We start from the raw sequence: 57,671 nt of genomic DNA on the forward strand, positions 1-57,671 counted from the left end.
GATAGAAATTACGCCACACAGAAGATTCAGCTGTGTATCCTAATTGCTCATAAGCTTTAGCCAGTAAATTTTTTGCTTCTGTATTTTTCGGGTTGGCCATGACGACATGCTTTAAGACTTGAGCCACCCAGCGATATTCCCCTCTTTTATAATCAAGTTTTGCCTGTTTAATGACCTTCTTTTCCCCACCCATATACTGTACATATTTAGCGCCCGATTCCTCTTGTGGTAATGGATCCAAGTCGGATGGATTACCGTTGAAATATCCTAAATAAAAGTTATACACCGCTTTTACGTTGTGTTTCAATGTTCCGTAATACCCCCGATTGGCCCAGACTTTATCCAACTTTTCAGGAAGCTTTAACTCTTCCGCGATTTCATCAGGTGTAAGTCCTAAATTAGCTAATCGTATGGTTTGGTCATGAATATATTTGTACAAATCACGCTGACTTTCCAACTGCTCCAGAACATCGTCCCTTCCCCATATGGGCCATGTATGGGCTGTAACCATAGCATCTATATCTTCGTTTCCAAACAGATCAACTGTTTCATCAAGTGCTTTCACCCATTTTAGGGTATCTCTGGTTTTAGCTCCCCTTAATGTATAAATATTATGTAACGTGTGTCCGGTGTTTTCCGCTACCACTAAAGTTTTGTAATCATTGATATAATAATGCATTTCAGATGGAGCTTCCGAATCCGGCGTCAATAAAAATTTAAATGTAATTCCGTCTATTTCCACCGTTTGAATATCATCCTTCACTTCCATTGTTGGAGGTAAATAGCTAAAAGTTCCGTTACTTAATCCAGGGCCAATACCAGAAGTAACAAATCCCCTTTCATTTGCGGGTAAGAGATTTCCAAACATATAACCTGCACGGCGAGACATTATATTGCCTAAAAGAATGTTTTCACTTAGCGCTTCATCGTTAAAACCTGCTGGGACAATAATCGGCACCTTAGCTGGATTGTCAGCATATTGAGCAATGCCTTTCATACCACCAAAGTGATCCGCATGACTGTGACTAATAACAATTGCACTTACTGGGGATTTAGGCCGGTGTTCAAAATAAAGCTCCATGGCGGCTTTGGCCGTTTCAATTGTAGAAAGTGTATCCAAAACTATTAATCCTGTTTTTCCTTCCACAATGGTAAGCACTGATAAATCCTGGCCCCGAACTTGATAAACGCCATCCACCACTTTAAATAAGCCTGTTATATTTTGTAATTGTGCCTGCCGCCACAAGCTTGGGTTTACAGTAAAACTTGCCGGCTGATCTTCTTTGATGAATGAATATCGATTACTATCCCAAACCACGTCACCTTTTGAATTTTTAATGGGATTCATATTCAAAGGCGCAATGAAACCTTTATGTGCATTCTTGAAATCTTCTTTATCTGTAAAATTCAACTGTTCATAAAAAGCCTTATTTGCTGAGATTGTTGCATCTGTTGCCGGCATTGGCTCATCTGAAGCAGCATTTGTAACAGAAGAACCTGCCAGTAAAACAAAAACAATGGGAACGGTTACAAATCCTTTAATAAAAGATATTTTGGACATTTCATACCCCTTTCTAAGTAGATATCTTGTATCTATTCCGAATGTTAAAGTATCTTTCTTAGATTTTTTTGAATAATATGAATTTATCTTATAATTAATTTGCCATTAAGTATATTTACTATTTCTAATAGTAACTTCAATTTTATTTATATAAAGGCAATGTTAAATTCTAATGTTGATATTTGACCATAATGAAACCGCCTTGGTGAAAAGGCGGTTCTTTGAGCTATCGTCCCCGTGTTTGTTTTTAATGAGTGTCTTCATCGCTTTTGTTCTCCAAAAATCACCTGGCTGACAATACAAAGTCTTACATATCCGTTAATCATTCATTTTTTGACATTATATCTGGGTCATTTTTTAATGGCTTTTGAAGTGCGTCCACAATGGCTGCGATGATACTTGTTACTAAAATACCCATTAGACATAATGATGTAGGACCCGCTGCATCATCACTACTTGTAACTTTAGCAAGCACCCTTAAGCTTACTATTCCTAACAAAATGAGGAAAATGACTGTAAAAGCACATTTCTTTATAATCTTCAAAGATTTAAGGGATAATTCAGAGAAAGCATTGTTCTTTTCGATGTAGGTTAATAGTTTATATGCTTGATACAACGCAACAGAAAACGCAATACAGAATCCGTATGCACATACTAAAAAGGGGATTAGGAAGTAAGCCGTATCTGGATGTACCCTTGCATCTCTAACGGCTATCTCAGGCAACCAGATACACAAAGCAAGCACTGCAATTCCAGCCAGAAAAATAATTACCTTTAAGAAAGTGGTTGAACCTCGTTTAACATTCATTTAAAACACCTCACCTATTTAATGACAACTTGATTTTAGCATATTATTTATCGTATAACAGTAAATTTATATTGTTTTTATTTACATTATTATTGTTATTGAAATATCCTTTTAATTTTGACAAAAATAAAAAGCACTTCTCATTACAAAGAAATGCTCTTACTTTAAAATGTTAAATTTACAACTTGTTCAACAAAACTGCCCGTTTAGATTTATGTGGTCTTCTGATTCGTTGAAGGGGCGTGTTTGTGAGGTCGTTGAAGGTTTGATGGCAGGCTTTACAGCTGTAACGCTGCTGTTTCACCTCTCCAGCACATGTTTTGATAACGTATTTACCAAATCGCACAACAAAATGGCTGTCGCAATGTGGCCAGACAAGACTAGCTTTATGCTTTTGTACCTGGATTTCATCAATTGCACGAATAGGAGCCGACATCGGTTTCGTTCGAGACTGCAAGAAATATACAAGTTGCTGTTTACCGCTTTCATTTAATTCTTCGGCGAGCTTCTTTATTTCCTTTAACTCCACGCTATATCATCTCCGAACCATCATTATATCTTTTATTATGCCCATTAATCCCTTTGTTTGTCTAACCGAAGACAGAACAACCAAATACAAAATACCCTTCCCGATAGAGAAGAGCTTTTATAATCAATGCTGTATATTCAATTTACCATGACTTTTGCTAGCTGCCGGGGCCACGCCGTTAATCACGAAACTGAAAACGCTGCCAATTGTATGAGTGAACAAAGGCAGCGTCCCATCCTTATTGAAGAAAATCAACAAATTTAGACACCCCTATTTTATTAAAACGCTTGTTTTTCCTGACTAGCCATAAATTTCTTGCCATATTTATTCTGTATATATCCACTTCCCGCAAAAAGCCTTGCTCCAATTCTCTGGCCACTGTCAACCTTGGCAAAATGCTGATTCCAAGTCCGGCTTCAACCGCACTTTTTATCGCTTGTGTACTGCCAATCTCCATGTAGCTTTCAATTTTTTCTAAAACCCCATGCTCCCGTAGCATATTTTCTACGATAAGCCGTGTTCCGGAAATGGATTCACGCCAAATCATCCTTTCATTTCCCAATTCCTCTAGCTGAATTTCTTTTCTGTCTTTCCATGGGTGGTCGGATGGACATACCAAAATCAATTCGTCTTCGGCGAACTTGTCTACAATAAAATCGGTGTTTTCCACAAGTCCTTCCACCAAGGCCAAATCAATGACATCGTTTGAAAGATCCTCCAGAACCCGGGGAGTATTTTTAATCGTCAATGTCACTTTTATTTCTGGCTGTTGTTTTTTGAATCTCCCAAGCAAGCTCGGCAACAAATACTCGCCGATAGTCAAGGAAGCCCCTACTATGAGATTTGCATTGTACTTCCCCGTCGATTGCTGAATCACTTCTTTTGAATGGTTGAAGTCATTTACTATGGCTTTAGCAAAAGGGTATAACAGCTTTCCTGCTTCTGTAACTCTAAGCCTTCCTTCCTCACGGTCGAATAACAAAGTGTTATAATAATTTTCCAGTTGATGGATCTGCCGTGTTACAGCGGGCTGGGATAGGAAGCTTAACCTCGCTGCCTGGCTTATGCTTCCTTCATCCACCACTAAACAAAACATTTTCAGATTTTCCAATTTCAAGAAAACGACCTCCATGTTTTTAGATAGTTTATTAAAATGATAGCATCATTAGGTAAATGGTGAAATGAAAATAGTGAGATACATTCTAAGGGTATTCAATTTTTGGCGGCATTCTAATAAAACGGATAAATCTTCTGGGTATAACGTTTTGTTATACCCGATGATTTTGTTGCAATTTACCCAGCCCTTTTTCTTTGATATGTTAATGATAAGAATTAAACAAAGCATGCAAAGGAAGTGACTGATGTCAATGAAAGGACAATGGAAAACTCTATTCCAATTATTTTGGACCTTTTTTAAAATAGCACCTGTCACATTCGGAGGCGGGTTTGCGATGATCCCTTTAATCGAAAATGAAGTGGTCGAAAAGAGAAAATGGATGAAAAGCGAGGAAGTTACGGATGTTTTTGCTTTATCTCAGTCCGTACCGGGAGCTGTCGCCATTAACTCCGCCACCTTTATCGGCCATCGAATTGCCGGAATGAAGGGGGCAATTGCAGCCATGATCGGTGTTTCATTACCTACCTTTTTAATTGTTCTGCTCCTGGGCATTGTGTATTTTTTCATTCAGGATAATCCGAAGGTTGAATCCGCATTCATATCGATCAGAGCTTCCATAGTAGCCATCATCGCCTATGCGGCTATCAAGATAGGAAAAACCGCAGTTGTAGACAAATCAACTTTCTGTATTTTAATAGCAGGAATTCCCGTCCTCTTCTTTCTTCACCCTGTGATGGTTATATTAGCAGGAGCTCTAGCCGGTATTGTGACCATCTCCATTAAGAGAAAATTAGGTTACGATGTCAAGATGGACAAAAAAGATAGGAAAATAGAAGAAAATGATTTCGAACCTTTCATGGGTGCTGGCATATAGGTAACACAAAATAGGGACTAACTAATTTTTAAGAAAGCATGTGATGGAATGATGGAATTGTGGGAGTTGTTTAGCACCTTCTTTATTATCGGCTTTGTATCTTTCGGAGGCGGATACGCCATGATTCCCGTAATAGAATCGGAAGTCTCACAGCATGGATGGATGACTACGCAGGAATTCACCGATATAATCGCCATTTCCGGGATGTCCCCAGGACCTGTCACCGCCAATAGTGCTATTCTCGTTGGCTATTCGACTGCTGGGTTAGCAGGAGCCATATCATCTGCTCTAGGAATCTTGCTTCCTGCCATTATAATCGTAACCGTTATAGCCACATTTTTCAGCAAATTGAATCATTATCCAGTTGTTCAATCCATGTTTTATGGATTAAGACCGATTGTCACTAGTTTGATCATCTTTGCAGCGATCAGTTTAGCACTTTCCAATCATATGATAGCCGTGAACGTTTCATGGCATACGATAAGCTTATTAATCGTTTTTGGTTTATCGTTATTTGCCCTAATGAAATTACGCTGGCATCCAGCCTATATAATTATTCTTTCCGGTTTAGTAGGTGTTGTCCTCTATTCATGACAGGTGTCTCACACACAACCATCATTAATTTGGACCGGAATTAAGCAAAAAAATTGAAAAGTGCGAGAAAACTTTATTATGTTTATGTATTTACCATACAGAAAACACCCTGCATCCAATGATTCAGGGTGTTTTGTTATTATATTCTCTTTTTAAGAGGTACGTTTCTTCATTTCATCATTTCCCGGCTGAAACCGTGGAAAACCAATCAGGATGGCAATGATGCCACAAAGTCCAATCAGGATTGGGTAATATGAATACGGCAAGATGCTTAACGGAGAAATTTTTGCTACCCCTGCTGCAACAAGCAGTTGTGCTCCATATGGGATCAACCCTTGGATACAACATGCAAAAATGTCAAGGACGCTCGCCGATTTCCGCGGATCAATCCCATATTTTTCAGAAATATTTTTGGCAAGTGGCCCGGCAATGATAATCGAAATCGTGTTATTTGCCGTTGAAAGGTTCGTTAAACCAACAAGCCCCGCAATGCTGAATTCCGCCCCTTTTTTCGATTTGCTATTTCGTGTCACTAGGTGGAGTAAATAGTCAATGCCACCATTATGTTTGATTACAGCTACCATACCTGCAATTAAAATGGCAAGGAAGGAGATTTCATACATTCCCGCCATTCCTTCTCCAACTTTTTGAATGACACCCAACGGTTGATAACTACCATCAGCCAAGCCGATGATTCCGGCAAATACGATTCCGCTGGAAAGGACCAAGAACACATTGACTCCTGCCAATGCAGTGACCAATACGCAAAGATACGGAAGAATCTTCACCCAATCATAAGACTGTTGGGAAATGTCAGCCTGTTCACCCATCGTTAAAATTCCTAGGATGGCACATGTGATGATGGCTGCAGGTAAAACGATGAAAAAATTCACTTTAAACTTATCCTTCATTTTCGTTCCCTGAGTTCGGACAGCAGCGATTGTCGTATCTGAAATGAATGAAAGGTTATCCCCAAACATCGCACCACCAATAACGGCTGCCATTGAAAGGGCAAGTGAAATATCAGTTTGTTCACTAATCCCTACCCCGATAGGTGCCAGGGCAACGATCGTTCCCATGCTTGTCCCCATGGATAGAGAAATAAAACATGCGATGATGAAAATCCCCACCATTAATAGATTTTGGGGGAAAACAGCTAAGGCAAGATTCACGGTTGATTCAACTGCCCCCATGCCATTGGCAACTTCGGCAAAAGCGCCGGCCAAAAGGAAAATGATAACCATTAACATAATATTGGCGTCCCCGGCACCTTTACAGAAGATATCAACCTTTTCATTGAATGTCTCTTTCCGATTCATCGCCAATGCAGCTGCCGATGCAATGGAAATCGCTACAATCACCGGAAATGAATAAAAATCTTTAGTGATGATTCCGGATCCAATAAATAAAATTAAAAATACGACAAATGGGATCAATGCCCATGGATTCCCTTTATTGTTTGCACTCATGATGTACACCTCTTTTTATTTTTCCCGCGACATGTGTCACAGCTCTTATTCTATTAACAGTTTTCGCAAATAACTCCAATTTGAACCTACCTGATTTTCCAGTCATGGAGCTGTAGCAAAAAACTGGCATAAAAAAGACCCCTTCTATTTAACAACAAGAAGAGGTCTTTTAATTTATAAAAAACACCCTCCTTATCTTTCAGGCGAAAATCAGCCTGCTGGATTTGGCACAGCACTCCATTTAAGTCCGCTGCCGAGACATCTTCGGGCCAGTCCCTCCGTCTCTCTTGATAAGAAGATTACATTATATAATTATTTAAAAATTACGATGCCTGCCAGAAAAGTACCACGCTGGAAACTTGCCTGAGTTCGTGACATCGAAAGTCGTTTTGAAAAGCAAATATAACAGTACAGCATTTTGTCTATTTTCGCAAGGGTTTATTTTTAAAGTGTTTCACATGCACTCCTTACTGTTTATAAAGAGATCTAAGTTGATTGGAGCGGGTGAGCGAGACTCCTGGGGGAAAAGCGAGTGCCTGGAGGCGACGTCAAATTGTACAAACCATAAAAAAAATGCAGACAAACTCGATCTTCATCGAGTTGTCTACATTCTGAGAGGCCTAATGAACTCTCAACAAATTTGTTGGATTAGGTTAGGTGTATTATTTTTAGTCGAGTTCACATCAGTCGATACTTCAAATGCTTCCATCTGTTCCGAATCGAATGATTTTAAATACTGTTGCAGATATGCAGGATCATTAATGGAAGGATTCAACCAATCTTTTTCATCTTCTGGTTTTAGGATGACAGGCATGCGGTCATGAATGCTGGTCATTAGCTCATTTGGCACAGTTGTTATAACAGAGCACGAATAGATGCTGATGCCTTCAGGAGATTTCCAGGATTCCCAGAGACCGGCCATTCCAAATGGAGCATGATTCTTCAGTTTTATCCGCATCGGTATTTTTCTTTCTGGTGTCTTCTTCCATTCATAAAAAGAGTCAGCGATTATCAAGCATCTCTTCTTCTTATACGCATTCCTGAAGCTTGCTTTCTCAGCAATGGTTTCCGCTCTGGCATTGATCATTTTGTAGCCCGCTTTTTCGTCTTTTGCCCAGAAAGGAATGAGTCCCCACCGAAGATATCCAAGCCGGTTCCTTACCCCGTCATTAATGACGGAGAGCACGGATTGGGAGGGAGCAATATTGTAGCTGAATTGGTATTCCTCATCAAATGACCCTTGGATATCAAACCGTTCTTTTATTTCTTCTATGTCAGTGAAAAGAGTGAAACGTCCACACATAATATCGCCACCGTATTAATATTTATTACAGTGTATCAAATGGAATGGGCAGGCACAAATCAGCTTTCTAAAATCTTGATATCAGTAAATGGTTGATTAAATAATTCGCTGGAAATCAAAAGAGTGCCAAGGACTTCTCTTTCATCTTCAGCTTTAATGATTTCCGACAAAATTAAGGTACTGCCATTCCTGACCGTTACTTTATATTCATTCATGGAATCCCTCCTCAAAAGGCTAGATGGTTGTTATTATAAACCAAAAACCCACAAGTATCAGTATTGAACTTGGCAGAGGCATGGAAAATCCACATGCCTTTATACTTTAAATGGTTAGTCGAACGAAGCAATGCCAAGGACCATGAATCCTTGTGAAGGAGGCGCAAAAAACTGTCCATGAATGATTCATGGACAGTTTGGGGGCTTTAAAGGTTTTTCGCTTCAATATTGAAGATAACATTAAGGAAAGCCCCAACAGTCGATACGAAAAGAAACGCTCTTTCTGGGAAGACCGAATTGGAGTTGCCGCCATCCCATGTCCATTATTTAAAATGCAGCAAAACCTCATTTATTAAATGCCCTGCCAATGTAACGGTCTTATTATTTTCGTCCAATGAAGGGTTCACTTCAGAGATATCAAATGAGAGGATCTTTTCATTCGATACGATATGCCTAATAATGGCACGGACCAATTTCGGATCCAGTCCAAACGGCGATGGTGCACTTACCCCAGGTGCGTAGGCTGAATCAATAACATCCGAACATAATGTAAGCATGATATAGTCATTTTCCTTAGCGAATTCATTTATCCTCCGCTTCGTTTCATCCATTTCGTATAATGACAAATCTTCTTCCAATATGTAGTCGACATTACTCCTCTCTGCAGTTTCAAACAGTGCCTTCGTATTCCCCTGCTTCTGAATTCCGACACATAAATAGCCACAACTTTGATCTTCGTCCAAAATCTGCTTAAACATCGTGCCAGATGAAGTTTCATTTTCATAAGGCCTCATATCAAAGTGAGCGTCAATATTAATAATCCCTAGTCTAGCTTTTGGTCCAATGGATTTCCTAATCCCAAGATAATGGCCATACAGGGTTTCGTGACCTCCCCCAAGTATGATAGGAATCGCTTTACTCTCCAAAATCCGGGCAACAGCTGATCCCAGTTGAGATTGGGCGGCTTCCATCTCTGTACTTTCACATATTACATCGCCAGCATCCACCAGCTCGGTTTGGGAAGGTAAATGACAAGGTAATTTTGCCAACGATTGCCTAATATGATCAGGACCCTCGGCAGCACCAACCCTGCCTTTATTCCTTTTGACGCCTTCATCACATTTAAAGCCAATCAGTCCAAAAGTTCGTGATGCATTGGAAGAGGTGGCTAATTCCGAAATGGGTGCCAAGCGCACTCTTTGGTGGTATCTGAAGCTGTCCAGGTCAGTTTGGGAATCAATTCTTCCATTCCAATATTTTAAAGTCGGGTGAGTATACATAATTTCTCCTTTATTTTAAAAATTCCGAAATATCTTTCTTAAAAATTATAATAGAGATAATGTATAATTACCAATACAAAAATTTAATATTTCTATAGAAGGTCAGCGTACATTTATGATATTGACAAATATATCTGTTGGAGAATATCTTCCTTGTATCCGTTTGACATTGCTGCTCAAGCCAGTAGATTTAGCAAGGGCGTATCGATTTTGCCTATAAATAAAATCCACAAAAAGCCCAATTTCTCGGTGTTGTAAAGAGAGAAATTGGGCTTTGGCATCATATAAAAGCGACCTTTAACAGAAGGCCCGATCTCAAGTTGATCTTACTAAACTTTAGTATCAATTTTCAGTTACTGCCCCCTTATATGACCTAGTGACAGGGGGCTTTGCCAAAAACCGCAAAGCATCATGATTTCAATGATTCTCCTAATTCGAATGTTCTTCTTTATGATAGAAATGTAATGAATTATAGTATTTCTATATAACCTTCTGTTCCATTTACTCGAATACGTTGCCCATCTTTTATCAGCTTGGTGGCATTTACCACACCGACAACGGCAGGTAAGCCATATTCACGTGCGATGACTGCTCCATGGGTCATCAGCCCGCCAACTTCGGTGACGAGTCCTTTTATGGATACAAATAATGGTGTCCAGCTAGGATCGGTGAAGGTTGTAACCAGTATATCTCCATCTTCTAGATCTGCATCTTCCATGTTTAGGATGACGCGTGCTCTGCCCTCTATAATTCCGGAAGAAACCGGTAGACCTACAATAGCTTCGGCCATGAGATTGTCTCGTTTATACTCCCCTACAATGATTTCACCATCAGACGTGATAACACGTGGTGGAGTAAGTTTTTCATATAATCTGTACTCGTCTTTTCGTTTGCTGATCATCTGGTAATCTAGTTTATTGGTGCGTACGACTTCATGAAGTTCTTCAAAAGTGAGAAAATATATATCTTCTTTTTCATGAATAACGTTGGCTTGTACGAGTTGTTCGGCTTCCTTGAGTAAAGACTGCTTATAAACGAAGTAGCGGTTAACCATGCCGTATTTTGGATATTCCCGATAACCGATGAAATTCCGGATTAGACTGATCATTCGTTTTGTTTCTTTGGCTTTTTGTTCACCATCCGGTAATTGCTTCAATCGATCTAATATCTCTAGTTCTTTTTTCAAAGCTTCCTGTCGCCCTTGCTCAAATTTCAGATTGCTAGCATTAGGCTCAAAGTTTTTGATATTACTTAGAATCACGGGGACAAGTGTAGTTGGTTTTTCGCTCCAACGGGTTTTAGTAATATCGATTTCTCCAGCACATCGCATTCCGTATTTGCCGAGATAATCATAGATAGCATCCTGAGTTTCCTGACCACCATCAAACTTAACTAGTTCATCCATAAAATTATCATCTTTTACTTGTTGTAAATAATCAATTACTTTTGGATAAGGACGTATCACATCTGCGACATCCATTAGGGCCAGACCCATTTCTGAAGTTATATTGTTTGGTACAGATTGAGAAAGCGTGTCGGCTGCGTTTTTTTCACCTAACCACTTATTCATTTTTTCATTGATCCATGATGATGCATCTATAGCAGCCATAAACACAGCTGAACTTTGTGGGTCAAATAAAATCTTCTTTAATATCTGGATATCTTCCAGAATGAAATCAAATAACTCCGAACCTGATTTCGTTTGGATGTTTTGTTTTAATTCTTCTATCGATGTTTGACTACGTTTAATCAAATCAGAAACGATTGTCGGGTCGTTTTCAATTTGTGCCCTAGAATCCGCAGACGGCACACTTTTATTGCTTTTACCGGAACTCTGTTCTTGCTTATCATTTGGTACAGATTTTATGAAATCCCCTCGCTCTATTATGTTAATGAGTGCGTCTTTCATGAGCGGGTCGTGTTGTCCCATGGCCTCTACTAACATTTTTCTGCTTTCAGGTGAAGCCACCATATGTGTGACATCAACAAACAACCTTCCGCCAGCTATACGCATGGGTGCAGGAGTCGTTAACAGCCAAAAAGATAATCCCAATGGTTTCATGGCGTCAGTCATCATTTGTTGATGACCGACAGATACATAAACGTGATTCTCTTGATCATTCGCTTCTGGGATGGGGTATAAAGTAGTGATTGGACGGCTCTGGACAATATAAAATGTATCATCAACCAAACACCATTCGATATCTTGCGGACAGCCATAATGCGCTTCAAGCTTTCTGCCGATCCTTTCAAGCCCCAACACTTGCTCATCTGACAGGGTCGATAAAACCTGCTGCCCCGGCTCAATTTCCTTTTCCACCGTTCCGCCTTCTTTTCGTGCATATATAGCCAACTTTTTGGCAGAAATCTTCTTCTCCACAATCCTACCTTCTTGCACTTTATAATTGTCCGCAGACACTAAGCCCGAGACAAGTGCCTCACCCAGCCCAAAGCTAGCATCGATCGAAAGCACCTTGCGGTTTGAGGAAACTGGATCAGCTGTAAATAGTATTCCGGAAGCTTGTGGAAAAATCATCCTTTGAATAACAACAGACAGATAAACCTTGCGATGGTCAAATCCGTTTTGCATTCGGTAAATCACAGCCCGATCAGTAAATAGTGAAGCCCAGCACTTACTAATATGTTGTAAAATTGCATCTTTTCCTTTGATGTTTAGGTAGGTATCCTGTTGACCTGCAAAGGAGGCAAATGGAAGATCTTCGGCTGTAGCGCTAGAACGAACAGCATATGCATGCTCGAAGCCAAAAGTTAAGAGACATCGGTCGATATCTTCTTCGATCCCCTTGTCGATCTCGATTCCCTCAATCAGATCACGAATCTTCCTGCTAATTTCACTTATTCTTTTTCGTTCGTCCACTTTTTGTACTACAAGCTGATCGAGTAATTGATGAAGCTCATCATTTTCCCCAATGACTCTTTTAAATGCCTCAGTAGTAACACAAAATCCTTCTGGTACAAGAATTCCATCAATCCTCGAGCATTCGCCCAAATTCATCCCTTTGCCACCGACCACCATTTGTTTCGTTTTATCGATCTCCCGAAACTCCAGTACATATGGTTTCATTTCTTTCCCTCCCATTTATCGCTTAATACCAAGAGAATCATATGACAAAAATTGTTCATGTGATCAACCATTAACGCTGTCCAGTCGTTCTTGCTCCTACTGAAGTTCCATGTTCCTATCAAACACTCCTTTAAAAAAATAAAAATAAGGATTGACCGAGAAGGAAATTATGTTGTATAATTATAATAGGGTATAATTTATACAAAATACTAAATTGGTGTATCTATATAAATTTAACACAGTTTTTCATTTTTTTCAATGTATTTTCATGACCACAATTGTAGTAAATACAAAGTCAGAAAACCCCATTTTACAAGACAACTCACATAAATGATTTCCGAATATCCAATCATTTATTGCAGCTTAAGGGAAAATACGGATGTACAACCTTAATAAACTCCAATAGTAAAAATCCCGGTTTCTTAGTATTAAGAAATCGGGATTTTTTAGATACTCCATTAAAGCGTCCGGGCTTTATTGAGAATTTTTAAAATTTTTACCTTCCCAAATAATAGTAACGACTTTACAAAGAAGGATGTCTTCTGGTTTAGATTAATTGACAGTAAACATCCATGAAACACCAAATTTATCCTTCAACGAACCGTGAAGTTTCGCAAAGAATGTTTCATGAAGATCCATATGTATAGATCCCTCTTCTTTTAATGTGTTCCATGCCTTTCTAGCTTGTTCCACCGAGTTCAGCTCCACACTTACAACCACTTTGTCACTATCATTCAATTCACGGTTTGAATCAGAACCCATTATTATTCCATCTTCTGTTAATCTTAATTGTGAGTAAAGAACAAGGTGTTTATCACTCTCTTCAACAGGAAAGTCTGGACTTGATGGGATCTCACTATATTTTTGCATAGCAATAAGTTCCCCGCCAAAAGCCTCGATATACAATTTGAAAGCCTTTTCACATTCTCTGTTAAACATTAAATATGGTTTAATCATTTTCATTCTCCTTTGAATCAAGATTGGATTCCTTAATAATAACCGGTACCAAGATTATCATCGTTACAAGCATACGCGAACATTAGTTCTTTTTTCAAATAAAAACTTCTGATCGTTCTTTTTTAATAAAACTTAAACCTATATCATTATGCACAAAAATAGCATTGTTATATTCTCGACGTACAGCATGGTAGACGGTTTCCAAAAATAGAACGTGATTTCATCAACAAAACTTATAATGATATCCACAATTCGGCACTATCCCGGAACAAGGATCAGCGCTCATTTTTCATTTTAGGGGAAGGATATTTTTGGTACCGCTTCTTGTAGGGCAACAATACATTTCTTCAATATTATTTGACGCGAATATTCCTGTTTGTCTATATCTCACCAAAAGGACTATCATTCTAATAAATCGCGGGGTAAAGATGAATACTACATTATTAATTACTCTTCGAGTGGGAATGGTGAACTCAATAGAAACGGCCCTTTCACCGCGGGAAAATATGCAGAACGACTTCAGATTCGGCACCCATTGGCATCCAAATATATAAGCGGGCTTCATAAATCAGGAGTAGTGGAATTTATACGGAAGCAATTCGTCGAATTTACAAGCTTCGTCCAGAGCCCTTTAGGATTAAACATTTGGTTTGGACAGTATTGTGAAATATGGGAAGAAAGACTCGACAGCTTGGAACATTAACTGAAATAATTGGAGGAATAAAATGTTTCCAAAAATCGAAATCACCCGCAGTTTCAATGCTCCTCGCGAGCTTGTATTTAAGGCTTTTATCGAATCAGAACATCTGCAGAACTGGTGGGGCCCAAAAGGATGGGCTTTTGATATTTCTAAGTTTGAGCTTCGCCAGGAAGATGTTTTCCATTACAGCCAGACATCTCCTGATGGTAATGTAATGTGGGTCAAATTTGTTTATCATGTAAATGCCCCAGATAAACTCGTTTACCCCTCTTTCTTTTCTGATGAAATGGGTAACATCGTACGTGCTCCTTTTAACGACAACTGGCCATTGGAAACTCTCAATACTTTTACATTCACCGAGCATGTAGGTAAAACAATACTTACGGTGATTGGGGCACCTGTATCCCCAACCGAGGAGGAAATGGTTCAGGAGGGCTTTTCAGGAACCTTCGTTCAACTGGCTGACTACCTCTCTACTATTTCATATGACTAAAAAACAACCCCAGACCTCTCTTTACATAGAGAACTCCGGGGTTGTCAAGTTTAGGTTCATTTAGTAATCAAGTTCCCGAGCGGACTTAGAAAAGCAATCAATTCGTGACACTGCCATCTTCGTCCGGATCCTCAATATCCGCCGGATCTTTTTCCAATAGTGCCTCTTTGTCTTTTTCGTTCCATTTTGTTTTATACCCTAATGATTTCGCTACTCCTAACACAGGTAGATACGATTTTTTATCTGGTTTAAATGTTTCTAAATCCCTTGTTTGGATTACACCCAAACCTAGTAGCAATTTATCTGATTGGATATAGGGTTTATCATCGATCAGTTTCATTTGATCAGCTGTATAAGGATAAACGGCTCCATTCACTTTTAAGGTAAACGGTCCCTTTTTTTCTTCTTTTATTTCTTTCGGCTTTTTCGATTTATGGGAAACATCATACACACCTTGAACAGTTCCTTCTCTCGTATTATCGGCTCCTCCATACATTTTTCCCTTTTCATAATCATAAATAACAGCTTGCACATTTCCGATATGTTGCGGTTTTTCTTCATAAACATGGCCTTTAGCCATTAACTCAAGCCTTGTATTTTGTTCAATTCCCGGTTCCCATCTTACTGTCGGATAACCAGCAGAATAAATACGTGGCGCATATATGGCATCTTGAATGGGCATTTTATGATCAAGCACGTTCATGATCGTTTCAGATACCGATGCGATTATCGTCGCTCCTCCTGGTGAACCAATGGCCATGAAGGGATTGCCATCTTTTAATACGAAGGTCGGGGACATACTGCTTCTTGGTCTTTTTCCTGGTTCCACCTGGTTAACTCCACCCGGTGTGGCATCAAAATCCGTCATTTCATTATTTAGCATGAACCCATAATCTGGTACCATGATACCAGATCCGAATACTTGCTCGATTGTAGTCGTATAAGCAACCATATTCCCCCACTTATCCATTACAGAAAAGTGAGTCGTTTGTCCGATTGGGGTTTTCTCTTCTTTTACCATCTTCATTGCAGTGGGTTCTTTGCCCTCATACTTCCATGGATCGCCCGCTTTGACATCAGCTGTTGATCTATTTGGATTGATGAGTTTTCTTCTTTCTTTAATATAATCTTCATCTAATAGTCCCTCTGTTGGTACATCATAAAAATCCTCATCCGCCATATAGGCAGCGCGATCGGCAAACGCAAGATGCATGGCTTCGGTTAGGTGATGAAGATACTCAGGTGAGTTGGCCCCCATCTTTTGCACATCGTATCCTTCCATAAGCTCCAGGATTTGCAGAACAGTCAAACTGCCTGAGCTTGGTGAAGCTGCCCCTACCACTTCAAATCCCCTATATTCCGATTTAATCGGCTCTCTTTCTTTCACTTCATAGTTTTCCAAATCCTCAGTTGTCATCGTTCCTTCACGCTTTTGAACTTCTTTGGTAAGTGCTTCCCCGATTTCTCCTTTATAAAAAACGTCAGAACCTTGTTTTTTTATTAACTTAAGAGTCTTTGCCAGGTCTGGCTGAACGAGGGTGTCTCCCTCTCCCAACGGCTTTCCGTCTGGTACAAAAACTTTTGCAGCCGATTGGTTATTTTTAAGCTTTGTTACATTTTCATCGATATATTGCGCTGTTGCCCAATTGACTTTTACCCCTTCTTCAGCTTGTTTAATGGCCGGGCCTATGACTTGTGATAATTTCAATGTTCCATATTTCTCAAGAGAAGTCTCCACCCCCATAAGAGTCCCAGGAACTGCAACCGCTTTCCCGGATGTATGCCGCTTACTAAAAGGAATAGGTTTTCCCTTTTCATCTAAAAAAAGTTTAGGCGTAACATTTTGAGGTGCCATTTCGCGATTTTCGATCATCGTTATTTTATTTTCCTTTTTATTATAAATCATGATAAAACCACCGCCGCCGATTCCAGACATCATTGGTTCAACCACATTTAACGATAATTGAATGGCTGCCGCTGCATCGACTGCATTTCCGCCTTGTTTTAGTATCTCTATACCCGCTTCAGCTGCTAACGGATGAGAAACTGATACGATTCCATTTGTAAAACCCTTTCCCATTGACCCATCCACTCCAGGAACACTTGCAAAAGCCGGTGTGATCATACAAAAGAAACTGAAAGTAACTAAAATAAAACTTTTTAAAAATTTCATGAATTAGTCTCCTTTCAAAATAAAACAAATTGGGTTTTTTCATAAGGCAAGTGGATATACGAGCAGAATTCTCTTGTAGGAATATGCTGGTTGTCTCGATAAAAAACAGTCTGCACATTCCCATTTTCGTTGCATTCCCAATGGTGCTCACTTCAAAAAATCACCCCCCCGAATGGTTAAGCTCTACCCTTTACTTCCGGATTGATATTCGCAGGGTCAACTTTTCTCAATGCTTTGGTTATTTTCCAAGATTTTGGAGCTGTCGTGATTGTCATTTTTCCAAAGATATTGTAAAGCCAGCAACACGATAAAAGCGGATATCCCAATGATGTCCGATACCGTCTCAGGGTAGATCAATAGTAAACCTACGATTACGGCGAGGACTCTTTCTAACCAGTTCATTCCCCTCATCCAGTAACCTATGACACCCGCACCAATTGCAATCATGCCTGCCATTGCAGTAAGTACTACCCACGCAACCTCCATCCATGTTGTATCGATCATTAGCATTTGCGGGGAGAGAACAAAAATATATGGAATGATGAATGCAGCGATGGCAAGTTTCGATGATTCAATCCCCGTTTTTATCGGCTCGCCTCCCGCTACCCCTGCCGCTGCAAATGCCGCTAAAGCAACAGGAGGAGTTATATCTGCTATAATGCCAAAATAGAAAACGAATAAATGTGCAGATAGATCAGGAACACCAAGCAAAATTATCGCAGGCGCTGCAATCGTCGAGGTGATTACATAATTGGCAGTCGTAGGTGAACCCATACCTAATATAAGTGCCGCTACCATAGTCAGCATCAGTGTTGGAATCAAATATCCACCAGATAAATCAATCAAGCCATTAGCAAGCTTAAGTCCTAGCCCAGTTTTCGTGACGATACCGACAATAATGCCTGCTGCTGCTGTTGCAGCGGCCACTGCAAGAGCTGTTCGGGCTCCATCCACCAATGCATAGATGATATCGATGAATTTCATGCGGACATCCTTGTTTATGAAACCTACAAGAACCGAGATGGCGATGGAATACAGTGCTGCATGTGTTACCGTGATATTCGCCATGAGCAAAATGATAATGGCAAGAATCGGTATTAGTAAATAAAACTTGCCGAACACTTCCTTTTTACTCGGCATCTCTTCTTGCGTTAACCCACGCAGCCCAAGTCTTTTCGCTTCAAAATGGGTCATGATCCAAATTCCTGAAAAATAAAGGATAGCTGGAATCGCAGCCGCCTTTGCTATATCCCAATACGTTATTCCATTCCCAATGAACTCAACCATTAAGAATGCCGCTGCCCCCATTACCGGAGGCATCAATTGACCGCCTGTCGAAGCAGCCGCCTCCACTGCCCCGGCAAATTCCTTCTTATATCCAAGATTTTTCATCATCGGTATCGTAAATGCTCCTGATGTGACAACATTAGCCACAGAGCTCCCGCTAATCGTTCCTTGAAGAGCACTTGAAAAAATCGCAACCTTTGCAGGTCCCCCTATCCGTCTGCCGGCAATTGCGGTAGAGAGATCATTAAAGTATTGACCGACGCCTGTTCGGACCAGAAAAGATCCAAACAGTAGAAATAGGAAGATGAATGTCGATGACACCGCTAGCGGAGTACCTAAAATTCCCTCTGTCGAGAAGAACATCGTTTGCACCAGTCGCTCCAGGGTCAAACCGCGATGAGCAAGAAATCCTGGCATATACGGTCCAAAAACCCCATAGAAAATGAATAATAAAGCAATGACCATGATAGGGAGGCCAACTGCACGCCTGGTCGCTTCCAAAACCAGCAGAATGGCCATTAAACCGACTGCAAAATCCAATACGCCCAAACGTCCTACATTCATGACGATATCTTCGAAAAATAAGGGCCAATATGCACCTACCCCAATACTAAGGATCGCAAATATGATATCGTACCAGGCAATTTGAAATTTTCCTTTTTGACCCTTCTTTCGATTTGCAGGAAATAGTAAAAATACTAAGGAGAGCGCAAACCCTAAATGTATCGTCCGTTGGATTTGTGCTGTAAAAACGCCAAAAATGGCTGTATATAATTGGAATAACGAAAAAGCTAAAAGTCCAAAAAATGCAATGTGGCCCAAGACACCAGTTAATTTCCTTGTCCCGGCTTCTGGATCATATTTTTCCAATAACTCCTGCTGCTCTGCTTCGGTTAAATATTTCATTTTTTCATTATCAGCCACTAATCTTCACTCCCTTCAACTGTTCCCATAATGAAATTCTTTCCGAAGAAATCCTGACCCATGTCCCTGGTTTAATGAAGTCTGCCAATGTGTATGTTTTTTCATCATATATTAATCGATGGTTGGCTTTAACTTGTCCTACCCGTAAATCTATAAATGTGAAAGTGCGTTGCATATTTTTTATGAAGTAGGTACCGTCTTTTTCTTCGAATACTTCCTCACCCTCTGCATTGGAAGGCATACCGACCGCAAAATCATCATAGGCAAGTTCGGTTTGTTCGATTCGCTTATCCGATAACCGATATGATTCCAAAACATCTGTGAGGTGGATGGAGTGTGTATACTTAATCTTGAATTCCTTTTCTTTTTCCAAAGGAAAGTATGCGACTAATTCCCCTTGGTCCTCGTATGAAAAGGCTATTACATGCTTATACGGAAAAAAGAATAAAAAAGCGATGAGCAGAGGTGTACCAAAAGCCATGAATCTCTTGAATTTCATAGACACCCCTTTCATAACCAGTTTCACATTCAGATAAAACGAAGCCGATAGGCCACATAAAGCGAGCTACCGACCCAATTGCATTACTTGGAAACACCTTTTTCTTTAAAGTATTTTGCTGCTCCAGGATGAACTTCCATTTCCCCTAATCCTTCAAGTGCAGTCTTTGCTGTAATGAACTTGCCTTTTGCATGTGTGATTTGATCATTGTTGTCATAAACTGCTTTAGTCATTTCATAAACTAAATCTTCATCAAGATCCTTAGTGACCACTAACATCGCTTTAACAGCAACTGTTTTCACCTCGGATTTGATTTTGTACGTACCACTAGGAATTGTATCTTCAGCATAATATGGGTACTTTTTAACCAATGCTTGAATTTTGTCATCTGCAATAGGCAGAACCAAAATATCATTTTGGACGGATAACGCTTCAACTGCACCAGTAGGCGTGCCTGCCGTGATGAAAGCTGCGTCAATATTGCCTGCTTGGATTCCTTCCGCCGACTCATCGAAAGATAGATTCTGCCCTTTAATATCCTTTTCAGACAACCCATGAATCTCCAGGATTTGCATGGCATTGATGTAAGCACCAGAACCCGGTGCGCCTACTGATACCTTTTTACCTTTTAAATCCTCGATTGATTTAATTCCGCTTTTTGCAGTCGTTACAATTTGAACAGTTTCAGGATATAAAGAGCTGATCGCCATAATATTGTCAATGGGTTTCCCGTCGAACATTTCTGTTCCTTCAAGTGCATATGCCGCGATATCCGTTTGCGAAAAAGCGATTTCAGCCTCTCCAACCCTTAACGTTTCCATATTTTCGGCGGAGGCGCCAGATGTCTGAGGTGTTATGTTCGCTTTTGTTTTATCGGAAATGATTTTTCCAATTTGTCCTCCAAGCGGATAATATGTACCACCCGTTCCACCAGTCAACAGACTCAAGTTTTGGTTACCGCTGCCTGAAGCACCTTCATTACTGTCTTTACAAGCTGTGATAATACCGGTGACCGTCAAAATCATGACCAATAAAAAGCACTTATGAAATCTTTTCATAAAATTCCCCCCTCATATGTTTTCTTCATCCGCAGGAGATGATAGTGTTATTATTCTACCGACCGCCTCACTTTCCCTTTTTTTACAAAATCAGACATATAATCAAAAAGGACTAGTAATTGATTTGAATTTTTTTATAGAAATCAGAATAACAAGCACAAATATGTATAAACACCTATTAAAAACAAGGGAAATCCGCTATCCAATAGTAATATTCTACCTTTTATTACCTATTCTTCCTTTCTTTAAGGATAATATTGACTCTTCCATTTTAGAAATATATTATTGTTATAAACTTATAAGTCTATATTATAAAATGATCTTCTAACCTTAAATTTTATATCCAGCTTTTTTTTGCGAGGGAATATTAGGGATTCCCCCTTTCTTTAGCCTTGTATACTCAAATCCAATTGAAGTGGGTGATTGTTTGAATTACCTATCCCTCCGCTATTTCATAGAGGTTTCTAACCATCTTAGTTTCAGTGAGGCTTCCAAAACCCTGCATATATCCCAGCCCGGACTTAGCCAACAGATTTTATCCCTCGAAAAACAATTAGGCTTTAAATTATTGAATCGAACGACAAGAAAAATTACATTGACGGAAGAAGGAGAATACATCTATAAAAAGCTTGCGCCTTCCTTTGAAGATATCGAGAAAACAGTGAATTACATAGTTGAAAACAAAACCATCCCCAAGCCTAAACTGAAGATTGCTACCGTACCCTCTGCAGCTAGTATATATATCCCAAAATTATTGAAAAAGATCGTGGGGCAATACCCGGAAACAGAGTTTTACGTGCATGAAACAACATCTTCAAGAGCAGTAAAACTCGTAAACCAACAAAATTATCACATCGGTTTCATCCGAACACCCATTCACAGTGACATCATCGCCAATGAAGGATTAAGCATGATTGAATTCATGAGGTTCCCTTTACAATTAGTCGTCTCCATGGATCATCCACTAGCCCAAAAAGAGGCCATACATTTATACGAAGCAAAAGACGAACCTTTTATCCATTATGATGCCGTTCAAGCGCATTCCCTTCAATTCCTTTTGGAAAAGGCTTGTCTGACGGCTGGATTTTCACCTAAAGAATTATGTAAAGGCTCTGAATTACTGACGATTGCCAATCTAATATCCAATAACTTAGGCGTAGCCCTCATGCCGGAAGATATGGTGAGTTTGTTGGGAAAAAGCCAAGTAAAAGCCTTGAACATCGATAACTCGGAACTAACCAGTTCGATATCGGCAGTATGGAAAAACACGGATGCCTCCATTCTGACTAAGCATATTTTGAAAACGTTAGAAAATGATGATGATTTTAACAATATGTAAGATTCTTGGTTGGGTAATTGCTGTGAAGCCAGGTAATTATAGTAAAATGAATGATACTTATCGGTGTTAAAAAGCCCCATTTCTCTTTTACGACACCGAGAAACGGGGCTATTAATATAGGATCATTTCACCTTTTAAACTTCTTATTGGCGATGGGGCGTTCCCCCTTATATAACTTATCAAAACCTTAAATTAGCAAACTCCCCTTATTGGTAGTGACTAAGTATATCAATGCATAGCATGCTTTGACCTAAGAAAATATAAATACTCTATTCCTTCAGCGGTAATCTTAGTGCCGGCCCTTCCTCTGCCTTTGACGACAAACCCTTCGATTTCTAAAATATCCAAACGGCGACGAATCTGCTGAGGGGACAAGACAAAGTCCGATTCTTTACTTTGACTGGAAATCAGTTCTCTGCTTGCCGCTTTTCCTTTATCGTTGTATTGCTTGATTACTTCCAAGATGAAAGTGCGCTCCTGAATTTCCAGCATACTTTCACAGACGGGATAATCAGCCGCCACACTTTCTTTCTTATTCCCGTGCATGAACGGAAGATCACTTTTCGTCACGACATTCCCCTCACAAACCGTCAGCATGTAATCGATTGTACTTTTAAGTTCCCGTATGTTGCCGGGCCATTCATATTGCATGAAATAATCCAGTACGTCTTCCTCTACTTTTACCCACTTCCCGCTTTTTGTGATGAGGTGCTTTATCAAAAGTGGAATATCCGCTCTTCTCTCTTTGAGTGACGGTATGTAAAGATTGAGCACATTCAGCCGGTAAAACAAGTCTGTTCTGAATGAACCGTCCCGCATTTTATCATGAAGATTTTTATTCGTCGCGGTAATCACCCTGACATTAACGGGAATGATTCTCTTGCCGCCAATTCTGCGGATTTCCCCCTCCTGAAGAACTCGAAGCAGATGGGATTGAACTGTGAGACTTATATCACCAATTTCATCCAAAAAAATAGTCCCTTTATCCGCCATTTCAAACAGTCCTTTCTTTCCTCCCCTTTGCGCTCCTGTAAATGCCCCTTCTTCGTAGCCGAACAATTCACTTTCAAGTAAAGTTTCTGTTAAAGCACTACAGTTAACCGCTAGAAATGGCCCGTTCTTTCGCAATGAATGCTCATGAATCGCATGAGCAAACAGCTCTTTTCCTGTACCCGTCTCTCCCTGAATCAAAATCGGATGCTCTGACAAGGCAAGCTTTCTGGCAATCTGCTTACGCTCTTTCATTACTTCATTCTCGCCGATAATATCGTCAAAGCAATATTTCGAATAAAATCCTTGATTGCGCATTTCTCTTTGTGCAGTCTTTTCTATTTCAAAGGCTTGATGAACACTTTTGAAGGTTGCGACAATTGTATTTTCTTTCATCATTTGCAACCGGAAAATCACGACCTCCACGCCGTATATGTTGAAGAACTTACTTTGATCATTACTTTCCATAATGAAATCGATAATATCACGGCGATTCATTACATGCTCTAGATACTGATTAACCACATCTTTTGCATCAACCTGGAACAATGCCGCAAGCTGGTCATTGAATACCGTTATCAGCCCTTCCTCGTTAACGACCAATATTCCGTCATCGACAGTACACAACACATTTTGGATATGATCACTCATCTGCTTGGCATCCCACTCCGCATGTAACAGCTTACGTTGTAATTCAATTATATTACTAATATACCTTTCAGAAATCTTAGAGGATATATCCTTGTGTAAACCACAGCATTCTACAACTTCCAGAATTGTTGTTATATCAAAAAGACGCACGCCTATATCGATTACTTCTTTTATGTAAGAGGGGCACAGATGAGTTTCTCCTGGCGATACAGCTATTTGGACATTCTCATAAAATAAAATCCCCTTCCTGAAAGGGATAAATTGAACATGGTCGATACCAAGCTGATATAAGGATTCAATAAGGCTTATAGTTGCATCGTCATCATCATTCACCAAAAGCACTGTCGAACCCTCTGGTATTCTTAATAGCTTGTCAATGTATTCATGATTAACAGTTCTCTTTCCCACAATTATTTTCTGGGCATTTACGCCATCCATTCCCATTTTCTTTTCATAAGCTGCATCTGATGAATACAAGATAATTCCCTCTCCCAAAGAACGAGGTATTCCCTCATCAGTAGCATGGCTGTTGACATGAACGTAGTCTCCAAGCAGTTGTTCCAGTTGCTCCTGCAAGGCTTCCTTTGTTTTTGAGCTTCCCGCTATAAGTGTAAGTGAGGATTTTGACATAAAAGCACCTACCTGTCTTTAATTGGTTTTATTATATCACCAAAAAGAACCAATAATGACCTTTAACTTCAATCCACCCAATAAGTTCTCATTAAAATCAATTACCCCGTATTGGCACAGAATTTGCTTATATATTGAGTTGTCGTGATTGAGTTGACGTACCCAAGGATTTGAAAAGGAGGGAAACAGCAGAATACTAGAAAAACAGTTGATAGTCGATAGGCTGGAAAATTTTTGTTAGCGTATTAGTTCCATGTACTTATTTTAAATACAAAGGAGAGACACTTATGAGCCAGGTAGAAGAGAAGGCTGTTTCGCTTGAAACAGCGGGAGAAAAAGAGAGAAAAATCAATGTTTTTGTATTGCTGCTCTGCATTCTCGCAACAGCAACTCTATTTACTTACATTTTGCCTGCCGGGGAATATACACGGATTGAAGCAGATGGACGGACAACTGTTGACGCCAATTCTTTCAAATGGATAGAATCTGCACCGGTGGAATTGTTCGATATGATAAAAGCTATTCACACAGGGATGGTTGAAGCCGGCAATATTATCTTTTTCTTATTGATTATTGGAGGGTTTTTCGGTGTTTTAAGAGCTACAGGGACGGTTGATGTGCTCATCGCTACAATGGCCCGGAAGCTGGCGACACGTGAAAAGCTATTAATTCCTGTCGTGATGCTGTTTTTTGCTGTAGGAGGCTCCTTAATGGGAATGGCAGAAGAAACACTAGCTTACCTTCCTCTTATCATTCCGCTGGCGTTGGCCCTGGGATTCGATACAATTACAGGTACTGCCATCGTCATAGTTGGGGCATTGTCAGGGTTCACGACTGCTATCATGAATCCCTTCACTGTAGGACTTGCACAAGGAATTGCTGAATTGCCGATGTTCTCAGGAATAGGGTTACGCCTTATCTTATTTATTATCGTCTACCTTGTTTCCGTTCTTTATATCTATCGTTATGCTATGAAGGTCAAGAAAAATCCTTCTATAGGAATCTACGGAAAATATACAAAGGAAGAAGCAAAAAAACTACTCCAATCAAGTGCGAAATTAACTGCAAGACATAAATTCATCTTACTCTCTTTTTTAATTAACTATATCGTGTTGGCATTTGGTGTCATCAAATTCCAATGGTACATTACAGAAATTACAGCCTTATTCATTGTTTTGACAATCGTAATTGGAATATTCGGTAAATTGTCCGCGGATCAAATTGTCAACTCCTTTACCAATGGATCTGCCGCCTTGCTAGGCGGTGCTTTGATTATTGGCGTATCACGCGCCATTCTTGTTGTATTGAATGATGGGCATATCGTCGACCCTATGCTGCATCAAGTATCTGAAGCTATCCAGCATATTCCGGCCTATTTAAGTGTTGCCGGCATGTACAGCTTCCAAACTCTTATTCATTTTATTCTAGCATCCGGAACCGGTCATGCGATGTTGACCATGCCAATTATGATTCCGCTCGCAGACTTATTGGATATTACACGCCAAACTGCGGTGTTGACTTTCTCTTTTGCGGACGGAATCGGAAATATGATTTTCCCAACCGCTACCACCTTAATGGCGGGCTTGGCAATTGCAGGCATACCTTGGACAAAATGGGCGAAGTGGATTCTGCCGCTGGTACTTATTCAATATCTCATTGGATTAATAGCCGTCATAACGGCTCACTTCATCGGATATGGCCCATTTTGATAAAAATCACTAATTCATTACAGGAGGAAAAACGCATTGCTTACTTTAATTAAAAATGGCGAGATATACTCACCCAATTACTTAGGACGGAAAGACATTTTGATTACAGATGAAAAAATTGCATTCATAGATGACAGAATCGAGATTCCTGACAACTTTGCTCCTATTCATATCATTGATGCGACCAATCTTTTAGTTGTTCCAGGTTTCATAGATTCACATGTTCATATTATTGGCGGAGGAGGTGAGGGAGGATTCAAAACCCGCACCCCTGAGCTGATGCTTACGGACATTACGACTTCAGGTATTACAACGCTTGTCGGATTGCTTGGTACGGACGGAACTACGCGTAGAATGGAAAGCCTGCTTGCCAAGGCCCGGGCACTTGAAGAAGAGGGTATTTCCTGTTTCATTCATACAGGCTCCTACCAAGTGCCAGTAAAAACATTGACAGGAAAAATTGAAGATGACCTTATTTTCATTGACAAAATCATCGGTGTCGGGGAAATTGCCATCTCCGACCATAGATCATCAGAGCCCACTTTTGAGGAATTGACCAAAATCGTCGCAGCCGCACGTAACGGGGGTATTCTGTCAGGAAAAGCAGGTATTTTAGAAGTTCATGTAGGAGACGGTGATGGCGAGCTCTCGTTATTACATGCAATCGCTGATAAAACCAACATTCCGATTCGACAGCTCCATCCGACACATATCAACCGAAATGAAAAATTATTCAAGGCGGGAATCAATTACGCAAAACGGGGCGGGTTCGTAGACTTTACAACAAGCACCATTCCTCAGTTTCTGGATGATGGCGAAGTAAAATGCAGCATTGCCTTGCGCATAATGCTGGAAGAAGGGATTCCGGTAGAACAAATCACCTTCTCCTCAGACGGCCAGGCAAGTCTTCCATTTTTCAACAACCATGGGGAGTATGCAGGCCTTCAAGTAGGAAAAGTATCTTCGCTATATCACGAAGTGCGTGATTCTGTTTTAGAAGAAGGAATCCCACTTGAAACGGCACTGAAGGTCATCACCACGAATCCCGCACAAGTGCTGAAACTATCAACCAAGGGCAGTATCCAAACCGGCAATGATGCTGATATTGTGCTATTGCAAAAGGAAACTTTTGCAATTGTCACTGTAATGGCAAAAGGACAAGTTATGGTAGATAAGGGTATTCCGTTGATAAAAGGGACATTTGAATGAGTTTAGACAGGATACCGGATTTCGAAAAATTTTCACGTCTCGCATTAATATTGTGAAAAATCGCTATAGGGGCGATACTTAAACCAATCTAAAAAGTCGAATTCCTAACTGTGGAGGAATTCGACTTTTAATTATAACAGTCATATTAACCTGTTCCCTTGTTAAGTAACAAAACATGTAAAGCCTCGAATATATCAAACTTAACTTTTTTTCGATTTTAACCTGGAAAATCGAGACCCCCTATCCATCACTTTTATCTTAGGGACCCAGCCTATGTACTTTAGTCTTCAGAAAAGTCTTGTTGTTAGAAAGAGGTCATCCAAATAATGAAGTACTATGGAGCGGCTGAACTTTCGCCAAAGGATCAATATAGGCTTTGGCATTATTAACTGCCGTAGGACCTTCACCGAATCCGGAAGCAATTAATTTGACCTTTCCATCATACGTACAAATATCCCCGGCAGCGTATATGCCTGAAATATTTGTTTCTTGCTTGGAATTAACGATAATTGCATTTTTATTGATGTTTAGACCCCATTCTTTAATCGCTCCAAGAGAAGAGACAAAGCCGTAATTAATAATTAAATCATCTACGTCAACCACTTCTTTTTGTTGAGTCTTAGTGTGTTCTAAAACTATTTGCGTAATGTGATCTGTTCCTACCAATTCGGAGGGAATATAAGGTGTTTTGACCTCAACAGAGGAATTCACTAATTTTTCTACACTATGCTCATGGGCACGGAATTTATCTCTTCTGTGTATCAATGTTACCTTTTCAGCAATCGGCTCTAACATAAGGGCCCAATCAACAGCAGAATCCCCACCGCCCAGAATCGCCACTTTTCTTCCTTTAAATCGGTTCATATCATTCACGAAATAATGCAAATTCTTATCCTCGAACTGTGTTGAATCTTCCAATTCTAGTTTACGAGGCTGAAAGGCCCCATTTCCAGCAGTAATGATCACTGATTTAGAGAAATGAGTATCGAGGTTTGTAGTGATCTTAAATGTTCCGTCTGCTTGCTTTTCCATTTGTTCAACTGCTTCTTCAAGACAAATTGTTGGTTCGAATACTTTCATTTGTTCTATTAAATTCTCTATCAATTCCTGCGCCCTTACTTTTGGAAAACCAGCTATATCATAAATGAATTTTTCGGGATAAAGAGCCGAAAGCTGTCCACCCAGTTGAGGAAGACTTTCGAGGATTTTCACCTTCGCTTGCCTCATTCCGCCATAGAACGCAGTAAACAAGCCAACTGGGCCGCCCCCAATAATAGTTATGTCATAGACCTTTTTTTCTTCTGTCAATCCAATCACTCCTTGTTCTTCTAGGTTGGTTGTTCATACTGAACATGATTTACTGGTTGTAAGCGATAAACTTGTAATGTTTCCACAAGTAATTCTTCCTTTTCCTTTGTTTCAGAAATGATGGATAAAAGCAATAGAATATCCACCCTTTCAAAGACAATCTGGATATGTCACCACATTAAAAATCTATAAAGCTACTGGTCACAAACGCAGCTAAAATTATTATTCAAATTTATTAGGGTTACCATCAAAGGATGTTTGAGCCACTTTTATAGAATCTGTTGGACATCCTTCTGAAGCATCTATCATATCTTCCTCGAGTTCATCAGGTATAATCGCTGCCCCAACATTATTATCCAATATAACGAACGCAATCCCTTCTTCATCATAATCATAAATATCCGGAGCTGAAGCACCACAAGCTCCGCAAGCAATACACGTTTCTTTATCAACGATTGTATAATTAGCCATTTTTCCTATTCATTCCTCTCTAATCTAGGCCCTGGTTTTACTAAAGTATTTGTAGAAGCCGTTTCCTACTCAATACCTTTCAAAAATTCCAAAATGCTCGAATTAAACTTCCTTGGATTTTCCTGGTAACACAAATGACCGCCATCTGGAATAATCACTAGCCGGGAGTTTATTAGCTTTTCATGAATGGCTTCTGATTCCTTAATGGGAGTTACAGTATCCAACTCACCACAAATCACAAGAACAGGAACAGCTATATGAGATAACATACTCATTTGATTTAGATGATAAAGTGAATATGCTACCGAACGATATCCTGCCGGTCTTATCTGTGTCATAATCTCTTTGACTCGTGTATGGACATTTTCTGAAGCATAGGGAGATAGCAGTGCTTGTATCCTCTTTTCCGCTATCTCCTTAGTAGAAAGGTTTTCAATTGAAAATAATCGATTTTTCAATTTCGTCTCGTTCTCTTCTGCTGATAGAGCAGCAGCCCCCCTTGTCGAATCTGCTAATATGAGTTTATTAACCTTATTAGGGTACAGGCTACAGTACTCTATCGCAATTGCGGCTCCCATTGAATGGCCGAGCAGATGGATATTTTCCAGCTTTAGCTGATCTAGCATGCCGTTCAGAATACGTGCGAACTCTTTAAAATGTCTATATTCTTCTGCTGGATCTGAGCTTTTCCCATAACCCGGAGCATCCCATGCGATTACTGTATAATGCTCCTTTAATTCCTGGATTTGTTCCTTCCATGACTGTGAATTATTGCTCATACCATGTAATAATACTAGAGGTTCTCCATTACCTTCTATTTCATAATGAATGCTTAAATCTTCTACTTTTACGAATGGCATACGATCAGTCCCCTTCTAAAGGTAAGTCTTTAACTCTTAAAGCCCCCAAACTTGATATAACTTTCTTAAATTAGAGAATGATTTACTATTTTTATATTTTGCTTGAAACCCTATAAAGAAAGTACTTCCTTTCCCGTCTTACAATTCAGCTAACGTATTCAAATACCTCTCCAGCTTAGCCAAGGCCCCGCACTGACAATCCGCCGTCGCTGGAAATGATTTCACCAGTGATTGCGCGTGATTCGTCAGAAGCTAACAGTACATAAGCCGCAACGTGATCTTCCGGCATCTGGGCAAGTTGAAGAATATTCCGTTTTTTAATGCTGCTTGCTTTCGTATCATTATCGACGATTTTCACAAATGGACGCAGCGGTGGAATCACCGTGAGTGCTGTCAATGTACCCCCTGGGGCTACGGCATTTACCCGGATGGAAGGCGATAGTTCGAACGCAAGCTGGCGCATCAATCCAATTTGGGCGTGTTTGCTCGCTGTATACCAAACACCGCCGCCATCTGGATAAAAACTTGCACCGGACACGGTAAAAATAATATTGCCATTCGTTTTTTTCAGTTCTTCAAGAGCAGCTTTAGCTCCGAAAAAAGAGCCTTTTACGTTAATATTGAATAGAAAATCATACGCTTCGGAAAGCGCCTCGGGAGTCACATCGGCAAATTTGGCAAATCCATCGAACACGCCTGCATTCGCAACGAAGACATCTAACTTTCCGAATTGCTCAACAGTAGCTTTGACCGCTTGCTCATTGTCTTCGTATTTGCTTACATCTCCCTGATAAGTAAGGATGTTTTCACCAAATTCTCCTTTCATTTTCGCTAATGTCTCTTTAGAGCGGCCGATAATGCTCACTTTTGCTCCTTCTTGTATAAAACGGCGTGTGACAGCTTCTCCTATTCCAGAAGCTCCCCCTGTAATCAAAACGACTTTATCTTTTAAGGCCATGCCCATTGTCTCCACCCCTTCTGATATCTTTCAAACATAATGAACGGTTATCCAAAGATCGGTTCCATTCATATATACGGTCTTGTAGCGAGGACATAATCCTTATATGTTTTGTATATAAAACTATGTTTTTTTATATAAACAATTCTAAAATGTAATCGCTTCATTGTCAATGTAAGCTGTAAAAAAAACTGAAACCATCGTTCGGGAATATGTGCCTTGTTCTATATCAAGCTGTGGTAATCCTTATTTCTGTGTACAATGAGTATTCAAGATTTATTGTGGTCCTCAGTAAGAATCTAGCGTCCCTTCTTACTGAGATACCCTTTCTAAAAAACGTATGATATTACTTTTTTTGCCCTCTATAAAGTTACTTTGTTTCCTGTTGTATTACTTAGGTGATTTTCGGCAACTTCTTGTTTAATCATAAACAAGTACGCGACAAACCCCAGAGTTGCTGCTACTATCAGCATGGCAATGGAGGGACCAAAATCACCGCCAGACATATCGCGGCTCCACCCCATGATATAGCTTGAAAATCCACCCATAATATTCGTGAATCCCATTAAACCGGCCGCGCGTCCCGCTGTTTCAGGTGTTGAAAATTTGATGATGAAGAAATTGGTTAGATGAAACATTCCTCCCTGAGTTCCCATGGCGAGCCCCATTGAAACCCCGGCCATAATAGGACTAGGTGCAAGGACAGCGATTGTCAAAAATACTGCTGTTAGTATGAAAAGAATCGTCGCAAGCAAGCTCGGGCGTTTCGTTTTGTCCGCCAGAAATCCGCCAGCCAGGACAAATCCTAGCGCGAATAGCCATGATAATGAGGTAATCCCAGTCATTGCATCTCTTTCAAAGCCTTTGGCCTCCACGAGATAGGTAGGAAGCCAAATACTGATTCCAAAGAACAGAAAGGACGACATCAAATTGCCAAACCAGACAATCCAATAACGATAATCCTTTGCGAAGAATTGCTTCAACTGCACATCATGCATTTCGTCCTTTTGGCGAATATAGGAGACTTCCTCTTTACTCATGCGTGGATGTTCTTCAGGCGTATTACGAGCCAAATACAGGAACATTGGAATATTTATAAACAAGTTAAAGGCGGCGAGAGCAAAGAACGCGGCCTGCCAATGAAAAGTTGAAATAATGAGGATGAGCATAACGGTACCCACTGCCGGGCCAAGGTAGTTTCCAGTAATCCAGAATGACTGTGCCCTGCCAAGCTCTCTTTTATTAAACCAATTCGATATGAATTTACCCGATATCGGGATCATCATTCCTTCCCCGATTCCGAGGATGACCCTACTAATTAAAAACATTTCGTATGAAGTGGACAGTCCTCCCATGACCATTGTCGCAGTCCATACCAGTAAACCTAAAACCGCTGTTTTCCGCGCCCCTAACTTGTCGATAATAACACCCCAAAAAATGTTGGAACAGGAGTATGAAATCATGAATATAAAGGAGATCAAGCCAATTTTCGCATTTTTATCCGGGCCAGTCAGACCAAGATCACTTAAAAATCCCGGATCGGTTTGGATAACAGAGATACCTACTTTATCAATCTGACCGAAAAACCAGAAGAAAAAAATAGGAATCGCAATGTACAACCATCTTTTTTGACCTTGTAACATGTTATTTCCCCCTTATAATAGGCTCGTTTGAATGCGCTTTCATGATTTTCGATACAAAATGGCTATCATGCTATCAAACTTCACCAACTCCCCCTTTCAAAAGATAGCAGCAACTTTTGTTTTATATAAAAAACATCGTTACCGATATTTAATGTTATATTGAATTTTCTTAATAGTCAATAATATTCCGAATAATATTTTTCATTGGAAAAAAGTAGTTTTATATACAAAACTAAATAAGGTGTAGTTTCGATGGAAACAACCCGAAACAATACTTTACCCATCTATCACATAAAACCAGCTAATGTTTCTGCATATCCTCGTACCTTAGGTAATGCATCTCCATAATTATTTGAAACATCATGATTTGCAGCAATAAAATGTCCATCATGTGACTGAAGCGCTTCTTAGTCTAGTTCCGTTCAAGTAAAGAGTTTTAACCGGGAATAGTATGATGGTTTTCTGTCCATCACCCCAACTTATGCTGCAGCTTGAGGTGAATAAGGCATACAATTCGTGAACCGCCAACCAACGTTTCCTTAGATAGGTAAACCCAAAATTGAAGAATGATTCTTCTTCCGCTCATTCGGTTGCCGTCTTCCTTTTATAACGATTCTTTATAAATATATAAAAATTAACTATTTTTATTATTTATCATTCAATGTTAGCATTTTGTTATAAGTTAATTGAAAGGATGATAGATGAATGACTATCCAATATTCTGAATTCGCAGTATTCGGGCTCGGTCCCATCGGAATTGAAATTCTACGCAGTGCTTATCAAACGAATCCTCAATCTATTATCGGTGTTGTCGATATTGACCCTGATAAGGTAGGGAAAGATATTGGCTTCCTGATCGATGAAAAGGAAACGAACAAGTGTGTAGTTCCCCATATCCAGGAAGTAAATACTGAAGCTGACCACCCTATCGCCCTACATGCAACCGGTTCCAATGCACAACAAGTATGGCCCCAAATCAAAGAGCTGCTAGATCACGGTTTTTCAGTGGTTTCCACCTGTGAACAGCTTTCCTTCCCTTGGCATCGCTACCCTTTACTTTCAAAGGAAATAGATAATTATGCTAAAGCAAAAGGACTTAGTGTCATCGGGACCGGAATCAATCCAGGGTATATCATGGATACTATGGCCATTTCTTTTACAACAGTATTGACCACTGTTAACCAAATTAAGGTCATCCGTAAAGTTGATGTTTCGAAAAGGCGCCTCCCTTTACAAAAAAAGGTCGGAATCGGGATGACCAGAGAAGAGTTTGAATTTTTGGCCCAACGGAATGAAATTGGGCATGTAGGTCTTGAGGAGTCTGTAAGGTTAATTGCTTATGGGCTGAATTGGGAACTTTCAAATGTTATCAATACCATTGAACCAACGATTGCAAGCGAAAATATGACCGTTCCGCTAACTACCTTAAAACGAGGGGATGTTATGGGGCTCCATCAAATTTCCACAGGCAAGACTGTTGACGGAAAGGAAATTTCCTTGGATTTAACGATGTCTGCAGGTATTAAACAGGAAGATGAAATCGTTATTGAGGGGAACGAAACCCAAAGGTTGATTGTTCCAAATGGCATTTTTGGAGATACTGCAACCGCAGCAATGATCATCAATACCGCTAAGCAAATTGATGCCCTCCGTAAACCAGGTTTACTTACAATGGCTGACATCGGGGTGCCAAGAAATATAAATCAATCACACTTTGTGCGTATTTAAGCGGCTGACTAACAATCTTGCGATAAAGTATTACGATATAGGAAAAGGTGAACCCCTAATTTATCTGGTGGAAAAGGCTTTTTTCCATGGTTTTCACGATCTTGTTTGATTTTATCTAAAAGGTAAGACAAAGTTGATTGGAACGGAAGGTACGAGACTCCTGCGGGAAAAGCGCGTCTAGGGGAGACCCCGCAGGCGAAAGCCGAGGAGGCTCCCCGACCGCCCGCGGAAAGCGAGTGCCTGGAGTGGAAATCAACTTCCAAATTGTAAAAGCCATAAAAGTAGACAAACTCGATTTTCATCGAGTTTGTCTACAATCTGAAAGGTGAACCCCTAATGGTTCACCTTTTCGTTTTGGTTCAACTGGGCATGTGACATGACAAAAAACCACCATAAGCGGTGGCTTTACTTCCTATATGTAGAATGCAGGAATCGACTATCTTAAATAAGTTATCTTATTTAAGAAAAATATATTCCGAAAATGAAATGACTTTTCTATTTTCATTAATGTGTTTGAGAACCAAGTTTCACGGAAATGGCTTTGGCAGCTTTCGTTACTTTGTCAATCAATTCAGGCAAGCGATCTTCCTGAAATCTTGCTTCAATCCCAGCGACACTAATACCGGCTACTATTTCACCTTTACCATTGAGTATCGGCGCACTCACCGCTTTTGTATAATCCTCCAGTTCTGATGAAGTTATCGTGTACCCATTTGATCTCGCTTCATCCATTGCATGACGGAGTTTAGTTTTATCCGTAATCGTTCCCATGGCGATTGGTTTTAATTGGATGTTTTCCAAATAATTTTCACGCTCTTCTTCTGGCAAAAACGCTAGGATGATTCGAGAATCGCCAGCGTACAATGGCGAACGCCTTCCAATGGATGTATAAAGTCGAACAGGCTGCAGGGTGTCCACCTTTTCAATATACATCGCTTCATCCTTATCCCTTACAATTAAATTCACTGCTTCTTCAACATCATCCCGCAGGTCTTTCATGATCGGATAGGCGATTGACCTGATATCCAAACGCTCCCCTACCAGTTGACCAAACTGAAGGAATATCAATCCAAGTGAATAGCGGCCATCATCGTCCTTTGTCAAAAACCCCATTTCCTCCAAAGATCCCACCATACGGTGTAACGACGTTTTCGGCAAATTGGAAAGTTCCATCATTTCATTAAAGGTCAGTTTTGGATGATTTATGAAAAGGGTTAGGATTTGCATGGATTTCACGACCGTTTTGTTATGTGCCTGCATACAATGTCTCCTTTCATGATACATGTTTTCCTTAACTATCATTCTATTATAAAACAGGAAGAAAGGATGTAATGAAAATAACCGTATTGATTGTTTTTCGAAATGCTCTGTTTGTATTCTCATTTGATTTACCGGCACTTTTTAATATTTGATCGAATCATTTTATTATCCTGAAGCCCATGGAGCGAGTAATAATGTGAAATGCTGAAGCGTTTAGCTGATTAAGTTACTTGATCATTACGAAAACCCATCCACTACAAAGGCATTTTCAATATTACTTTTGTCCCTTTCCCTTCACGAGAATGAAGGATAAGGTTTCCGCCGCAAACTCTGGCTCTTTCCTCCATACTGAATAAGCCTACTCCTCGGGTAACTTTTTCGATATCAAAGCCCTTTCCTTGATCTTTTATTTCTACACGAACTTCTTCCTCTATTTCCTGGATCGTCACTGCAGCTTCCTCGGTATAGGCATATTTCCTAATATTTGTTAATGCCTCTTGAATAATACGGTAAATGGTAATTTCTTTGTTTGCATTCAGACGGCAGTTCAAATAGCATTCAAAATGGACCTTGATATGATGATGCTCTAAAAATTGCGCCACTAAAGAGCGTATGGCAGGGAACAGTCCAAGATCATCAAGTACCGATGGCCTTAATTCCCAGGATAGATGCCGGAGTGATTCGATAATTTCGGTCGCTTCATCTTGCATTTGATCTAACAGGGGATGATCCATTTCTGTCTGAAGTCTGTTAATCGTTATGAGATGGCTGTATAAGTTTTGTCCGATATCATCATGAAGCTCTCGGGAAATGCGTTTTCTTTCTTCTTCCTGCACATCAATGATTTTCCCGGTCATTTTCTTAATCTCTTCTTCCGCAAGCTTACGCTGGGTCACTTCATAACGAATCGCTAAATATTGATAAGGTTTCTGGAACTCATCAAGAAATGGAACGATTGTCGTATCAACCCAATAATAAGTATTATCCTTGGTCTTATTTTTAATCTCGCCTTTCCATACTTCCCCTGATGATATTGTTTTCCAAAGATTGTTGAAAAACTCTTTCGAATGAAATCCCGAGTTAATGATCCGATGATCCTGTCCGATCAGCTCTTCTTTTGAAAACTTTGAAATCCGGCAAAATTGATCATTGACATATTTAATCGTCCCTCTTTGATCGGTTATTGCTACAATCGAGGAAGCATCCAAAGCAAATTGGAAATCGGCCATTTTATTTACGAATTTCCCCAATTCCTCTAAAACTCGTTTATATTCGGTAATTTCCTTGCGAATTGCCAGGTATTTATATGGGTTCCCTTTTTCATTTAAGAAAGGGACAATTGTGGTATCGACCCAATAATGAGTTCCATCCTTCGCTTTATTCTTGATTTCACCCCGCCAAACACTTCCTGATGAAATTGTCCGCCAAAGCTCTTGCATAAATTCCTTTGAATGATGACCTGAATTGATAATTCGGTGGTCCTTCCCGATAAGCTCTGTTGCTGAATATTTGGATACCTCGCAAAATTTCTTATTAAAGTTTATTATCTTGCCCTTTTCATCAGTAAATGCAACAATCGTAGATTCATCGAGTGCGTAAATTAAATCAACCAGTTCATTGATCGGATAGGATTGCTGCTGGTTAATCCGTGATTGGTCTTTCACTTTATGGACTACAATTAAGTAATAAAGCTCTTTCGCAAGCTGAAAGGAGTTCACCCTGAAAAAAAGCGAAAAAGCATGACCATCCCGGTGGATCCCCAACTGGTGGATAATCTCCCCTGCTCCGCTGTGTTGCAGGTTTGCCCCTGGTATAAGATTCAGAAGCTTTTCCCCGTTCATTTCATGATGTTCATAACCAAAGTTGTCATATACCTGTTGATTCGCAAAAGAGATGACTCCAGATTCATTGACAAGGATTGTCGGGATCCAGGCGTACCCCCTTTTTCCATTTCCAAATGTTTATTCAAGTCCATACATAATCCTCCTTGTTGCCATGTTAAATTAAGCTGTTCAATTCCTTTTCCATTTTTTTCGCTGCATCAAGGATCTTATGCTGGTCACTTTCAGAAATGGGCTGAACTGTTCGTTTACCTACTAATAATACCCCTTTGGGAACACCTTTAAATTGAATCGGAACCGCGAAGGCGCAACGGAGATTTTCCGCAAGCATGATGGGATAATCTAAAGCTTTGCCGTGGATATTATTGGGGAAACCCTCAATCTTCATCGGTGTCCCCGTTGATATGACCCTGCCTGCAATTCCTTTTCCATATCGAACAGTTATCCTTTTGTACTTATCATTTCTGTTGCCGGCGGCATAATGCCAGCTTATATCAGGACCTTTTCTGTTTTGTAAGGCAAGTCCTACAAAATCACCGTTCATTTCATCTAATACATATTCACACGCTTTTTTAAATGGTTGTTCCTCTTTCGATTTACTGTCCAAGTTAAATTCCATACCCTAATAACCCCTTTTTTAAAGCGAATGCAACAAGTTCATGCCTTGAACCCTCGTCTGTCGAGCTTTCTTTCATTATCCCGTTCAATATTATGGGTGTAATTATCTTCATTAAAGGGGATTTTATTATTTTTATCCGACGGCATATAAATCCCTCCTAAAATAGCTTTTCAATTCCTTGTAAAATACCAGGCAAATTTACCTTAACGTTCGTTTCACTTTTCAAGATAAGGCAGGCTACTCACCCATTTTCCATTATCTAGATTAAATTGTTTTTTTCTATTTCCAATTTCCTCATCGGTGAGCCACTGAAGTGTGTTGGATGGACAAACACTTGCACACATTGGCGGGATACCGTTTTTTGTCCGGTCAATACATAAATCGCATTTATACATTAAGTTTTGCTCTGTATCAAATTTTGGTATTCCATACAGACAAGCGATCGTACAGTTTTGGCAGCCAATACATTTTTCAACTAGAGCTGATAAGACGGCCCCTATCTCATGTATTTGGATTGCCTGGGCAGGACAACTTCTTGCACAGGCCGGATTCACACAATGGAGGCACATAAGAGGCATCGTCTGCCGATTGACCAGAGGGTTTACATCATAAACGTAGTTCCTGTTCCGCTCTTCATGACCTCCGCATTGTGTACAAGCAGCAAGGCATGACCGGCATCCTATGCAGTTTTCAAGTTCTAAATAGAGCCTCTTTTTCATTTATTGCACCTTCTTTATTTCGACTTTTTCCATTTGAGCCGCACAGACCTTAAACTCCGGCATACGGGATATTGGGTCAAGCGCTGCAATCGTTAATAGGTTGATAGATTGCTCGTGCCCAAAGTGGTATGGAACAAATACAGTGTCCTTACGAATTGCCTCTGTAATTTTCACTTTATAGATTGCCTCGCCTCTCCGGGTGTACAGGCGGACCTTATCCTCATGGTCCATATTGTATTTTTTTGCTGTTTCCGGATGCACTTCGACGTATGGCTCCGGGCACATATCACGCAGAAACTGGATTCTTCTCGTCTGGTTTCCAGATAAGTAGTGGTAAACGACACGACCGGTTGTTAAACGAAGTGGATATTTTTCATCTGGCTCTTCAGCAGGGGGACGGTAAGGAAGCGCACAAATTTTCGCTTTCCCGTCTGCGTGATAGAATTTTTTATCCAGGAACATATGCGGCGTTCCCATATCATTTTCATCCTTACAAGGCCAAAAAACTCCGTCCTGTTTGTCGATCTTATCCCATGTAGCACCATAATAATCGGCATATCCTCCTTTACTAGCCAGTCTGAATTCATCAGCTATATCTTTTGCTGTTTTCAAATGGGAAAAGTATTTTCCTTTTCCAAGACGTTCTGCAAGTTCTACTTGTATTTGCCAGTCGGGCTTAGATTCACCGATTGGTTCTTGTGCCTTATTTATCTTAATAATTCTTCCTTCAAGGTTAGTAACTGTTCCTTCATCTTCTGACCACGTTACAGATGGCAGGATCACATCCGCAAACACCGCTGATTCAGAAAGATAGAAATCCGAACACACCATAAAATCAAGATTTTTCATCGCAGTTCTGACGAAATTCAGATTCGGAGCAGATACTGCAGGATTAGAACATAGCAGATACAGTCCGCGAATCGTTTTTTGTTCCATCAACTCAAACATTTCATATGCAGAAACACCCGGCTGGGGCATTTCTTCAGGAGTGATTTTCCATACTTTACAAACCTCTGCTACATGTTCAGGGTTTGTAATTTTACGGTATCCTGGCAATAAATCGGCTTTCTGGCCATGCTCCCGTCCCCCCTGTCCGTTTCCTTGACCGGTGAATGTCGCTACACCAGACTTTGGCCGTCCGATTTTACCTGTCACAAGCGCCAAGTTTGTATATCCAGATACATTGTCAACACCCTTATGCTGCTGTTCGATTCCACGTGCGAACATGACAACTGCATTTGGTGATTTCCCATAAATTTCTGCTGCACGAATGATTTTTTTCGATGCCACACCTGTAAGCTCACTCGTATATTCCGGTGTAAATTCTTTTACAAGTTCTTTTGTTTCTTCAAACCCGTTCGTATGATTATTAATGAACTCTTCGTCAGCATAACCGTTTTGAATTAATAGATTTAAGATTCCATTAGCAAGGGCAAGATCCGTTCCCGGTTTCAAGTCAAGATGAACATCTGCTCTTCTCGCAATAGGAGTTTCACGGGGATCTGCCACGATAATGTACCCTCCTCTTTCTTGTACGTTCCAAACACGGAACATAGAAGTTGGATGGCATTCTGCTGTGTTGCTTCCTGCAATAAATAAGCAATCTGTTTCATGAATATCAGTCCAAGGTAATGTTGAACCTCTATCAACTCCAAAAGAACGAAGGAATCCCCCGGCTGCACTCGACATGCAAAATCGGCCATTATAATCAATGTAGCGAGTTCCAAGAGCCACACGTGCAAATTTCCCTGTTAAATAGCATTTTTCATTTGTCATTGATACCCCGCTGAAAACGGATAATGAATCTTTTCCATATTTAACTTGAAGTTCCCTGAACTTATTTGCGATTAAATCATACGCCTCATTCCAGCTTGCTTCACGGAAACCTTCCTTTGTTCCCTTTAATGAAGCATCATCACGAATAAGCGGTTTTAAAATACGATCATCATGATTCGTCTGCTGGTAAGCTGTAACCCCTTTTGGACACATTTTCCCTACGGTTACAGGCCAGTCATAACGGGGTTCAACCCCAATGATTTTATTCGTCGCTACATTTACCCTTAAATTCATTCCGCACTGCATTCCGCAATAAGCACAATGGGTTTTGACCAATGTTTCATTCGGGTGTACCACATTACTTTCTGCTTAAAAAAACTTATCCTTTTGCATCCTGGTTTGCCTCCTTAACTTTTACTTCATGGATGGGGAACCCAGAAAATTGGGCAATCCTGTATTTTCTTCGACAAGGAAGGCACATTTCAGCGAGATGGTGGCCTTCTTTCGCTTGGAATTCTATATCATTCCTGCCGAGTACCTCTATGACATCTTTTGATTGTTCTGTTGAAACAAACTCATTACCGCATACTTTGCATCCTTTCAGGATTGTTCCGCATAATGTTCTCTGTAGTTTCTTGCAAATACACTCATTGGGCGGAAAGGTATGTGCGCAAGTTTTCCAAACGGAAGATAAATCAATGTAATGATGACTGACCATTGGTGAATCAGGGACATGGCCGGCTGTCCTGCACCATGCATAAAAATGTTCATGAACGTTAGTGCCAATCCTGTAACGCTGACCAATAACAGCATGAATAATGGAAGGAAGTCATACATGAATTGTTGCTCTGCCCTTGCCTGCATATTTTTCAAACGGCGATAAAGGGCCATGCATACTCCGGAAATGACCATCACTGCTGTTATGTTCAGTGCGTTATATGATAACTTCGCAATGAGCCCATCAGCTGGCACTGTCATTACTTGGATCCCCATTGCGATGATGTTGTAGTAACCGTTCTCGTCCATTGTGATGTACATCCATCCAAATACTAGAGGAAAGGTCACGAAGCAGGAAAGAATGCAGCCCCAGCCCATAAGAACGTGCTGTGTCCATCGGTAAATTCCCCTGTTCCAGATGAAATTGTATGTTGCTAAATGTTCAACTGTTGTTTTGGGCGTTGATCTTCTTAAGAGAATTTTGATTCCTTTTTTTATAAAAACCTTTGTTGGCGGCCTTTCCCCCCAAGCGATAAATCTGTAAAAGAAACCCCCAATAAAAATAAACGTCCCCACCATATAGCCATAAAGGTTTAAATCCACGTGTGTAAACATTCTCGTACCTATAAACGATAAGAATACAAGTCCGCAAACTGCTAGAAACATAGACTTTGCAAAATGTGATGCAAAAGCATCATCAATCGATTTTCCTGTTTTTTGATTTACGGCGACTTTTGCCTGCATTATTATTCCTCCTCATTACAAACAATTACCATACCCTTATTGTAAGATCTTGTCTGATTGTTCGATATCGGGGAACTTCCCCATCCTTTTGGAAAAATCCCCTTAACTTTTGAAAATAAACAGAAATTCAGACGTCAGAATGGTGATTAGTCCATATTTCCTTCACTCTAATTTCATAACTTCTTATTTGGGATTGGGGTAATAATGTAAATAAGTGATGTTGGGTTTCAAGATTTTTTTGAAGAAAAAATGCATGTCAACCTCTCCTCACTTTCGAATTGCAAACCGGTTTTGGAAGACATTATTGGACATAGTGGAAGAAAGGGACCTTCTTTATCATGAACTTTGTTTAATGAAACAAAAAAGAAAGCACTCTTTAAGAGTACTTTCTCCAGTTTGCAGACATAAGGTCAACGGTAATCCATATGTGTTTCAGCTTCTTCAATCGTTTTAACATAGAACGAATATCGAAGGTATAATGAATGAAAAATAAGCGTCCTACCTCTGAATACATATCTTTCACCAAGTCATAAATGAAAGTGAAGTCAAGGAAGCCTCAATTTTACCAACCAATATGGTTCGGTGGCACCAGTTGATCTAAAGTAATCATTTCAAGTTGATCTCGCTGAATAGAATCATGTTTAGAAAGCATCCTCTTCACCTCAAGTTTTAATAGACCTATTTTAAAACAAAAATGACTCTAGGCAAAAGTGTTCTATCTAAAAGGTAAAACAAAATTGATTGGAGCTGGTGTTCGAGACTCCAGCGGGAAAAGCGTCCAGGGGAGACCCCGCAGGCGAAAGCCGAGAAGGCTCCCGGACCGCCCGCGGAAAGCGAGCCTTACGTTCCAATCAACGTCAAATTGTACAAGCTATAAAAAAATGTAGACAAACTCGATTTTCATCGAGTTTGCCTACAGTCTGAAGAAAGCACACTTTAAGAGTACTTTCTCATCTTTTGCGTTAATTGTAGAAGCATTATATATCCAGCCATTTTTTCAAGGCCAATGAAATTGAAACCTTCAATTCCTTCAATTGCCGTTCTTTTTGAAGGAACAGCCGTTCAGCCTCCTTTAAATTCACCCGTGAGAACTGAATCGATTCCCCTGGTTTAACCTGAGCGATAATTGGTAAATCCGCCGTAATCACCTGAGCTATCTTAGGATATCCGCCCGTTGTTTGGCTATCTGAAAGGAGGATGATCGGATTTCCATCTGGAGGAACCTGAACGGACCCATTTGTAACCGCTTCAGATAATAACTCCCCATTATCCTTTAATTTCAGTGCAGGGCCCGATATTCTATATCCCATGCGGTCGGATTGATTGGAAACTTTAAATAGCCTCTCTACAAAACTATCTTTACTTGAATCTGTGAAATATTCATATTGGCTTCCATCGATGAAACGGATGTGAGGTTTTCCTCCTGGCATGAACCCCTTCTCATTGACAAACCACTTTGGGAAGGAAAATGAACCTTTAAACGTTCGATCATCAAGATTCATCGAAGGTTCATTAAACTGCAAGACATCGTCAGCCTTTAATGCCCTCCCCATATAACCGCCAATCCCAGCCCTTAGATATGTGCTTTTACTCTCCATAATTTCAGGAATAGCAAAGCCTCCCGCTACAGTTAAGTACGCCCTGCAACCTGATTTACACCCTTCAAATCGAAGAATCGATCCATTTTTCACAAGAATGGGCTTCCACATCGGTACCACCTTATTATCAAGTGTAGGTGATAAATTTCCACCTGTTATCGAAATCAGGCAATTTTTCTCTACTTTAATGGTCGGACCCATTAAAGTAATTTCCAAGGCCGCTTCTCCTTCTTCATTGCCAACCAACATATTGGCAATTCGTAAAGAATGTGCATCCATCGCCCCGCTTACGATCACCCCATGTTGCTTGAATCCTTTTCTTCCAAGATCCTGTATACTGGTCAATAATCCCGGTTTGATTACGCGCAGGCTCACTGTATCCCCTCCTTAAGAATCATTTCTTTATATTCTTGATCCGTAATCGGGTGGAACTTCACAATGTCCCCTGCTTGTAATAGACTTGGAGGATTTACATTTGGTAAAAATAGTTTGGTTGGCGTTTGTCCGATCAATTGCCATCCACCAGGCGTTGATATGGGATATACTCCCGTTTGCATACCGGCAATCCCTACTGCCCCTGCCGGAATGGTCATTCGGGGAGAGGAACGCCTAGGTGTCGCGATGTTCTCTGAAAGTCCGCCAAGAAACGGGAAACCCGGTGCGAACCCAATCATATAAGCCAAATATTCACCGGTTGAATGAATATGAATGACTTCATCAGTAGTCAAATCATTATAGCGTGCAACATATTCCAAATCGGGTCCATATTCATACCCATAGCACACGGGAATGGTAACCTTTCGATGTATCAGTTTCTTATCTTCTTTTAAATCCTGTAATTTCATTTCCAAGATGGAACGGACCACTTCGAAGGGAGATATGGTTTCATTACCATTGCTTTTATTTTGTTCCTTATAAATAACCAGTGGATCATAAAAAACCGTCAAATTGGTATAAGCCGGTACACATTCTATAAACCCTGCAAAAGGTTCATCTTCCAGCAAATCCTTTAACAATTTTATTTTTTTGTGAACGCTGTATTCCATTCCATTCCCGAATGTTATCACGATTGCGGAATCGCCTAATGGAGAAAGTGTATATGAAGTTTTTTTCAAAAGCTTTTCCGGCATAGGAATCATCTCTTTCTGTCAGTTATAAAACTCCTAATTTTTCATCACGAATGTCCGTTATGAACATATATCCAGGTGCATGCGTGATCATGATCTCCGGTTTAGTTTCCATAGCAATGGATTGAGGTGTTACACCACATGCCCAAAATACCGGGACTTCCCCTTCACGAATCGTTACTGGATCACCAAAATCCGGATGCTGAATGCTGGAAACACCAATCGCTTCAGGGTCGCCAATATGGATTGGAGCGCCATGAACGGCCGGAAAACGCGATGTCACTTGAGCTGCCCTCACCACATCCTTTTGTGGAATCGGCCTCATGCTAGCCACCATTTTCCCATGAAAAATCCCTGCTTCAATACAAGGGATATTGGTTTTATACATTGGTACATTGCATCCCTCTTCAATGTGACGAATCGATATATCATTGTTTAAAAGGGCGTGTTCGAATGTAAAGCTGCACCCAATTAAAAATCCAACCATATCCTCTTCCCAGTAGTTTGAGATATCCGTTACTTCTTCCACTAATTCTCCATATTTATATACCCTATATTTCGGAATATCGGTGCGGATATCCCCAGACCTCGCTGCAAATGCGGGAATGGGTGAACCAATTTCCGTAACATCCAGCAATGGACAGGATTTAGGGTTACGCTGACAGAATAATAAGAAATCAAAAGCATGCTCTTTTTTTAAGATGGCTAAGTTCGCTTGTGCATAACCGTTAGCCATGCCAGCGGTCGGCTTTATCAATTCGTTGTTTCGAATCATTGAACGCAACTCAGCCGGGGTAGCTTGAGAAAGATCAATCATTAGTATTCATCTCCTATTACAAAGTGGCAGAAAGTGACAAACCGGCACGCCATTTCCACCTATTTTTATTGGATTTTCATTCATTGATCATTAAAAAAGTGCTGGCAGTTGTTTCATTAATGTATATACGCCCATCAACGCCATGATGACTACCACGAATACACCGGAAATCGTTAACCATAAAGGATGCTTATAATCACCCACGATATTTTTCTTATATGCGGCAATAAGCAATGTTCCAAGAGCAATTGGTAAAATCAGTCCATTAATGGCCCCAACTATAAGCAATACCTTAACCGGTTGACCAATCAATAGAAAGCAAATGGTCGATACCGCTATAAAGCCAATGATTATCCAGTTTGCCTTCTTATTTATCTTTTCGCTGAAAGTTCTGATAAATGAAACCGAAGTATATGCCGCTCCAACAACAGACGTGATTGCTGCAGCCCACATGACGACACCAAAGATTTTATATCCTATATCACCCGCAGCCAGTTGAAAAACGGATGCTGCAGGGTTACCCGGATCAATTTGTAAACCTTTCGATACAACACCAAGTACTGCCAGAAATAGGGCAACGCGCATGACAGTCGTTATCAGGATCCCCATTACCGAGCTCTTCGTGACCTGAGGTAACGAGTCAACGCCCTTCACTCCTGCATCCAATAGACGATGGCCACCCGCAAAAGTAATGTAGCCGCCTACAGATCCGCCCACTAATGTAACGATGGCGATAATATCGATTTTATCAGGGGCAAAGGTCTTCACTACCGCTTCCCCTACAGGAGGAGAGGTTGTCCAAGCAACGTAAATCATCAAACAAATCATGAAAAATCCAGCGATTTGCGTAAAACGGTCCATCGCTTTTCCTGCTTCTTTCACTACAAAAATCAGTACGGCAATGACTGCGCTTATTGCCGCCCCCGTAGTTGGGGATATTCCCGTCATCGCATTCAGACCTAATCCGGCTCCTGCGATATTTCCAATATTAAATGCCAGCCCGCCCATGACGATCAGTGCTGCCAGTACATAACCCAGCCCAGGAAGGACCATGTTTGCAATCTCTTGACCCCGCTTTTCGGATACAGCAATAATCCGCCATACATTAGTTTGGGCAAATATATCAAGAATGACTGAAATAAGGATAACGAAACCGAAACTTGCCGCAAGGCTTTGGGTATAAACGGTCGTTTGCATTAAAAAACCTGGTCCAATTGCCGATGTTGCCATTAGGAATGCTGCACCTAACAATAAAGTGCGGTTCGTTTTTGGCTTAGTCAAATTCTTTTTCTGTGCTGTTGTATTTTTGATTGGCTCCAATGGAATCTTCCTCCTGATTGTTTAGTTTTTTTCAAGAAAAGGACTTGACTGTTATTTCAGATAATTGCAAAGATTCCCTAACATGCCTTGCAAAGGATAAAGCATGTGCCCCGTCCCCGTGAATACAAATGGTATCTGCTTTTAAAGCCACATCTGAGCCTTGCTGGGACAGTACCTTCCCTTCCTTCACCATGCGAATGACTTGGGCAACCGCAACATCATCGTTTTCAATCAGTGCGTCCTTTTCCAAGCGGGAAGTCAATGAGCCATCATGTTGGTAGGTGCGATCGGCAAATACTTCACTCCCTGTTTGCAATCCGATAGCCTGTCCGGCGCGTATTAATTCACTGCCCGACAAACCAAATAAGATAAGTTCGGGATTCACTTTATATACCGCTTCGGCAATGGCCATGGATAATTCCTTGTTCTTTGCGGCCATATTGTACAAAGCCCCATGCGGTTTCACATGCTGCATACTTCCGCCTTCGGATTGCAGGAAGCCATTTAATGCTCCAATTTGATAGACGACAATATCATAAGCTTCCTGTGGTGAAATATTCATATTGCGTCTGCCAAATCCTATTAAATCCTGTAAACCTGGGTGGGCTCCGATTTTGACATCTTTCCCTAAAGCAAGCTGAACCGTTTTTCTCATGACTGTCGGATCACCAGCGTGGAATCCACAAGCTACATTGACAGATGTTACATAATCTAAAATTTCTTGATCATTACCCATCCGGTAAGCGCCAAAACTTTCTCCTAAATCACAATTCAAATCAACCTTGTTCATACTACCCTCTCCTTTAATAACGGAAATTTTAGTAAACCATAAAAATATGTAAGTCCTCTTTCAATCAATATAATGCACACGTTCCGAAATTCGGAACCACAGTTTCATATTTCGGAATATTCTCATTCTAGCATATTTTAATTATTTCGACAATATTTTGTTAGAAAACCTAACATTACAGTTTGATACAAAAAAGCCGTTGTTTCCTTTGTAAGGAAGCAACGGCCATGATTACTGCTTTTAAGTTTGGAGTCTATTAATTCAAAATCGGTTAATCGAAAACAATGAAATATCTTCCTTGGTCGTACCGGAGATAATCAAGTCACTCAAAATTTCTCCCATGACACTGCTGAACTTAAAACCGTGTCCAGAGAAACCTGCGGCTATAGCAATATGTGGATAATAAGGATGTTTATCCACTATAAAATGCTCATCAGGGGTCATGGTATAGATGCAAGTTTTCCCATATTTCATTTTTTGATCAGCAGGCATATATTGCCCTAAAAACCTCATCAAATCTCCTTCATCCTCATCCAATTCACCAAAACCCTTGATACAGCCATCAGGATTGATCCGCTGTCCTCCATCATGTCTGCCTATTTTCAGTCCAGAACCATTTATACTAGGAAAGCCATAATATGTACCAACTGAAGTATCAAAAGTAAAAGCCGGAAAATCATTATGATTATATAATTTTTCATTTGCATGAAACCAGGCAAATGTTTTTCTGATGGGTTCCAGCGGGAGATTCAAATCTAACATCGCCAATATTTTCGGTGCCCACGCCCCAACTGTAACCACTAAAGACTCCGAGTGGAATGTTTGTTCATCCGTTATAACCGTGACCCCGTTACCATGAGCAACTATCTTCCTTACTTCACTGTTTACAATGATGTCGGCACCATGGGACTTCGCAAGTTGTTGATACGCCCTTAAGCACTCTTCACTTTTCAACACACCCGAAGTCGATTCATAGCACCCAATGTAGTCTTCCGGCAGTGTTATTCCTGGCCACCTATCATGAATTTCATGGTAATCCAATATTTTCATAGGTAAACCATATTCCTTTGATCCTGCTTTCACTTGTTTAATGAAAGTGGAATTCTGGCTTCCAGCATTCAGGACCCCCGTTGGAAGAAATAATTGTTGACCTGAAATTCTTTCCAATTCACCCCAAAGCTTTTGTGATTTAAGTGCCAAAGAAACATACTCCCTGCCTTCACCATAAGCATGCCTAATAATTCTTGTTTCCCCGTGATGGCTCCCCTTATTATGAGGAGGAGCAAAGGAATCCAATAATAATACTTTTTGTCCTTTTTTTGATAGATAATAACCTGAAGACATACCCATGGATCCAGCTCCAATTACAATTACATCATAATGCATCTTTCATCCCTCCTCCTTTAAATATGGTCCTTCATTTTAAAAAAAGGAAGCCATTTTACCTTATAAAATAAAGTAAAATAGCTTCCACATGGTTTTAGAACTCTATTTCCCCGATCTCCCTTTCAACGAGCTTCACTATTTCCCCTTCATGAATTTGCCTATAAATCGCTTCAATGTCAGGATGAAAAAAGCGATCTTCTTCAACCATCGGGACTTCGCTCCGAACTAAATGATATACCTCTTCCGTAACCGGTGACGGTTTCAAAGGTAGATGAAAATCCATTGCTTGCGTTGCCGTCATCAGTTCAATGGCTAAAATATATTCAAGTTTCTTCGAAATCCGATATGCTTTCCTCGAAGCAAAATAGGCAAAACTTATCACGTCTTCTTGATTTGCACATGTAGGGATATTATCTATTGTCGCTGGATGCGAGAGCACCCTGATTTCATTTAATAGCCCGGCAGCTGTATATTGCGGAATCATGTAGCCGCTATTTAAACCTGGATTAACCACTAAGAAATTAGGTAATTCACTAAGGTGATGGTTTACAAGGCGATCTATTCTGCGTTCTGCTATTTTTGCTAAGTTTGCTAACGCAATGGATATCGCATCCGCATAAATCCCAACAAATGAACCATCAAAATTCCCAGCCATCAGGCCAATTCCATCTTCTTCTTCAGGAAAAATCAGAGGATTGTCACTTACAGAGTTCATTTCATTCTTGATTGATACAGCAGCGTCTTTCAATACTCTTTTTATGGCTCCATGGACTTGTGGAATGCATCGTAAGCTAAGTGCATCTTGTAATCTATGTTCCTTGTATGTATCAATGATTTGGCTGCCTTCAAGAATCCTTGATACATTTCTGGCTGTCTTAGCCTGTTCCTCATGTTTTTTCAATGAGTGGGGACGAGGATCAAATGCTTTTATAGTACCCTTCAGCACTTCTAAGGACATGGCTCCCGTAATGTCAGCGGTTTTCGCCGCCTGAATGCTATTGTATAAAGCCAGGACAGCCATCGCGGTGACGGAAGTAGTCCCGCTTGTAAGTGCCAATCCTTCTTTAGCACCTAACGTAACAGGTGCTAATCCAGCTTTCCTTAAAGCTTCCATGCCAGGTATGAGCTCATCTTCATACCATGCCTTCCCTTCACCCATCACCACTAAGGCCATGTGGGCTTCTGGGGAAAGATACCCCACTGACCCATCACCTGGAACAAACGGAATGATATCGTGATTTAATAGTGAAGCAATTAGATTTAATACCTGTAAACGAACTCCTGAATACCCTTGGCCTAAATTCACTAGTATCATCAACTGAATGGCCCTTACGACTTCTTTTTCAAGAGTTTCCCCAACAGAAACGGCATGTGAACGAACAATATTCCGTTGAAGGGTTTCTGCGTCCTTTGGAGAAATCACCTCGGTCATATTACTGCCAAAACCCGTAGTTACACCATAAATCAATCGATTTTCATCTAAAAACTTGTCTATTAAGCTACGTGATTTATTCACCCTATCACAATATGTTTGTGTAAAGGAAACCATCGCCCCATATCTTGCAACGGCAATTACCTCTTCGATTGAGATTTCACCATCACCTAGTACAACCTCTTTAATATCCTTCGGTTGTAAACAATCGGCAGTTGTCATCCTTATACATCTCCTCTCCTTAGACTTATCAAGAAGGAGAAAAAAGTTTTGGTCCTTCTCATTTATTTACTGGAAGTTATCTTATGTTATTTTTTCATTTTTAGTAAAGGGAATTTCGGTTCCTTTCGGAGAATTCTCCGTTTCTAGCAATGGGTCACTTGCTTCATGTAATGAAAGATTCTTCGTTTCAGGTGCCCAGGCTATCGATACGATCAAGCCCACCAGCAGAATGACTGCCATTCCTGCCATTGAGGCACTTAATCCGAATGAACTTAAAGAAACAGGCAGCAGAAATGTTCCAATCGCAGAACCAATTCGACTAATTGCCGTAACCATACCTATTCCTGAGCCACGGATTTCAGTTGGAAAAAGCTCTGCTGGGTATACTAGTGTAAGGTTCGATGCTGCTGACATGAAAAAAGTAAAGATCAAGAAGGCTACCAACATTAAGAATTGAGAACCATTGTGTAAGAAACTGAGTGAAAACAATGAAACAGTAAGGAGCGTGAAAGCCCCGATGGTAAATCCTCTGCGAGAAAATTTTGCTAGCAGCCAAAGACCAATAATTGCCCCAACAAGCAAGAATAGATTTAACATGGTATCGGCAAAAAAGTTCTGTTCAAACCCCATTGTACTAAGGATGGAAGGCAGGAAAGTATAAATGGCAAAGTATGGAATAACGAGAGTCAATTTGAATATTCCACCAAAAGCCAACCGCTTACGAAGCCTTTTACTGAAAAGCCCACGAAACCCCAGAGTCTTTTGATCTTCTGTGCCGGTCGCCGTTTCTCCCATTTCAACGTTCGCTCCAAGGTGTTTTTTTACGATCTGGCGAGCTTCTTCGACACGTCCCATGCTGACAAGCCACCTTGGTGATTCAGGCGTTCCTATTCTTAAGATTAAAACCACAATTGCCGGAATGGCTGCGCTGACAAGCATCCAACGCCATGAGTCTGAACCAACCTGGCCCAAGTAATGACCAACAAAGTTTGATGCAACATATCCAAGCGTCCACACTACGTTTATAGACGCGAGGAGCGAGGAGCGATACTTTTTGGGAGAAAACTCGGCAAGCAAAGTCGTACCTACAGCGTAATCCCCTCCAAGTCCAAAACCAATCAGCAACCGTAAAATAAAAAGCTCTTCTGGGCTGCTAACAAAAAATTGTAAAATGGTAGCTACCGTGATGAGTAAAAAGTTTACGAGAAAGATTTTCTGTCGGCCTACACGGTCAGAAAGTCTTCCAAGTATTAAAGATCCCGCAAACAGACCGATTAAAGCAGAGCTGCCGATAAGCCCTGTCCACAATGAATTCATATTCATCTGAGGGCCGAATACTGTCAGGGCCATCGCAATGATCCCCAGAGAATACCCATCACAAAAGCTGGAACCGAATGTGAGTCCTGCAATTCGAAAATGAAACCTATTAAACGGGGCATCGTCAATCGTGAATTTTTGTTCGTTCAAAGAATCTCCTCCATTTTTTGATTTATCAGATATATTGATTCAAAAAAAAACACCAGAACTGTAGCACGCCGTGAGTGGCGAAGAAATTGAATGGAACGATTAAGCTTACTATAAAAAAATTGAGCAAAGAATATTATAAAAATATACTCTTTTTATAAACTATATCAAATCATTCTACCTTTTAATTTCTATCTACTATATGAAAATATAGTTTAAGATTCAATCAATTGTTTATCATTGAAATAAATGACTTCACTAAGGATTTTACAGCCTTCCATTACCTCAAATCTATCCCTTGCTTCCTTTTCTGTGCTAAACTCAAACATTTTTATGCCATTTTTCGAATGGATAGTGATTATCTACATAAAACTCCCTCCACATGGAAGATTCATTTCCACGAATTCCTTAAAACACTTTCATTTAATCTCACTGTAAAGTGGTAAAGTGTTTAATGCTGCCAATGGGTAGGATGATAAACCACCATCCTACTATTCAACACCTTACATATGGATAAATACTTCTAAAAGCCCAATTCATCTGCTGAAATGGGTAGATATTGACTGAAGATCAAGGCCTGATCTTTTTTAGTGATTCTTAAAGGCCAGTTTTTAGAATCACTCTTCAAAAATGGCGTTAAAGAGGGTTTTTACTCGACAAATTCATGCTCACGGCCATTATTATCCTTTGGAACCGCATGGGCTCTCATAAAAGTAGGAACTAGATCAATCGGATGCTCCTCTTGTAAACTTCTTCTGAAAGTGAAATACATAATCCGTAATCAATATACATCCATTTATGCCTTATCTTAGCTAACCATATTATTGGTGGTTTCCGATGAGTTACCTTGTTTGCCAGGCTTCACGAAAACCATGGCTATCATGCCAATCGTGACGGCTATTGAAGCTGCAATAAACATGGCATTATATCCATATATGGCGACAAGACTTCCTGTTAAGGTAGGGGCAATAATGGTAGCCAGATTGGCAATGAAATGAGTTACCCCGCCAAATGTACCAGCTTTATTCGGTTCTGTATCCAGAATCACGATCCAATAAATGGAATTAGGTAAATAATTAAAGGCATTTCCTATACACATTAAAGCAAGTACGGCCGCCGCACTCTCGACAGTCGGAATCAACATAAAACATACAGCAGTACAAAATAAGGAGATTACTGTGAACCAAGATCTGGCAATACGTAAATCCCCTGTTTTCCTGCGTAATATATCCGAGATTTTACCACCTAATAATCCAGTGATAATAGCTCCTACCCAGGGAATCATACCAATATATGAAAGAGAAGAAAGTGAATAATTAAATTCATCTTGCAGATATTTTGGGGTCCATGTAAGTAATAAAATATTTACATATAAAAAGGCAAAATATCCAATTGCATTAAATACTAACGTAGGGTTTTTAAAAAAATGGTACCATGGTACATTTATTTGTTCGTCTAATTTCGTCTCACCTTTTATTAAAATATCTGCTCTTCGAATTTCTTCAAGTTCGGTTTTCGAGACTCTTGGATGATCTTCAGGTAAATTTGTAAATACTTTGTTCCAGATTGCTACCCAAATAAAGCCTAATATACCGAGAATAACAAATGTTACTTTCCAGTTAGTGAATGTTAGAAGACCTACTACGATGGGTGCAGTAATTAATGCTCCAATTGGCGTTCCAACTAATCCAAGTGCTACAGCAAACCCTTTTTCTTTAGGAGATACCCAGTTTGCCATCGTTCGGTTCATCGTTGATAAGGTAGGTCCTTCAGCTAAACCAAATAAAACACGAAACACCGCAAATCCTGCCAAGGCAGAGCCTCCAAATAATGCTGCACCTATGTGACCTGCGAAGATTGTCCCAATTTCAAAAAAAGACCACGTAGTTCCGGCAATGATCCACATGAATTTAGGACCTTTCTTATCTGCTAAAGCACCACCAAATAGTGCACCGAATATATAACCATATCCAAAATAACCCAGTATGGCTCCCCAACTTACTGGATCTAAATTGAACTCCTTGATTATTTCAGCTTGGGCATATGAAAGTGCACCTCTATCAATATAATTTATGATTGTAATAACAATAATCATAAAAATGATAAAATAACGATAGTTATTTCTCAACATGTAATCACTCCTTGATGTTTGGTAGAGAGCAGCAATACTGACTGATTTTAAACATCAGCATTATGCAGCCTGTAATAAATTTAAAGCCATGAATATCCTGGTCTTGACTGTTTCGCCCCCTATAGAGAAGCTCAGATCAAGACAAAAAAACATGACAATCGGATACTGGCCAAGTTCTAGTAAAATATAAAAAAACACATTAATAGGCATTCCACCATGGATAGAAGCATGTATACCCGTGCAACTGAAATATCAGATACATCTCTTGCTTTGGCAATTCGGAATACTGTTAGATCATGTTGTATGTATCAAAGCCTTTTTACATCCGCCAAAATTCCAGCGGATATAAAGAGGCTCCTGATACATAGATTAAAGTTCATTAAATTGGTGTTTCATGAGAGATCCGGTCAACCTAATTATGGTTCGATGGGTATAGACTCTCTTCTATTAGTGAATTTTATAGACCAGTAAGGCTTTTGGTATCAGTCTTCACTTTATCATTCACTACTTGCACTCCATTTTTCCATACAGACTTAACGTGATTGACCCCAAATAAATATTGCAACTCCTGATAGTTTTCAACATTCCATAAAACGACATCCGCTTGTTTTCCGACTTCAAGGGATCCGACCCTTTCTTGCCTGTTGATTGCACAAGCAGCATTGTATGTCGCCGCCGTAAGAGCTTCTGCAGGGGTAAGCCGCATCGAAATGCATGCCAGATTCATGACAAGCGGCATGGATGTCGTCGGTGAAGATCCGGGATTGCAATCGGTCGAAATGGCAACAGCCACTCCTTCATCAACCATTCGTCGTCCAGGGGCCGCTTCTTCCCGTAAATACAAGGCAGTGGCTGGAAGCAAGCAAGCAATCGTGCCTGACTTCGCCATAGCAGTAATCCCCTCATCGGAAGCTTTTAACAAATGCTCAGCTGAAATGGCTCCTATCTTCGCAGCTAATTCAGCTCCACCGTATGGCTCAATTTCATCAGCATGGATTTTAGGGATCAAGCCGTACTTTTTCCCCGCCTTTAAAATCCGCTCTGATTGTTCAGGGGTAAAAACCCCCTTTTCACAAAAGACATCATTGAATTCTGCAAGCTTTTCTTCAGAGACGATTGGAAGCATATCATTAATCAGATGATCGACAAATTCATCCTCGCGGCCTTTATAATCCTTTGGAACCGCATGGGCACCCATAAAAGTAGGAACCAGATCAACCGGATGCTCTTCCTGTAGCTTCTTCATCACCCGCAACTGCTTTAATTCGGTTTCCAAATTCATTCCATAGCCGCTTTTACCTTCTACTGTAGTCACGCCATGAGCGAGAAACGAATCAAGTCGTCGCGTGGTTAGCTCCATCAATTCTTCTTCACTTGCTTCCCTTGTCATACGGGTGGTAGCATGAATGCCCCCACCTGCGTTCATAATGTCCATATATGTTGCGCCTTCAAGCCGCATTTCAAATTCACGTTCCCGACTCCCGCCATATACAACATGCGTATGTGGATCAACTAACCCAGGTGTCACCAAATGGCCAGTTGCATCAAAGACTTCAGCTTCATGCATTCTATCAGCATAGAGTTTTTCCAATTGCTTGGTTGTCCCGACAGCTTGGATCAACCCTGATTCCATCCATATACTTCCATCCTCTATCAAACCAAGCTCCGACATTGCCTCTTTGGAACGCGGACCTTTCCTTTCAGAGGTAAGGGTAGCAAGTTGAGCGGCATGTTTTATCCAAATTGGCTTTGTCATTTTTTATCAATTCCTTTATCAAGCATCGGGATATTAATACCTCTTTCACGGGCTGTTTCCTCTGCAAGTTCATATCCTGCATCAACATGGCGTACTACACCCATCCCAGGGTCCGTTGTCAACACTCGCTCAATCCTGGCTGCTGCTTCTTTTGTGCCATCTGCCACAATTACAACGCCTGCATGCATGGAGTAACCCATTCCTACGCCGCCACCATGATGTACGGAAACCCAGGTTGCACCGCCCACAGCATTCACCATTGCATTTAAGATCGGCCAGTCAGCCACTACATCGGAACCATCCTTCATGGCTTCCGTTTCACGATTCGGCGAAGCGACAGAGCCAGAATCCAAATGGTCACGCCCAATCACGATCGGGGCCTTCAATTCACCGCTTGCAACCATATCATTGAGGATTTTACCAAAACGGGCGCGCTCCCCATAACCAAGCCAGCAAATACGGGAAGGAAGACCTTGGAACTGGATTTTGTCTTGAGCCATTCTAATCCAGTTACATAGATGTTCATTATCAGCGAATTCACGTAAAATGGCTTGGTCTGTTTTATAAATATCTTCTGGATCTCCAGATAGAGCGACCCAACGGAATGGACCTTTACCTTCACAGAATTGCGGACGGATATAAGCTGGAACGAAGCCCGGGAAGTCAAAAGCATTCTCTACCCCTTCATCTTTCGCAACTTGACGGATATTGTTGCCATAATCAAACGTCACAGCTCCTTTTTCCATCATTTCAAGCATCGCCCTTACATGTTTGGCCATTGAAGCTTTAGAGAGTTTAATATACTCTTCTGGATTTGCATTCCGTAATTCTGCAGCCTCCACCATTGACAGGCCTGAAGGAGTATATCCATTTAGCGGATCATGGGCCGAAGTTTGATCCGTCAAGACATCAGGAATGAAGTTCCTTGCGATCATTTCCGGAAGAATATCTGAAGCATTCCCAATCAAACCAATCGATAATGCTTTCCCTGCAAGTTTAGCTTCATTCGCTAAACGAATGGCTTCATCCAATGAATCCGTTTTCACATCGGTATAACGAGTCTCAATCCTCCTGTCAATTCTTGTCTCATCTACATCGATCCCGATACAGACTCCACCGTTCATCGTAACTGCCAGCGGCTGTGCCCCTCCCATTCCGCCTAAACCTGCCGTTAGAGTGATGGTGCCTTTTAACGAGTTATTAAAATGTTGTTTTGCAAGCTCGGCAAAGGTCTCGTATGTACCTTGTACGATCCCTTGAGATCCGATATATATCCAGCTGCCTGCTGTCATCTGCCCATACATCATCAATCCCTTTTTATCAAGTTCATGGAATGTTTCCCAGTTCGCGTATGCAGGGACGATATTTGAATTTGCAAGCAGGACACGTGGTGCATCCGAATGCGTTTTAAAAATGGCCACCGGTTTCCCTGATTGGACAAGTAAAGTTTCATCTTCTTCAAGCTCTTTTAGTGATTTGACGATTGCATCAAAGCATTCCCAGTTACGAGCTGCTTTCCCAATCCCTCCG

The 57,671-nt window shown here is 40.4% G+C and carries 42 protein-coding genes, 4 pseudogenes and 1 riboswitch (2 of these 47 only partly in view); of the genes and pseudogenes, 7 read left to right on the plus strand and 39 right to left on the minus strand.

The window, feature by feature from the left end; translation table 11 throughout:
* The 4 genes and pseudogenes from AC3WLU_RS18165 to AC3WLU_RS18180 form a co-directional block, all read right to left on the minus strand.
* Window positions 1–1,561, minus strand: partial view of an alkyl/aryl-sulfatase gene (locus AC3WLU_RS18165; protein WP_492597679.1) — the 5' portion only. 431 nt of this gene lie to the left of the window's left edge; the window shows 1,561 of its 1,992 coding nt (coding positions 1–1,561); the start codon lies at window positions 1,559–1,561; its stop codon lies off the left edge, out of view.
* A 322-nt stretch (window positions 1,562–1,883) separates the two neighbouring features.
* On the minus strand, window positions 1,884–2,369 hold the full coding sequence (locus tag AC3WLU_RS18170) for a DUF2975 domain-containing protein (RefSeq protein ID WP_412993567.1): 486 nt from the start codon (window positions 2,367–2,369) through the stop codon (window positions 1,884–1,886).
* A gap of 214 nt (window positions 2,370–2,583) precedes the next feature.
* Window positions 2,584–2,898 (minus strand): annotated as a pseudogene (locus tag AC3WLU_RS18175) (transposase); the annotation flags it as partial.
* Between the two features lie 238 nt (window positions 2,899–3,136).
* Window positions 3,137–4,015, minus strand: coding sequence for a LysR family transcriptional regulator (locus AC3WLU_RS18180; protein ID WP_053534783.1), 879 nt, complete (start codon window positions 4,013–4,015; stop codon window positions 3,137–3,139).
* A gap of 244 nt (window positions 4,016–4,259) precedes the next feature.
* Here AC3WLU_RS18180 and AC3WLU_RS18185 point away from each other — a divergent pair, with 244 nt between their 5' ends.
* The gene (locus AC3WLU_RS18185; RefSeq protein WP_413008208.1) at window positions 4,260–4,889 is read left to right on the plus strand and encodes a chromate transporter; all 630 of its coding nucleotides are present in this window, start codon (window positions 4,260–4,262) and stop codon (window positions 4,887–4,889) included.
* A gap of 48 nt (window positions 4,890–4,937) precedes the next feature.
* Window positions 4,938–5,483, plus strand: a complete 546-nt coding sequence (locus tag AC3WLU_RS18190) for a chromate transporter (protein ID WP_328177224.1) — start codon at window positions 4,938–4,940, stop codon at window positions 5,481–5,483.
* Window positions 5,484–5,635: 152 nt separating this feature from the next.
* On the opposite strand, the gene AC3WLU_RS18195 is transcribed toward AC3WLU_RS18190, so the two are convergent.
* From AC3WLU_RS18195 to AC3WLU_RS18220, 6 genes are all read right to left on the minus strand, one after another.
* Entirely contained in the window at window positions 5,636–6,952 is a 1,317-nt protein-coding gene (locus tag AC3WLU_RS18195; protein WP_063576418.1) for a Na+/H+ antiporter NhaC family protein, read from the minus strand.
* 189 nt (window positions 6,953–7,141) lie between these two features.
* A riboswitch (SAM riboswitch) is annotated at window positions 7,142–7,249 on the minus strand.
* Window positions 7,250–7,583: 334 nt separating this feature from the next.
* Window positions 7,584–8,255, minus strand: coding sequence for an SOS response-associated peptidase (locus tag AC3WLU_RS18200; protein WP_106026528.1), 672 nt, complete (start codon window positions 8,253–8,255; stop codon window positions 7,584–7,586).
* Between the two features lie 59 nt (window positions 8,256–8,314).
* On the minus strand, window positions 8,315–8,470 hold the full coding sequence (locus AC3WLU_RS18205) for a hypothetical protein (RefSeq protein ID WP_412993556.1): 156 nt from the start codon (window positions 8,468–8,470) through the stop codon (window positions 8,315–8,317).
* Between the two features lie 323 nt (window positions 8,471–8,793).
* Window positions 8,794–9,750 carry a formimidoylglutamase gene (gene hutG / locus AC3WLU_RS18210; protein WP_412993554.1) on the minus strand — a complete coding sequence of 319 codons (957 nt, stop codon included), beginning with the start codon at window positions 9,748–9,750 and terminating at the stop codon, window positions 8,794–8,796.
* Between the two features lie 469 nt (window positions 9,751–10,219).
* Complete coding sequence (ppsA, locus tag AC3WLU_RS18215; protein ID WP_492597680.1) at window positions 10,220–12,835, minus strand: phosphoenolpyruvate synthase; 2,616 nt, start codon at window positions 12,833–12,835, stop codon at window positions 10,220–10,222.
* A gap of 552 nt (window positions 12,836–13,387) precedes the next feature.
* Window positions 13,388–13,792 carry a VOC family protein gene (locus tag AC3WLU_RS18220; RefSeq protein ID WP_492597681.1) on the minus strand — a complete coding sequence of 135 codons (405 nt, stop codon included), beginning with the start codon at window positions 13,790–13,792 and terminating at the stop codon, window positions 13,388–13,390.
* Window positions 13,793–14,517: 725 nt separating this feature from the next.
* On the opposite strand from AC3WLU_RS18220, the gene AC3WLU_RS18225 reads away from it, so the two are divergent.
* Window positions 14,518–14,985 (plus strand): SRPBCC domain-containing protein, encoded by a 468-nt coding sequence (locus tag AC3WLU_RS18225; protein ID WP_413004542.1) that lies wholly within the window; start codon window positions 14,518–14,520, stop codon window positions 14,983–14,985.
* Window positions 14,986–15,082: 97 nt separating this feature from the next.
* On the opposite strand, the gene ggt is transcribed toward AC3WLU_RS18225, so the two are convergent.
* The 4 genes from ggt to AC3WLU_RS18245 all read right to left on the minus strand — a co-directional run bounded on the left by ggt (window position 15,083) and on the right by AC3WLU_RS18245 (window position 20,926).
* Complete coding sequence (ggt, locus tag AC3WLU_RS18230; protein WP_278089750.1) at window positions 15,083–17,158, minus strand: gamma-glutamyltransferase; 2,076 nt, start codon at window positions 17,156–17,158, stop codon at window positions 15,083–15,085.
* A 216-nt stretch (window positions 17,159–17,374) separates the two neighbouring features.
* Window positions 17,375–19,351: a TRAP transporter permease gene (locus AC3WLU_RS18235; RefSeq protein ID WP_492597696.1), complete on the minus strand. Its 1,977-nt coding sequence runs from the start codon at window positions 19,349–19,351 to the stop codon at window positions 17,375–17,377.
* Between the two features lie 10 nt (window positions 19,352–19,361).
* Window positions 19,362–19,868: a DUF1850 domain-containing protein gene (locus AC3WLU_RS18240; protein ID WP_492597682.1), complete on the minus strand. Its 507-nt coding sequence runs from the start codon at window positions 19,866–19,868 to the stop codon at window positions 19,362–19,364.
* An 83-nt stretch (window positions 19,869–19,951) separates the two neighbouring features.
* The gene (locus AC3WLU_RS18245) at window positions 19,952–20,926 is read right to left on the minus strand and encodes a TAXI family TRAP transporter solute-binding subunit (protein ID WP_492597683.1); all 975 of its coding nucleotides are present in this window, start codon (window positions 20,924–20,926) and stop codon (window positions 19,952–19,954) included.
* A gap of 427 nt (window positions 20,927–21,353) precedes the next feature.
* Between AC3WLU_RS18245 and AC3WLU_RS18250 the strand changes: the two genes are divergently transcribed.
* Entirely contained in the window at window positions 21,354–22,265 is a 912-nt protein-coding gene (locus AC3WLU_RS18250; protein WP_057275948.1) for a LysR family transcriptional regulator, read from the plus strand.
* Between the two features lie 228 nt (window positions 22,266–22,493).
* Here AC3WLU_RS18250 and AC3WLU_RS18255 read toward each other — a convergent pair whose 3' ends face one another.
* The gene (locus AC3WLU_RS18255) at window positions 22,494–24,536 is read right to left on the minus strand and encodes a sigma-54 interaction domain-containing protein (protein WP_492597684.1); all 2,043 of its coding nucleotides are present in this window, start codon (window positions 24,534–24,536) and stop codon (window positions 22,494–22,496) included.
* Window positions 24,537–24,823: 287 nt separating this feature from the next.
* Between AC3WLU_RS18255 and AC3WLU_RS18260 the strand changes: the two genes are divergently transcribed.
* Window positions 24,824–26,245, plus strand: coding sequence for a YfcC family protein (locus tag AC3WLU_RS18260; RefSeq protein WP_492597685.1), 1,422 nt, complete (start codon window positions 24,824–24,826; stop codon window positions 26,243–26,245).
* Window positions 26,246–26,281: 36 nt separating this feature from the next.
* Window positions 26,282–27,454, plus strand: a complete 1,173-nt coding sequence (gene iadA, locus AC3WLU_RS18265) for a beta-aspartyl-peptidase (RefSeq protein WP_340861835.1) — start codon at window positions 26,282–26,284, stop codon at window positions 27,452–27,454.
* A gap of 315 nt (window positions 27,455–27,769) precedes the next feature.
* Here the strand turns inward: iadA and AC3WLU_RS18270 are convergent, their stop codons facing one another.
* From AC3WLU_RS18270 to AC3WLU_RS18290, 5 genes are all read right to left on the minus strand, one after another.
* Window positions 27,770–28,762 (minus strand): NAD(P)/FAD-dependent oxidoreductase, encoded by a 993-nt coding sequence (locus tag AC3WLU_RS18270; RefSeq protein ID WP_034312587.1) that lies wholly within the window; start codon window positions 28,760–28,762, stop codon window positions 27,770–27,772.
* 222 nt (window positions 28,763–28,984) lie between these two features.
* A complete protein-coding gene (locus AC3WLU_RS18275) occupies window positions 28,985–29,233 on the minus strand; it encodes a ferredoxin (RefSeq protein WP_034312590.1) in 249 nt (82 codons plus the stop codon).
* A 65-nt stretch (window positions 29,234–29,298) separates the two neighbouring features.
* Window positions 29,299–30,093, minus strand: coding sequence for an alpha/beta fold hydrolase (locus AC3WLU_RS18280; protein ID WP_492597686.1), 795 nt, complete (start codon window positions 30,091–30,093; stop codon window positions 29,299–29,301).
* A 175-nt stretch (window positions 30,094–30,268) separates the two neighbouring features.
* Window positions 30,269–31,057 (minus strand): SDR family NAD(P)-dependent oxidoreductase, encoded by a 789-nt coding sequence (locus AC3WLU_RS18285; protein WP_235568115.1) that lies wholly within the window; start codon window positions 31,055–31,057, stop codon window positions 30,269–30,271.
* Window positions 31,058–31,413: 356 nt separating this feature from the next.
* Window positions 31,414–32,694 (minus strand): MFS transporter, encoded by a 1,281-nt coding sequence (locus tag AC3WLU_RS18290; protein ID WP_411739982.1) that lies wholly within the window; start codon window positions 32,692–32,694, stop codon window positions 31,414–31,416.
* 705 nt (window positions 32,695–33,399) lie between these two features.
* Between AC3WLU_RS18290 and AC3WLU_RS18295 the strand changes: the two genes are divergently transcribed.
* On the plus strand, window positions 33,400–34,422 hold the full coding sequence (locus AC3WLU_RS18295; RefSeq protein ID WP_063576432.1) for a hypothetical protein: 1,023 nt from the start codon (window positions 33,400–33,402) through the stop codon (window positions 34,420–34,422).
* Between the two features lie 504 nt (window positions 34,423–34,926).
* Here the strand turns inward: AC3WLU_RS18295 and AC3WLU_RS18300 are convergent.
* From AC3WLU_RS18300 to hutU, 19 genes and pseudogenes are all read right to left on the minus strand, one after another.
* Window positions 34,927–35,682 carry an IclR family transcriptional regulator gene (locus AC3WLU_RS18300; protein WP_413008181.1) on the minus strand — a complete coding sequence of 252 codons (756 nt, stop codon included), beginning with the start codon at window positions 35,680–35,682 and terminating at the stop codon, window positions 34,927–34,929.
* 254 nt (window positions 35,683–35,936) lie between these two features.
* A complete protein-coding gene (locus AC3WLU_RS18305; protein ID WP_492597697.1) occupies window positions 35,937–37,577 on the minus strand; it encodes a PAS domain-containing sensor histidine kinase in 1,641 nt (546 codons plus the stop codon).
* A complete protein-coding gene (locus AC3WLU_RS18310) occupies window positions 37,520–37,657 on the minus strand; it encodes a hypothetical protein (RefSeq protein WP_492597687.1) in 138 nt (45 codons plus the stop codon). Before AC3WLU_RS18310 ends, AC3WLU_RS18305 begins: the two co-directional genes overlap by 58 nt.
* A 23-nt stretch (window positions 37,658–37,680) precedes the next feature.
* Window positions 37,681–38,142, minus strand: coding sequence for a GAF domain-containing protein (locus AC3WLU_RS18315; RefSeq protein WP_492597688.1), 462 nt, complete (start codon window positions 38,140–38,142; stop codon window positions 37,681–37,683).
* A gap of 47 nt (window positions 38,143–38,189) precedes the next feature.
* Window positions 38,190–38,288 (minus strand): annotated as a pseudogene (locus tag AC3WLU_RS18320) (2Fe-2S ferredoxin); the annotation flags it as partial.
* Between the two features lie 11 nt (window positions 38,289–38,299).
* Window positions 38,300–38,861: pseudogene (locus tag AC3WLU_RS18325) on the minus strand (4Fe-4S dicluster domain-containing protein).
* On the minus strand, window positions 38,862–40,994 hold the full coding sequence (locus AC3WLU_RS18330; RefSeq protein ID WP_492597689.1) for a molybdopterin oxidoreductase family protein: 2,133 nt from the start codon (window positions 40,992–40,994) through the stop codon (window positions 38,862–38,864).
* Between the two features lie 22 nt (window positions 40,995–41,016).
* Window positions 41,017–42,098: pseudogene (locus AC3WLU_RS18335) on the minus strand (hypothetical protein).
* A 977-nt stretch (window positions 42,099–43,075) separates the two neighbouring features.
* Window positions 43,076–44,071 carry a 5-oxoprolinase subunit C family protein gene (locus AC3WLU_RS18340; protein ID WP_492597690.1) on the minus strand — a complete coding sequence of 332 codons (996 nt, stop codon included), beginning with the start codon at window positions 44,069–44,071 and terminating at the stop codon, window positions 43,076–43,078.
* The gene (gene pxpB / locus AC3WLU_RS18345; RefSeq protein WP_492597691.1) at window positions 44,068–44,826 is read right to left on the minus strand and encodes a 5-oxoprolinase subunit PxpB; all 759 of its coding nucleotides are present in this window, start codon (window positions 44,824–44,826) and stop codon (window positions 44,068–44,070) included. Before pxpB ends, AC3WLU_RS18340 begins: the two co-directional genes overlap by 4 nt.
* A gap of 22 nt (window positions 44,827–44,848) precedes the next feature.
* The gene (locus AC3WLU_RS18350) at window positions 44,849–45,640 is read right to left on the minus strand and encodes a putative hydro-lyase (RefSeq protein WP_191929855.1); all 792 of its coding nucleotides are present in this window, start codon (window positions 45,638–45,640) and stop codon (window positions 44,849–44,851) included.
* A gap of 90 nt (window positions 45,641–45,730) precedes the next feature.
* Window positions 45,731–46,870, minus strand: a complete 1,140-nt coding sequence (locus tag AC3WLU_RS18355) for an NRAMP family divalent metal transporter (protein WP_492597698.1) — start codon at window positions 46,868–46,870, stop codon at window positions 45,731–45,733.
* Between the two features lie 121 nt (window positions 46,871–46,991).
* Window positions 46,992–47,750 carry a 5-oxoprolinase subunit PxpA gene (gene pxpA / locus AC3WLU_RS18360; RefSeq protein WP_258249235.1) on the minus strand — a complete coding sequence of 253 codons (759 nt, stop codon included), beginning with the start codon at window positions 47,748–47,750 and terminating at the stop codon, window positions 46,992–46,994.
* A 261-nt stretch (window positions 47,751–48,011) separates the two neighbouring features.
* A complete protein-coding gene (gene solA / locus AC3WLU_RS18365) occupies window positions 48,012–49,136 on the minus strand; it encodes an N-methyl-L-tryptophan oxidase (RefSeq protein WP_106026552.1) in 1,125 nt (374 codons plus the stop codon).
* A gap of 94 nt (window positions 49,137–49,230) precedes the next feature.
* The gene (gene hutH, locus AC3WLU_RS18370) at window positions 49,231–50,790 is read right to left on the minus strand and encodes a histidine ammonia-lyase (protein ID WP_492597692.1); all 1,560 of its coding nucleotides are present in this window, start codon (window positions 50,788–50,790) and stop codon (window positions 49,231–49,233) included.
* A gap of 81 nt (window positions 50,791–50,871) precedes the next feature.
* A complete protein-coding gene (locus AC3WLU_RS18375; protein WP_492597693.1) occupies window positions 50,872–52,257 on the minus strand; it encodes an MFS transporter in 1,386 nt (461 codons plus the stop codon).
* Between the two features lie 805 nt (window positions 52,258–53,062).
* Window positions 53,063–54,385, minus strand: coding sequence for an MFS transporter (locus AC3WLU_RS18380; RefSeq protein ID WP_492597694.1), 1,323 nt, complete (start codon window positions 54,383–54,385; stop codon window positions 53,063–53,065).
* Window positions 54,386–54,842: 457 nt separating this feature from the next.
* On the minus strand, window positions 54,843–56,141 hold the full coding sequence (hutI, locus tag AC3WLU_RS18385; protein ID WP_492597695.1) for an imidazolonepropionase: 1,299 nt from the start codon (window positions 56,139–56,141) through the stop codon (window positions 54,843–54,845).
* Window positions 56,138–57,671, minus strand: partial view of a urocanate hydratase gene (hutU, locus tag AC3WLU_RS18390; protein WP_063576521.1) — the 3' portion only. The gene runs 143 nt beyond the window's last position; 1,534 of the gene's 1,677 nt are visible here — the last part of the coding sequence; its start codon lies beyond the right edge, outside the window — the gene reads right to left on this strand; it ends in the stop codon at window positions 56,138–56,140. The genes hutI and hutU overlap by 4 nt, the downstream gene beginning before the upstream one ends.

Source organism: Peribacillus sp. FW305-BF15 (assembly GCF_058783805.1).

What these genes read in the sequence shown, in the direction of transcription:
- AC3WLU_RS18170 (WP_412993567.1), bottom strand. Translation starts at nt 2,369, where the DNA reads ATGAATGTTAAACGAGGTTCAACCACTTTCTTAAAGGTAATTATTTTT.
- AC3WLU_RS18185 (WP_413008208.1), top strand. Translation starts at nt 4,260, where the DNA reads ATGTCAATGAAAGGACAATGGAAAACTCTATTCCAATTATTTTGGACC.
- AC3WLU_RS18190 (WP_328177224.1), top strand. Translation starts at nt 4,938, where the DNA reads ATGATGGAATTGTGGGAGTTGTTTAGCACCTTCTTTATTATCGGCTTT.
- AC3WLU_RS18195 (WP_063576418.1), bottom strand. Translation starts at nt 6,952, where the DNA reads ATGAGTGCAAACAATAAAGGGAATCCATGGGCATTGATCCCATTTGTC.
- AC3WLU_RS18200 (WP_106026528.1), bottom strand. Translation starts at nt 8,255, where the DNA reads ATGTGTGGACGTTTCACTCTTTTCACTGACATAGAAGAAATAAAAGAA.
- AC3WLU_RS18205 (WP_412993556.1), bottom strand. Translation starts at nt 8,470, where the DNA reads ATGAATGAATATAAAGTAACGGTCAGGAATGGCAGTACCTTAATTTTG.
- hutG (WP_412993554.1), bottom strand. Translation starts at nt 9,750, where the DNA reads ATGTATACTCACCCGACTTTAAAATATTGGAATGGAAGAATTGATTCC.
- ppsA (WP_492597680.1), bottom strand. Translation starts at nt 12,835, where the DNA reads ATGAAACCATATGTACTGGAGTTTCGGGAGATCGATAAAACGAAACAA.
- AC3WLU_RS18220 (WP_492597681.1), bottom strand. Translation starts at nt 13,792, where the DNA reads ATGATTAAACCATATTTAATGTTTAACAGAGAATGTGAAAAGGCTTTC.
- AC3WLU_RS18225 (WP_413004542.1), top strand. Translation starts at nt 14,518, where the DNA reads ATGTTTCCAAAAATCGAAATCACCCGCAGTTTCAATGCTCCTCGCGAG.
- ggt (WP_278089750.1), bottom strand. Translation starts at nt 17,158, where the DNA reads ATGAAATTTTTAAAAAGTTTTATTTTAGTTACTTTCAGTTTCTTTTGT.
- AC3WLU_RS18235 (WP_492597696.1), bottom strand. Translation starts at nt 19,351, where the DNA reads ATGAAATATTTAACCGAAGCAGAGCAGCAGGAGTTATTGGAAAAATAT.
- AC3WLU_RS18240 (WP_492597682.1), bottom strand. Translation starts at nt 19,868, where the DNA reads ATGAAATTCAAGAGATTCATGGCTTTTGGTACACCTCTGCTCATCGCT.
- AC3WLU_RS18245 (WP_492597683.1), bottom strand. Translation starts at nt 20,926, where the DNA reads ATGAAAAGATTTCATAAGTGCTTTTTATTGGTCATGATTTTGACGGTC.
- AC3WLU_RS18255 (WP_492597684.1), bottom strand. Translation starts at nt 24,536, where the DNA reads ATGTCAAAATCCTCACTTACACTTATAGCGGGAAGCTCAAAAACAAAG.
- AC3WLU_RS18260 (WP_492597685.1), top strand. Translation starts at nt 24,824, where the DNA reads ATGAGCCAGGTAGAAGAGAAGGCTGTTTCGCTTGAAACAGCGGGAGAA.
- AC3WLU_RS18275 (WP_034312590.1), bottom strand. Translation starts at nt 29,233, where the DNA reads ATGGCTAATTATACAATCGTTGATAAAGAAACGTGTATTGCTTGCGGA.
- AC3WLU_RS18280 (WP_492597686.1), bottom strand. Translation starts at nt 30,093, where the DNA reads ATGCCATTCGTAAAAGTAGAAGATTTAAGCATTCATTATGAAATAGAA.
- AC3WLU_RS18285 (WP_235568115.1), bottom strand. Translation starts at nt 31,057, where the DNA reads ATGGGCATGGCCTTAAAAGATAAAGTCGTTTTGATTACAGGGGGAGCT.
- AC3WLU_RS18290 (WP_411739982.1), bottom strand. Translation starts at nt 32,694, where the DNA reads ATGTTACAAGGTCAAAAAAGATGGTTGTACATTGCGATTCCTATTTTT.
- AC3WLU_RS18295 (WP_063576432.1), top strand. Translation starts at nt 33,400, where the DNA reads ATGACTATCCAATATTCTGAATTCGCAGTATTCGGGCTCGGTCCCATC.
- AC3WLU_RS18300 (WP_413008181.1), bottom strand. Translation starts at nt 35,682, where the DNA reads ATGCAGGCACATAACAAAACGGTCGTGAAATCCATGCAAATCCTAACC.
- AC3WLU_RS18310 (WP_492597687.1), bottom strand. Translation starts at nt 37,657, where the DNA reads ATGGACTTGAATAAACATTTGGAAATGGAAAAAGGGGGTACGCCTGGA.
- AC3WLU_RS18315 (WP_492597688.1), bottom strand. Translation starts at nt 38,142, where the DNA reads ATGGAATTTAACTTGGACAGTAAATCGAAAGAGGAACAACCATTTAAA.
- pxpB (WP_492597691.1), bottom strand. Translation starts at nt 44,826, where the DNA reads ATGCCGGAAAAGCTTTTGAAAAAAACTTCATATACACTTTCTCCATTA.
- AC3WLU_RS18350 (WP_191929855.1), bottom strand. Translation starts at nt 45,640, where the DNA reads ATGATTGATCTTTCTCAAGCTACCCCGGCTGAGTTGCGTTCAATGATT.
- AC3WLU_RS18355 (WP_492597698.1), bottom strand. Translation starts at nt 46,870, where the DNA reads ATGGCAACATCGGCAATTGGACCAGGTTTTTTAATGCAAACGACCGTT.
- pxpA (WP_258249235.1), bottom strand. Translation starts at nt 47,750, where the DNA reads ATGAACAAGGTTGATTTGAATTGTGATTTAGGAGAAAGTTTTGGCGCT.
- solA (WP_106026552.1), bottom strand. Translation starts at nt 49,136, where the DNA reads ATGCATTATGATGTAATTGTAATTGGAGCTGGATCCATGGGTATGTCT.
- hutH (WP_492597692.1), bottom strand. Translation starts at nt 50,790, where the DNA reads ATGACAACTGCCGATTGTTTACAACCGAAGGATATTAAAGAGGTTGTA.
- AC3WLU_RS18380 (WP_492597694.1), bottom strand. Translation starts at nt 54,385, where the DNA reads ATGTTGAGAAATAACTATCGTTATTTTATCATTTTTATGATTATTGTT.
- hutI (WP_492597695.1), bottom strand. Translation starts at nt 56,141, where the DNA reads ATGACAAAGCCAATTTGGATAAAACATGCCGCTCAACTTGCTACCCTT.